This window comes from Paenibacillus sp. FSL F4-0100 (genome assembly GCF_037993005.1).
In the GTDB taxonomy this organism is placed as follows: domain Bacteria; phylum Bacillota; class Bacilli; order Paenibacillales; family Paenibacillaceae; genus Paenibacillus_AQ.
On the sequence record NZ_CP150303.1, the window covers coordinates 4951410 to 5009080 of the forward strand.

50 protein-coding genes (1 of these 50 only partly in view) are annotated in these 57671 nt (G+C 47.7%); 10 read left to right on the forward strand and 40 right to left on the reverse strand.

Annotated features, from left to right (window positions below; genetic code table 11):
- Window positions 1-108, forward strand: partial view of an alpha/beta fold hydrolase gene (locus MHH48_RS22230; RefSeq protein ID WP_076322062.1) — the 3' portion only. Its footprint begins 741 nt before the window's first position; the window shows 108 of its 849 coding nt (coding positions 742-849); its start codon lies off the left edge, out of view; the stop codon is at window positions 106-108.
- A 72-nt stretch (window positions 109-180) separates the two neighbouring features.
- Here MHH48_RS22230 and MHH48_RS22235 read toward each other — a convergent pair whose 3' ends face one another.
- From MHH48_RS22235 to MHH48_RS22270, 8 genes are all read right to left on the reverse strand, one after another.
- Window positions 181-696: a GNAT family N-acetyltransferase gene (locus MHH48_RS22235; protein ID WP_076322063.1), complete on the reverse strand. Its 516-nt coding sequence runs from the start codon at window positions 694-696 to the stop codon at window positions 181-183.
- A gap of 2 nt (window positions 697-698) precedes the next feature.
- On the reverse strand, window positions 699-1154 hold the full coding sequence (locus tag MHH48_RS22240) for a RidA family protein (RefSeq protein ID WP_076322064.1): 456 nt from the start codon (window positions 1152-1154) through the stop codon (window positions 699-701).
- Between the two features lie 131 nt (window positions 1155-1285).
- Window positions 1286-2890: an S-layer homology domain-containing protein gene (locus MHH48_RS22245; protein WP_076322065.1), complete on the reverse strand. Its 1605-nt coding sequence runs from the start codon at window positions 2888-2890 to the stop codon at window positions 1286-1288.
- 106 nt (window positions 2891-2996) lie between these two features.
- Entirely contained in the window at window positions 2997-4949 is a 1953-nt protein-coding gene (gene pulA / locus MHH48_RS22250) for a type I pullulanase (protein ID WP_076322066.1), read from the reverse strand.
- A 12-nt stretch (window positions 4950-4961) separates the two neighbouring features.
- Window positions 4962-6266, reverse strand: coding sequence for a DUF4129 domain-containing protein (locus MHH48_RS22255; protein WP_076322067.1), 1305 nt, complete (start codon window positions 6264-6266; stop codon window positions 4962-4964).
- Window positions 6263-7369, reverse strand: a complete 1107-nt coding sequence (locus MHH48_RS22260; RefSeq protein ID WP_076322068.1) for a DUF58 domain-containing protein — start codon at window positions 7367-7369, stop codon at window positions 6263-6265. Before MHH48_RS22260 ends, MHH48_RS22255 begins: the two co-directional genes overlap by 4 nt.
- A 13-nt stretch (window positions 7370-7382) precedes the next feature.
- On the reverse strand, window positions 7383-8363 hold the full coding sequence (locus MHH48_RS22265; protein WP_076322069.1) for a MoxR family ATPase: 981 nt from the start codon (window positions 8361-8363) through the stop codon (window positions 7383-7385).
- A gap of 222 nt (window positions 8364-8585) precedes the next feature.
- Window positions 8586-8972: an antibiotic biosynthesis monooxygenase gene (locus MHH48_RS22270; protein ID WP_076322070.1), complete on the reverse strand. Its 387-nt coding sequence runs from the start codon at window positions 8970-8972 to the stop codon at window positions 8586-8588.
- Between the two features lie 149 nt (window positions 8973-9121).
- Here MHH48_RS22270 and MHH48_RS22275 point away from each other — a divergent pair, with 149 nt between their 5' ends.
- Window positions 9122-9421: a hypothetical protein gene (locus MHH48_RS22275; protein ID WP_076322071.1), complete on the forward strand. Its 300-nt coding sequence runs from the start codon at window positions 9122-9124 to the stop codon at window positions 9419-9421.
- Between the two features lie 148 nt (window positions 9422-9569).
- On the opposite strand, the gene MHH48_RS22280 is transcribed toward MHH48_RS22275, so the two are convergent.
- Window positions 9570-10502, reverse strand: a complete 933-nt coding sequence (locus MHH48_RS22280; protein ID WP_076322072.1) for an NAD(P)/FAD-dependent oxidoreductase — start codon at window positions 10500-10502, stop codon at window positions 9570-9572.
- A gap of 167 nt (window positions 10503-10669) precedes the next feature.
- Window positions 10670-11899, reverse strand: a complete 1230-nt coding sequence (locus tag MHH48_RS22285) for a chromate transporter (protein ID WP_076322073.1) — start codon at window positions 11897-11899, stop codon at window positions 10670-10672.
- 510 nt (window positions 11900-12409) lie between these two features.
- Here MHH48_RS22285 and MHH48_RS22290 point away from each other — a divergent pair.
- On the forward strand, window positions 12410-13147 hold the full coding sequence (locus MHH48_RS22290; protein ID WP_076322199.1) for a YheC/YheD family protein: 738 nt from the start codon (window positions 12410-12412) through the stop codon (window positions 13145-13147).
- A 167-nt stretch (window positions 13148-13314) separates the two neighbouring features.
- On the opposite strand, the gene MHH48_RS22295 is transcribed toward MHH48_RS22290, so the two are convergent.
- From MHH48_RS22295 to MHH48_RS22355, 13 genes are all read right to left on the reverse strand, one after another.
- Window positions 13315-14544 (reverse strand): MFS transporter, encoded by a 1230-nt coding sequence (locus tag MHH48_RS22295; RefSeq protein ID WP_076322074.1) that lies wholly within the window; start codon window positions 14542-14544, stop codon window positions 13315-13317.
- 167 nt (window positions 14545-14711) lie between these two features.
- On the reverse strand, window positions 14712-16091 hold the full coding sequence (locus MHH48_RS22300; protein WP_076322075.1) for a helix-turn-helix transcriptional regulator: 1380 nt from the start codon (window positions 16089-16091) through the stop codon (window positions 14712-14714).
- 312 nt (window positions 16092-16403) lie between these two features.
- Window positions 16404-17792, reverse strand: a complete 1389-nt coding sequence (locus MHH48_RS22305; RefSeq protein ID WP_076322076.1) for a helix-turn-helix transcriptional regulator — start codon at window positions 17790-17792, stop codon at window positions 16404-16406.
- 291 nt (window positions 17793-18083) lie between these two features.
- Complete coding sequence (locus tag MHH48_RS22310) at window positions 18084-19517, reverse strand: VanZ family protein (RefSeq protein ID WP_076322077.1); 1434 nt, start codon at window positions 19515-19517, stop codon at window positions 18084-18086.
- A gap of 81 nt (window positions 19518-19598) precedes the next feature.
- Window positions 19599-22190, reverse strand: a complete 2592-nt coding sequence (locus MHH48_RS22315) for an FtsX-like permease family protein (RefSeq protein ID WP_076322078.1) — start codon at window positions 22188-22190, stop codon at window positions 19599-19601.
- Entirely contained in the window at window positions 22187-22870 is a 684-nt protein-coding gene (locus tag MHH48_RS22320; protein ID WP_076322079.1) for an ABC transporter ATP-binding protein, read from the reverse strand. The genes MHH48_RS22315 and MHH48_RS22320 overlap by 4 nt, the downstream gene beginning before the upstream one ends.
- Before the next feature lie 24 nt (window positions 22871-22894).
- Window positions 22895-23833, reverse strand: coding sequence for a VanZ family protein (locus MHH48_RS22325; protein ID WP_076322080.1), 939 nt, complete (start codon window positions 23831-23833; stop codon window positions 22895-22897).
- 101 nt (window positions 23834-23934) lie between these two features.
- Entirely contained in the window at window positions 23935-24936 is a 1002-nt protein-coding gene (locus tag MHH48_RS22330; protein ID WP_076322081.1) for a HAMP domain-containing sensor histidine kinase, read from the reverse strand.
- Window positions 24937-25620, reverse strand: coding sequence for a response regulator transcription factor (locus MHH48_RS22335; protein WP_076322200.1), 684 nt, complete (start codon window positions 25618-25620; stop codon window positions 24937-24939).
- A gap of 322 nt (window positions 25621-25942) precedes the next feature.
- Window positions 25943-26737, reverse strand: coding sequence for an ABC transporter ATP-binding protein (locus tag MHH48_RS22340; RefSeq protein ID WP_076322082.1), 795 nt, complete (start codon window positions 26735-26737; stop codon window positions 25943-25945).
- Window positions 26737-27657 carry an ABC transporter permease gene (locus MHH48_RS22345; protein WP_076322083.1) on the reverse strand — a complete coding sequence of 307 codons (921 nt, stop codon included), beginning with the start codon at window positions 27655-27657 and terminating at the stop codon, window positions 26737-26739. Before MHH48_RS22345 ends, MHH48_RS22340 begins: the two co-directional genes overlap by 1 nt.
- A gap of 61 nt (window positions 27658-27718) precedes the next feature.
- Window positions 27719-28759, reverse strand: a complete 1041-nt coding sequence (locus MHH48_RS22350; RefSeq protein WP_076322201.1) for an ABC transporter substrate-binding protein — start codon at window positions 28757-28759, stop codon at window positions 27719-27721.
- A gap of 281 nt (window positions 28760-29040) precedes the next feature.
- Window positions 29041-29679, reverse strand: a complete 639-nt coding sequence (locus MHH48_RS22355; protein WP_076322084.1) for an SGNH/GDSL hydrolase family protein — start codon at window positions 29677-29679, stop codon at window positions 29041-29043.
- A 201-nt stretch (window positions 29680-29880) separates the two neighbouring features.
- On the opposite strand from MHH48_RS22355, the gene MHH48_RS22360 reads away from it, so the two are divergent.
- On the forward strand, window positions 29881-30786 hold the full coding sequence (locus MHH48_RS22360) for a rhodanese-related sulfurtransferase (protein WP_076322085.1): 906 nt from the start codon (window positions 29881-29883) through the stop codon (window positions 30784-30786).
- A gap of 101 nt (window positions 30787-30887) precedes the next feature.
- Here MHH48_RS22360 and MHH48_RS22365 read toward each other — a convergent pair whose 3' ends face one another.
- From MHH48_RS22365 to MHH48_RS22395, 7 genes are all read right to left on the reverse strand, one after another.
- Window positions 30888-31136 carry a DUF1450 domain-containing protein gene (locus tag MHH48_RS22365; RefSeq protein ID WP_015736210.1) on the reverse strand — a complete coding sequence of 83 codons (249 nt, stop codon included), beginning with the start codon at window positions 31134-31136 and terminating at the stop codon, window positions 30888-30890.
- A 91-nt stretch (window positions 31137-31227) separates the two neighbouring features.
- Window positions 31228-32019 (reverse strand): SDR family NAD(P)-dependent oxidoreductase, encoded by a 792-nt coding sequence (locus tag MHH48_RS22370; protein ID WP_076322086.1) that lies wholly within the window; start codon window positions 32017-32019, stop codon window positions 31228-31230.
- Window positions 32020-32091: 72 nt separating this feature from the next.
- On the reverse strand, window positions 32092-33174 hold the full coding sequence (locus MHH48_RS22375) for a lactonase family protein (protein ID WP_076322087.1): 1083 nt from the start codon (window positions 33172-33174) through the stop codon (window positions 32092-32094).
- A gap of 313 nt (window positions 33175-33487) precedes the next feature.
- A complete protein-coding gene (odhB, locus tag MHH48_RS22380) occupies window positions 33488-34759 on the reverse strand; it encodes a 2-oxoglutarate dehydrogenase complex dihydrolipoyllysine-residue succinyltransferase (protein ID WP_076322088.1) in 1272 nt (423 codons plus the stop codon).
- Between the two features lie 5 nt (window positions 34760-34764).
- The gene (locus MHH48_RS22385) at window positions 34765-37641 is read right to left on the reverse strand and encodes a 2-oxoglutarate dehydrogenase E1 component (protein ID WP_076322089.1); all 2877 of its coding nucleotides are present in this window, start codon (window positions 37639-37641) and stop codon (window positions 34765-34767) included.
- Window positions 37642-37884: 243 nt separating this feature from the next.
- Window positions 37885-38787, reverse strand: a complete 903-nt coding sequence (locus tag MHH48_RS22390) for a DUF72 domain-containing protein (RefSeq protein WP_256720485.1) — start codon at window positions 38785-38787, stop codon at window positions 37885-37887.
- A 117-nt stretch (window positions 38788-38904) separates the two neighbouring features.
- Window positions 38905-39414: a metallophosphoesterase family protein gene (locus MHH48_RS22395; RefSeq protein ID WP_076322090.1), complete on the reverse strand. Its 510-nt coding sequence runs from the start codon at window positions 39412-39414 to the stop codon at window positions 38905-38907.
- Window positions 39415-39657: 243 nt separating this feature from the next.
- On the opposite strand from MHH48_RS22395, the gene MHH48_RS22400 reads away from it, so the two are divergent.
- Window positions 39658-40293, forward strand: a complete 636-nt coding sequence (locus MHH48_RS22400) for a LysE family transporter (RefSeq protein WP_076322091.1) — start codon at window positions 39658-39660, stop codon at window positions 40291-40293.
- On the opposite strand, the gene MHH48_RS22405 is transcribed toward MHH48_RS22400, so the two are convergent.
- Window positions 40290-41666: an amino acid permease gene (locus MHH48_RS22405; protein ID WP_076322092.1), complete on the reverse strand. Its 1377-nt coding sequence runs from the start codon at window positions 41664-41666 to the stop codon at window positions 40290-40292. The genes MHH48_RS22400 and MHH48_RS22405 overlap by 4 nt on opposite strands.
- A 224-nt stretch (window positions 41667-41890) precedes the next feature.
- Here MHH48_RS22405 and MHH48_RS22410 point away from each other — a divergent pair, with 224 nt between their 5' ends.
- From MHH48_RS22410 to MHH48_RS22420, 3 genes are read left to right on the forward strand one after another with little or no spacing between them, the layout of a single operon-like run.
- Entirely contained in the window at window positions 41891-42997 is a 1107-nt protein-coding gene (locus MHH48_RS22410) for an endospore germination permease (RefSeq protein ID WP_076322093.1), read from the forward strand.
- Window positions 42994-44406, forward strand: coding sequence for a spore germination protein (locus MHH48_RS22415; protein ID WP_076322094.1), 1413 nt, complete (start codon window positions 42994-42996; stop codon window positions 44404-44406). The genes MHH48_RS22410 and MHH48_RS22415 overlap by 4 nt, the downstream gene beginning before the upstream one ends.
- Entirely contained in the window at window positions 44403-45542 is a 1140-nt protein-coding gene (locus MHH48_RS22420; protein WP_076322095.1) for a Ger(x)C family spore germination protein, read from the forward strand. The genes MHH48_RS22415 and MHH48_RS22420 overlap by 4 nt, the downstream gene beginning before the upstream one ends.
- A gap of 92 nt (window positions 45543-45634) precedes the next feature.
- On the opposite strand, the gene nagE is transcribed toward MHH48_RS22420, so the two are convergent.
- The 4 genes from nagE to MHH48_RS22440 form a co-directional block, all read right to left on the reverse strand.
- The gene (nagE, locus tag MHH48_RS22425; protein WP_076322096.1) at window positions 45635-47110 is read right to left on the reverse strand and encodes an N-acetylglucosamine-specific PTS transporter subunit IIBC; all 1476 of its coding nucleotides are present in this window, start codon (window positions 47108-47110) and stop codon (window positions 45635-45637) included.
- A 475-nt stretch (window positions 47111-47585) separates the two neighbouring features.
- The gene (locus MHH48_RS22430; protein ID WP_076322097.1) at window positions 47586-48083 is read right to left on the reverse strand and encodes a PTS glucose transporter subunit IIA; all 498 of its coding nucleotides are present in this window, start codon (window positions 48081-48083) and stop codon (window positions 47586-47588) included.
- Window position 48084: 1 nt separating this feature from the next.
- The gene (locus MHH48_RS22435) at window positions 48085-48972 is read right to left on the reverse strand and encodes a PRD domain-containing protein (RefSeq protein ID WP_076322098.1); all 888 of its coding nucleotides are present in this window, start codon (window positions 48970-48972) and stop codon (window positions 48085-48087) included.
- Window positions 48973-49244: 272 nt separating this feature from the next.
- The gene (locus MHH48_RS22440; protein ID WP_076322099.1) at window positions 49245-51929 is read right to left on the reverse strand and encodes a CHASE3 domain-containing protein; all 2685 of its coding nucleotides are present in this window, start codon (window positions 51927-51929) and stop codon (window positions 49245-49247) included.
- Window positions 51930-52179: 250 nt separating this feature from the next.
- On the opposite strand from MHH48_RS22440, the gene MHH48_RS22445 reads away from it, so the two are divergent.
- Window positions 52180-52746, forward strand: a complete 567-nt coding sequence (locus tag MHH48_RS22445; RefSeq protein ID WP_256720486.1) for a cupin domain-containing protein — start codon at window positions 52180-52182, stop codon at window positions 52744-52746.
- Between the two features lie 68 nt (window positions 52747-52814).
- Here the strand turns inward: MHH48_RS22445 and MHH48_RS22450 are convergent, their stop codons facing one another.
- Window positions 52815-53192, reverse strand: coding sequence for a DivIVA domain-containing protein (locus tag MHH48_RS22450; protein ID WP_076322100.1), 378 nt, complete (start codon window positions 53190-53192; stop codon window positions 52815-52817).
- Between the two features lie 237 nt (window positions 53193-53429).
- Here MHH48_RS22450 and MHH48_RS22455 point away from each other — a divergent pair, with 237 nt between their 5' ends.
- Window positions 53430-54011 (forward strand): TraR/DksA C4-type zinc finger protein, encoded by a 582-nt coding sequence (locus MHH48_RS22455; RefSeq protein ID WP_076322101.1) that lies wholly within the window; start codon window positions 53430-53432, stop codon window positions 54009-54011.
- A 48-nt stretch (window positions 54012-54059) separates the two neighbouring features.
- Here the strand turns inward: MHH48_RS22455 and MHH48_RS22460 are convergent, their stop codons facing one another.
- The 4 genes from MHH48_RS22460 to MHH48_RS22475 all read right to left on the reverse strand — a co-directional run bounded on the left by MHH48_RS22460 (window position 54060) and on the right by MHH48_RS22475 (window position 57582).
- Entirely contained in the window at window positions 54060-54620 is a 561-nt protein-coding gene (locus MHH48_RS22460) for a helix-turn-helix domain-containing protein (protein ID WP_076322102.1), read from the reverse strand.
- An 81-nt stretch (window positions 54621-54701) separates the two neighbouring features.
- Entirely contained in the window at window positions 54702-55979 is a 1278-nt protein-coding gene (locus MHH48_RS22465) for an MFS transporter (protein ID WP_076322103.1), read from the reverse strand.
- A gap of 196 nt (window positions 55980-56175) precedes the next feature.
- Complete coding sequence (locus MHH48_RS22470; protein ID WP_076322104.1) at window positions 56176-57180, reverse strand: Gfo/Idh/MocA family oxidoreductase; 1005 nt, start codon at window positions 57178-57180, stop codon at window positions 56176-56178.
- Between the two features lie 42 nt (window positions 57181-57222).
- The gene (locus tag MHH48_RS22475; RefSeq protein WP_071220214.1) at window positions 57223-57582 is read right to left on the reverse strand and encodes a helix-turn-helix transcriptional regulator; all 360 of its coding nucleotides are present in this window, start codon (window positions 57580-57582) and stop codon (window positions 57223-57225) included.
- Window positions 57583-57671: the final 89 nt, after the last annotated feature.

Below are 57671 nucleotides of genomic sequence, written 5' to 3' on the forward strand. Positions count from 1 at the left end.
CAGGGACATCAGCCGGAAGCCCATCTGTACGAAGGTCTTGGGCATCATTTCCCGCCGCCGCAGCATGCAGCGGCGATCAACCGGATGTTCGACTGGTTGAAGAAATAAGTAGAAGTTGAGGAGCGCCCCTCACTTCTACTTATCTCTCTCCAAGCGCGTGTTGATTGGCATTGCTTCCAACTAGTTGTGCCCAGCAGCCGTTTCAATCCAGTATTTACACGTTCCGTTCGTAATGGAACTTAATTCACCGTGATTCCATTCAATGATGCAACGGGAAGCCAGGTTGGATTCATCACAGGTCAGAAGGACCCGGCTTATGTTTTTGTCATAGGCTTTCTTGACCAACTCCGCCAGCAGCCGCTTGCCATATCCTTTTCCACGCTCCGACGGCCTGATGACATACCCGATATGTCCCCCTAGCTCTAGCAGATTCTCATTCAGTCGGTGTCTCAGCTTACCGTATCCTAGAGGCTTGTCGTTATCGTATAACCAATATATCGTCTGAGGAACATACTCATTCGGAAGATCGATGCCTCTCGCCATTTCGTAATTGCGCTGCACCTTAGAGGCGAACTCTTCCATGCCTCCGCTATTTAGACCATTAACGAAGCCATTCCCGCCCTGGCCGATTTCCTGGACCATAAGCAGCAGGCTTTCATCCTCCTTCACCTGCAGCTCCCTTATCACTAATGCCATGCCTATTCCTCCACTTGAAAGATTGAATCTACAATGACAGGCAGCTGATCCCGTAAGGATACGGCTCCGAATACGGATCTGGCGTGAATCCCTTGATCCCCGAATACATCAAGCATCAAGTCCGAGAATCCATTCAATACCTTATGATGCTCCTTATAGTCGGTTGTCGCGTTAACGAAGCCTTGAACCTTGACCACGCGCTTCACTTTATCAAGTGATCCCAGGCCTTCTCTCAATACGGCCAGGACTTCAATTCCGGTCAGGCGAGCATATTCATAGCCCTGTTCTGTTGTGTAATGTTCGCCCAATTTGCCCCTTGGCTGTCCTGAGGGTCCTTTCCCTGAAACATACATCAATCCGTTAACAACGACATAGTTGGCATACTTCGCTGCTGGCGAGCCTGCTTTAGGTAGGCTGATGCCCAGCTCCTTCAGACGTTCCTCCGCACGAACGGTCATATGATCACTCCTACAGGAAAAATATTCAATATAAATTCCAACTATTGTATCACGGAATGACCTTTTTACAAGTAAAAAAAAGACCAACCTCACTTTTGGAGGCTGGTCTTGATATGCGACATATCGGATGTTTAGATCCGGAACGAATAATAAGCATACCGTTCCGCATTATGAATGGCCTGCCATACGTCCGTCGTCTCGGCGCCCGGATACCAGTAGGCATAACCGGCAATCTGATATTTGGCGGCCATAAGATGTTTCATGGATAAAGAACGGGACTCCTCGGTCCATATACGATGCTGAATGCCGCCGCTGCTATAAGCTGCTTCATACTGTGCCACGCTGGCATTCCATGTTAATGAAGCCTTGTTCAGGCGAATGCGATGTCCTTGCTCGGCCAAACTAATGTCCTCCGAGGATACCGACGAAGCGATCCGCCAATCCCTCGTGTACAGCGGATACGCGATGATGCTCTTCTTAGCCGGAACTTGGGTCCGCAGCTTGCTCAGCGCGGATTCACTCCATGGCAGCGATGATACGGAGCCCGCTTTGGGCGAACCGCCCCAGTGCTGGTCATAACTCATGAGTACCATATAGTCCACCTGAGTGCCAAGGGTTGCGTAATCGAATGCAGCCGTCCAATCCGTATTCAGATCAGGTGAAACATCGATGGATAACTTGGCTCCAAGCCGTCTCATCTCTATGGATAATTGCGTGATAAAGGCCGTCAGATTCTGACGATCCTGTGGCATGACGTTCTCAAAATCAATATTGATCCCATCCAATCGATACCGGGAGACATTCGCTGTAATACTGTCAACGACAGACTTCCGGGACTGTGCGCTGCTTAAAACTTGATGAGTTCCTTCCGCATTCCCGCGGTTCCCCACCATTGCCCACACCTGCCGGCTGTTGTTATGAGCCCAATTCAACAGCTCCTTGTCGGTATGGTCCGTCAGCTTGCCGTTAGCTTCCATGTAGTACCAGCGCGGTACCAGAACATTCAATCCGGCCCGTTTGGCATAGGAGATGTATTGATTCGTTGTACCGTTATACAACCAGCCCATATGAATATTTGCAGGCGTCTGGCTATCGATCATGGACTTCACATTTCCCGACTGCAGGACCCGATCCAGCAGCATAGCCGTTTCCTCTCGGGTGATCGCGTCCTGCGGCCTGAACTGTCCCTTACTCCCTTGCAGCCAGCCTGTATCAGTCGCTTTGCCAACGGCATTCCAAGCCCATTCCGCGATGGAAGCAGAATCCGTGTATTGGCCGGCTGTATTTCCGTTCATATATCCATTTTCTTTCATGGCACGAATCACCATCACAGCGGCCTCTTGCCTTGTTATGGAAGCATTGGGGTAGAACCGATAACCGTTCCCCTCAACCATGGACAAATTAAGTCCCGCGTGAACCCAGCCATAATACCATGCTGATTGGGAAACATCCCGAAACGCGGGCAAGTCATTCTGAACGGGCTCCAACTTGAGCATTCTGGCAACCATGGCCATGAATTCGGCCCGGGTCACCGGATTTCGCGGCAAAAAAGCTCCTGTGCCATCCCCGCTTACGATACCTCTCTTGGCCAGACGCTGGATCGCGTCTTTGGCAAAGCTTTCCGAGATATCGTGAAAATCGGTCGGGCTAGGAGCTTGAGCCGCTGATGCCTGAAAAAGGCCAAAGAGCGATGTAAATGACAACAGCAAACAAAGTGACAGGAAATATTTCTTCAAAGGGACGCCTCGATTCTATTCTATCAATCTGATACCATCAGCATATCAGATGATCATAGAATCAGGCATTATTCATTTCTTGGTAATATTCACTGCCGGCATAGATTTAACAGGTTAATACGACAGCACCGATCCCTTCTACGACAAGGGAATCCCGGGTTAGACGCCTAATATGCTCTTCGCCTAGCAGAATCTTCCATTCGCCCAGCTCAGGTAAAGCCAGAGAGGACTCTTTCCGTGCGGCATAATAGAGCACATAGATATGCTTCTGTGGATCGCCGCCCGCATGATCGCGAAGCGAGAAAGCAACGGCATGCCCAGGGCACGGTTCAAACCGAAGATGCTTACGAATCGACGCCGCATCCCTCATTCTGAATGCCGGGTGATTCTTGCGGAGCTGAACGAGCCGTTGAATGTATTTCACTCCATCCTGATGCTCCGATGCCATACCCCAGTCCAGCCGATTCACTTCATCACTAGCATTATAGCTGTTCTCCACTCCGTTCTTGGAGCGATAATACTCTTGACCAGCATGCAGAAAAGGGATGCCTTGACTGGTCAGAATCATCGCCGATGACAGCCGGTGCATATCGCGACGTATGGCATCATTCTCCCCTTCTGTCGACAGCATAATTTTGTCCCATAGGGTATGGTTATCATGACACTCTACGTAATTTACGCACTGATCCGGCTCGGAAGCAAACGCCTTAATATCTTTGGAATACGGAATGCCGCCCACGATGCCTTGCCTCACCTTGTCTTCATATCCATCTCCGCCGCTCACAAAGCCTCTATAATCAAACTGGAAGATGTCTCCTTTGACCGTATCTCGAAAACCGTCGTTAAAATGTGCGATTCGCGGCATCACAGCTGCTTGCTGCTGATTCGCTCGCTTCTTCTCATCCAGCTCGGTATTCATGACCCAACCTTCACCGATCGTGATGATACTCGGATCAATTTCGTCCAGGCGGGCCCGGATTTCATTCATCGTCTCCACATCCATTAAACCCATGAGATCAAAGCGAAAACCGTCGATCCGGTACTCCTTCACCCAATGCAGGACGGATTCCACAATGAATTTCCGCATCATCGGACGCTCGGATGCCGTGTCGTTTCCACACCCGGATCCGTTGGAGAATTTGCCGTCCTTCGTATAACGCAGATAATATCCGGGGACCAGCTTCGTGAAATTGATCAGATACCCGTCATATACATGGTTATACACCACATCCATGATGACCCGAAGGCCATGATCGTGGAATGTCTGAATCAACTGCTTCAATTCACGAATCCGAACCTCAGGCACATACGGATCCGTAGCATACGAGCCTTCGGGAGCATTGTAGTTCTTCGGGTCGTATCCCCAATTGTACTGCGGCTCATGAAGCCTGGTTTCGTCCACGCTTTCCGTTGCAAAATCATAGATCGGGAGCAGCTCCACATGCGTGGCCCCAAGCTCGACAATATGATCAAGCCCTGTGCGAATCCCTCCCGGACCTTGGGTGCCTGTCTCCGCCAGGCCTGCAAACTTGCCTTTATGCTTCACTCCGCTGCCTTGATGAATGGTGTAATCACGAACATGCAGTTCATAGATTACGGCATCCAGAGGACTATGAAATGGCGGTTTGTCTTCTGTCCAGTGCTCTGGATCGGTCGAGGCCATGTCCAAGATGTAAGCACGATCGCCATTTACGCCTACGGCAGCAGCGTAGGGGTCGACAGCTTCGTTCCATTGATCCCCGATAAGGACCTGGTAGGTGTAGAACATCCCTCGAAGATTTTCTCCTACTTTCAGCAGCCAAGTTCCCTTCACATCACGCGTCATCGCGATTCGCCGGGCTTCTACTGCCTGCCAATCCGGATAGAGCAGAACGTAGGCCTCACTAGCAGTCGGTGCCCACAGGCGAAACGCGGACTCTTGCGGTTGGTAGGTTAAACCCAGATCCGTTCCATCGTAATAAAAAAGCTTGTCAAATTCCTTATCAAAGACGGAGACTCCCCCGGTGACCGCGGGATCTCCGTAGTGAATAACAGCATTGCTTTCTTTTTGTACCGACAAGATGTCCACTCCTCATGTATGCTTCCTATTCAATTGCAGCCGTTCAACTTCTTCTTCCGTAATGGTACGTGTACCATATCGGGCTTCCTCGTAAAGCTCGATCAAGGATTGTGGAATACGATCCTTCCTTCCGTCCCATTCCTTAAGATCGCTTTCGGTTTCCCGCGGTGTTAGGGATGCTTTCCAATGATAGCCTTCCCTGATACTTCGGGAAAGTATCATCCGATACATTTGGCGAATTTTCTCATTCAGATGCTCTGATCCTTCTCCTGCTCGAAACTTTCCGCCGATACGCATACCGGACAACAGCCGTTTTAGTCGTTTGGATGCCGGGTCATGTTCAATATTCTCCACTTCATCCTCATAACCTAGTGAGGGCTGAACGTTCTGTCTGTTCATCATCCTGTTCATCCATGCAGAGAATCTTCGGTACAGCTTAGGCAGTACTTTGCCAAACCTGAACAGAACATACAAAATCCCGATCCCGATAGCGGTGAACACGCCATAGATCAGCACTTGCTCCAATACCTTCATCCATGGGCTCGGCGGCTTGGTTTCTTCATCGAGGAATGGCATTTCGGGCGGAGGCTCCGACATCGATGGCGGCTCCGGGGCCTGCTCCGCTCCGGAGCCGAACCATCCGGAGATCCATGCAGCGATCCCCCGCGCCATATCAGAGACCCATTGCTGCAGCTGCGGAAGAAAAGCGACCACCGCAACCAGAAGCAACAATACGATGATAAACCAGCGATTGTAGCGCAGAACTCGCCGTTCCAATATGGGTTGATCATTGCCTGGCAGTGTCTCATCCAACACCAACTGTCGATTGACAATCAACAGGGTCAGTCCTAAAGCCGCTGCCCCCATCCAGGTCAGAGATGATATGCCACCCTGGAATGAATCCATGAAACTTAGCATAAAACTGCTGACCCCGTACAGAATCAAACCTATTAAGAAATAAGTCCCCGGAAACATCAAATTCCAGCTTCCCTGCTCCATTCGGCTTCCGCGATAACTGGCAATAAATATCAGAGGGATGAAATAAACAAGAGTCAAATCAACGCCTATGAAAGCGATGGATACCGTAATGGAAACCAGGCTAGCCCATAAGGTTGCCTTAAACTGACGATCCAGATTGAACCATCGCGCACCTGTATAGCCAAGTAGGTACCCGCCTAATACTAGGACTGGCCATACCCAGCGATACGATTCAGGCAGCAGATAGAATGCCGGAATAAAGAGTGCCGGAAAATAGAGCACACATTCCACGAATCCCTGCAAGAAAGCCTTTATAAACCCAGTGCCTCGAGAGGTCATGCAGACACCTCCTTTGCAGGAGACGGCACATCATCGAGAGGAAATACCTGAATCGTGTGCCCATGGTCCCGAAATCGCTGAAACATCTCTTCCAGCCTGGGGCTGACATAAGTGCTCAGAATGAGGATATCTCTCGCCTCTTCATGCCGGGACAGTTCATGGACCAAATAATCATGAAAAGAAGCCTTTCGCGTCAGCTCCAGTCTCGCCAGCATTTCGAAGATCAACTGCTGCTGCGTCATGCCGCCTGCAACGGGGACGAATGCTTCATCGGTTGAATCCTCGCCAAGCGTTCCGTTCGTCCCCATTCCGATCTCCATTCCCTGTGACAATAGATGAGCTGTAATGCCAGCCGCCAGGCGGATGCCATACTCGATCGGCTCCGGCCGCGTCGCTTTGCTCCACATCTGCTCATGATCCTCTATATTCAGATAAATCAAGAGGCGGCTGTCAGCTGTGGTATCCCGCCTGTGGACCTGTAGGGTGCCCGTCCGAGCGGTCGCTTTCCATTGAATATCCTTCAGCGGATCGCCGTCGCGATATTCGCGCACGCCCGATATCAGGAAAGGATCTTCCAAGATCCATCTTCGGACCAGCATTTCGCCCATCCAAGTCTGGACCGGGAGGGCCATGTCCGACACATCCATCGGCATCGGATACACGATAATGCCACCGGACAACGTCTTACTCTCCACAATCGACTCCATTCCGACCAGATCCCCCGTCGTCATTGATACTGTGCCCAGCTTATACAGGCCTCTGCGCTTAGCGGTAATCCGATGTCTGCGAAGGATCTTGGTCCAAGGCAGAAGACTGAAGAAGCTCTTGTGATTCTGATTGAATTGCCCCTCACTGATATCCAGGTTCAATTGATTATCAAATGCCAGACCCGAGCGGAATTGGGATTCCACCCTTAACCAGGGTACAGGCAACGCTTTGCGGTTCTCAATGATTTCGATCAATTCCACGGAATCTCCCTCATAGCAAGTCGACACCTTGAAGGAGCGGCTGTAGTTCAACCTTTTCAAGGCCATCCGTTTGAAAAGCTTGCCCTGCACGACGACGACCACAGCGGCGATGAACAATATCCAGTAGGCTCCCATAGCTATTCGCCCCCTACGACGATATGCCTTCTTCAGTCGGTACGGAAACCTGCTGCAGCAACCGTTCGATCACTTCTTCCGCTGCTGCAGCACCGCCGCGGCTGTGGAGCGTCCCGCGAAGCTTCAACCGATGCGCCCATGTCGGGACAGCCAAATCCTTCACATCATCAGGGGTAACAAACTCCCTGCCCTTCAGGATTGCTTGTACCTGCACAGCCTTCAATAAGGCTTGGCAGCCCCTTGGGCTTACCCCGGAGGCAACCGCTTCATCCCGTCTCGATTGCTCGGAAAGCGCAACGATATAGGATAACATCTCGTCACTGACATGTACTTTGCTGACGATATGTCTGGCTTGTACGATCCGCTCAGACGTTGCAACTGCCATTAATGACTCCAAGGGTTGATCATCTTTAAATCGCTTCAGAATATTCACGCTTTCCTCCGAAGTAGGGTATCCCATATTCAGTTTGAACAGAAAGCGGTCCAACTGTGCCTCCGGCAGCGGAAATGTTCCTTGCTGTTCCAACGGATTCTGCGTCGCGATGACCAGAAACGGTTCTTCCAACTGATGGGTTACCCCGTCAATGCTGATCTGGCGTTCCTCCATGCACTCCAATAGACTGGACTGCGTACGGGGTGTCGCCCGGTTAATTTCATCGGCTAGAAGGATATTCGTGAACAAAGGACCCGGACGGAATTCAAACGTCGTGGATTGTTGATTATAGAAGTAAATGCCGCTCAGATCCGTCGGCAGCAAATCCGGCGTAAACTGCACCCTCTTAAACGTGCAATCAATCGACTTCGAGATGGATTTGGCCAGCAATGTCTTGCCTGTACCCGGCACGTCCTCCAACAGAACATGACCTGAAGTGACCATGGCAATAAACAGTCTGTCAATCAGTTGCTCTTTACCTACCATAACTTTGGAAACGTTTGCTCGAATGTCATCGGCAAGACGGAGAACGCCATGATAATCTATAGTAATTGTAACCACTCCTTATGTAGTTTAACTTTACAACAATGTTCGTCATGACATCCCATAATTCCTGTTATTCGGGACAAAATAAGACCGATTGCACATATATGGCTTCTCCTTCCGTTACCAGGAGGATATATTATTCTGGTCACCCATGCTTCCGATACGCCAAGAAGCTGTCCAAGGACAGCTTACGAGAATGCACCCTATTGACGTATCACCCGATATTCGAAGATATGATTATTCTTTCGTCCTTTCTTCCTGGGAAGCCGGATCCGTCCTGCTTTCAGGAATCAATAAGTTAGTCAGCTCCGCCTCAGCCTGCTCGCGACTATCGATCCGGATATCGATATAATGCCTAACCTCAGGCGGCTGGGCATAAAACGGCTCCAGAGATGCATTCCATAGCTTATAGTCCGGATGTCCGCGGAAGCCGATCAGGTGATCCTTAATGCCGCTCCAGCGGACGAGGAATATATATTCATCCCGGTTCTCTACACACTTGTTAAGTTCATGGCTTACATATCCCTTTTTCGTTAACAGAACGCCGGAAGCTTCACGAAAAGCACTTTCAAACTCGCTTGCCAGCCCTGGCTTGATATAAAGTATCGCTGATTCCAGTATCATATCGCATCCCCCTCTTCGATATCCTTCCGTTCAACGGTAAACCGTAACGCTTGTATATGGCAGCGTCATACTAGGAAAACAAGTAGGTGCAGTCAAGTATATGCTGATATAATGAGAAGCATGAATATACTTATAAGGATGAGACAAACATGGCATTCGGCATCTCGAGACAGGAACTGCAGCAATGGAAGCAGAAGGTCGCACAAGGAGACATCGCTTTTTTAACCCATTATTGGTACGACAAGCGGTTTCCGGAGTTCCATACCGTAACCAAAGTAGGCTGCTCGAACATCCAGCGCCTTGAGGACTGGTGTGTATCCAACGGACTTAATCCGGAATATATCCATTATCGCCTACCTTACCCGCACTTTGATCTGATCGGTCCCAAGCAAACCGAATTACTGCAAAAGTATAGGCTCGAAGAGCATATCACCCGATTCGGTCTGTAAATGCCTATCGGCGTACTTTTTAGCAAAACCCGCCTTGATCCACGGCCATGCTCGCTACATGCCGTGCCTGATCAGGCGGGTTTTTTAGAATGCTTATCGACTGAATCGTATCGTCGTTTTCTAATGATTCGGGTCTATTTCTATAACATCAAGTAACATCCCCGCTAGTCATCTTCTTTAGTGTCTTGTTGATCCAGATCGCAGCTGTCGCACCCTCACCCATCGCCACGGTGGTTAATTCGGAGTGGACGCCCAGGTCACCAGCGGCCCAGAGCAACTCGACACTCGTCATTTTGGACCTTGGATCGGTCTTGACATGACGATTGTGCTCCAGCTCTGCCCCCAGTTGCTCGGCCAATTCGGAATAGATCATATTCCCGCCAAAAGATATGAACCCCCGCTCTGCGGACACAATGCTCCCATCCTCCAACACGACGGCCGATAGGATGCCGCCCTCCTCACGAATTTCCAACATCTTTTTCTCTATATACGGAATCCCGAGCTCCGCCAATTGGGACATATGCTCGGAAGAAGCTGGCTCCCCCTCATGATTGATGTAGATGATATCCTTGGTCCGCTCCGATAGCAGCACGGCCATACTGGCACCGGGATCCCCCGATCCCATCACGACGGTCTTTCGATCCTGAATTTCATAACCATCGCAATCGGGGCATACAAAAACGGATGTGCCCAGCGTGGGCATCAGGCCTGGCAGCTTGGGAAAGCGGTCCATCACGCCTGTTGCGAGCAGCAAGGTCTTGGCCCTGTACTGAACTCCATCTTTACCGGTTAACACAAAATATTGAGCTTCATCACGCCCCGCCTTCCGGATATCATCGGCAGCAAACTTTACACCGACAGATTCCGCCTGCTGACGTCCGCGCCGCCTGAGCTCTTCACCAGGGACCCCATCCGGCCATCCGAGGATGTTGCGGTAGCTCTTACATATGGTGGACCGCCCCGTTCCCCGGTCGATCACCAGGACATCGTAGGCAGAATACCGCCCCAGCTGTATAGCCGCCTGCAGACCTGCAATTCCGCCGCCGATGATAATGCAATCTTTCACTTGGGTATCCGACATGTAGCTTTATCCACTCATTTCTATATCGAATTAAGAACTGGAACTCCTTGAATCAAAATATCCTTCAAGAAAAGAGGTACACCCTAAATATTTAACCAATCTGCCGTGATTTACTCCTGAAAAGTCAAATAGACCCCGGTACAAAGGCCGAGGTCAAAATCAATGAATCACAGGAGTAGTTGTCCGGCTAATGCACCGGTGATTACAACCAGCCACGGAGGGCTCTTCCAGAACATCAGCATTCCGAACAGACCCGCTCCGATCACAAATTCAAGCGGACTATGAATGGAGGATGTCCATATCGGATGATACAAAGCGGCCAGCAGAATCCCGACCACTGCCGCATTCATGCCTGTCAGCATGCCTTGCAGTTTAGGGTTTCTACGGATGCTGTTCCAGAACGGCATTGCCCCTACGATGAGCAGAAATCCAGGCAAAAAGATAGCGAGTGTAGCAACGACACCTCCAGGAATCCCCTGGATCAAGACCCCGAGGTAAGCGGCAAAAGTAAACAACGGACCGGGTACAGCCTGTGTCGCTCCGTAACCCGTTAGGAAATCCTCTTTAGACATCCATCCGTTCAGCACCGTCTCACTCTCCAGCAGCGGGAGAACGACGTGCCCTCCGCCGAATACAAGCGATCCAGCTCGGTAGAAGCTGTCCACAATGGCTACCCAACCATTATCGGTCAGCCCTTTAAGGATCGGCAGACCCACTAATAATACTACAAACATGCCCAAACAAAAGAGTCCGGCTCTCCGTCCGATCGGCATCTTGATCTCGGATGCAGCCTCCTCGTTTGCTTGACGCTTGAACAACCACAGTCCCGATATGCCGGCCAGCGCGATGACCGTCACTTGAGAAACGGGACTCTGCCACAGCAGAACGACTGCCATGGCTATTAACGCTATGGCCGACCGTACGGGACCCGAGGCCAGCTTTCCTGCCATCCCAAGTACCGCTTGCGCTACGATGGCCACTGCGACAATTTTCAGCCCTTGAATCCAGCCTGCCGAGCCGGGATCGAAAGTTTGCATTAAATAGGCGAAGATCATGAGCATGAGCACGGATGGCAGCGTGAAGCCTAGCCAGGCGACGATACCGCCCCATAATCCCGCTCGCATCATCCCAACACCAATACCTACTTGGCTGCTAGCCGGTCCGGGAAGAAATTGGGCGAGGGCCACCAGATCCGCATAGCTTTTTTCGTCAAGCCATTGTTTGCGCCGCACATAAGTCTGGTGGAAGTATCCAAGATGTGCGATCGGTCCGCCAAATGAAGTGAGTCCCAACTGTAGAGCGGTCCACCAGGTTTCGCCGAGGGCACGCCACCTGCCAGAGGGCTGCCTATTGCCGACTTGAGCTTGTACTTGTTCTTTCTCTGTCTCCGGATTCAAAATCCATCGCTCCCCATATGCTTGATTAATGAAATGAAACGGTTAATTCGTGCATCCCAAGGTATAAAGAACATCATCAAATTTCAGATTATAACAAATACTCATTATCAATCTACCCATTTATGTAAACGCTATGTAAAATCTATATAGGATCTTGAATGCTACGATCTGAAGATCGGCACGTAACCATGTAAAAAGCGCCCCACTTGACCACATTGTCCAAGAATCGCTCTTTTCTATTTACTTATTTCCCTTCTCCCATTCATTATGGATCTATTCCTATCGTAGCTCAAACAGTGATCGTTCGAAATTAACGAATGAGCCAAAGTTCGGTCATCAACCGAGCTTTGGCTCATTTTTGTTCGATGCTTCGTTACAATCCAAAAAAAGCATCCTTTTTGATATTTTGTTTTCTGATTTTTGTTAGTTATTGGAGACTAGTCTATACAGCAGGGATGGTTGATGAATATGCTCTTTATACCTGGGATTCAACAAGAGGGGTGGATTTCAATGACAATTGGAAAAATGAAGGATCAGTGGGGAATGCTACAGAATCATATCTTGCGTCCACATTTGCCTGAAACTCGATGGATGACAGGTTCAAGGATCTTACGGATGCTGAAAACATATTCATCCGTCTTCATAAAACCCAATCTCGGAAGTGGCGGCAACGGAATCATCCGTGTCAATGAATTGAGTAGGGGATATGAAGTTCGCTGCGGCCCAAGTCGGAAGATTGTTGGAGTTCACTCTGTCTTAAAAGCAATTGATTCATATCGGAATTCAAAGCGTCGGTATTTGGTGCAGAAAGGCCTGCGAATGGCGGAGTACCATGGGGAAATCTTTGATATCCGTGTATACCTGCAGAAGCCAGAGGACAAATGGATCATTTCGGGTATGGTCGCCCGTGTAGCTGCACCTCATAAATTTGTGACCAACTATCATCAAGGAGGGCATGCAGAACCATTGCAAGAGGTTCTCTTAAAGCTCTTTCAGAATAACCAAACCAAAGTGGACGCCTGTTCTCGTAAAATAAAACAACTATCCATTACCATTGCCGAGACGGTTAATAAATGGAAATCGACTCGTGAATTTGGGGTTGATCTTGCCATAGACAAGAATGGCTACATTTGGATCCTTGAAGCTAATCCATATCCCGGCCATAGGTTGTTTACTCAACTCTCCGATAACACAATGTACAGAACCATTATAGAAAACAAACGGCGCATGGCAAAAAAAACACCATGATTGCAGAAGCTTTTATTACAGATGGGGAATGTTGGAAGGGAATCCCCAACCTCCCAGGAGTTGAAGAGCTTCCTGAACGACAGCAGTGGTGGATTCCGCGCTTCCGCTTTCAGCAAGCCCTATTTACTCACAGGTATTCATCGTTGTCATGATGACCTCTATCGGTATTAAGCCTCAGGCTTCGCCTCGTTCGGTACGGAGAGATAACCTGGCTTCGCTGCACCAAAGCCGAAGATGAACAACACCACAACAACGGCGGACAGCATCGCCAGGGGCACCTTCCATCCTCCTGTCGCATCATGCAGGAACCCGATCAGCATCGGACCGACGGCAGCTAATAAATAACCCAGTGACTGAGCCATTCCGGATAACGCGGCAGCTTCTTGAGCCGTTTTGGTACGAAGGGTGAAGAACATCAGGGATAAACTGAAATTGGCCCCGCCTGAAATACCTACCAGCATCACCCATAGTAGATTCAATGAAGTCATGCCGGAAAATAAGCCTGCATATCCGGTCAGCATGGACAATGCAGAGATCGTCACCAGCATACGCTGATTGGGATTCCGGCCAGCCAGAACAGGAATAATGAAAGAAAATGGCAAGCTGACAAATTGGAGAATCGAGAGCATCCATCCCGCAGCACTATAATCCATGCCTTGGCTTCTCAGAATCTCGGGCAGCCATGAGACGTTCACGTAGAACGTAAACGATTGAAGTCCCATAAATAAAGTAATGTACCAAGCAAGCGGTGACCTCAGCACACTCTGTTGTTTGGTAGAAGTCGAACTGACCTCAGCTGTTTTTCCGGAACTGCGGCGCTGGATGATCCACACGATCAGAGCTAAGACGGACAATGAACCCCAAATGAGCAGGGACCCTTGCCAACCAAGCCCCGCTTGGGTAGCCAGCGGAATGCTAATCCCGGATGCGATCGCGGCGAGCAGGTTCATCGAGGCAGAGTACGTGCCCGTCATCAATCCGATATGCCGCGGGAAATCCCGCTTGACCAGACTTGGAAGCAGCACGTTCCCTACGGCTATGGCCATTCCAAGAAATGCGGTACCTATTAACAGTGTATACGGTGATGATATCGAGCGTATGCCGATTCCGAATGTCAGCACCACCATACTCAGCAAAAGGGTATTCTCCAGTCCCCATTTTTTGGCCATGGCCGGTGCCATCGGCGATAATAGAGCAAAAGCCAACAGCGGCAGCGTCGTCAGCATGCCCGCCAATGTACTCGAAATTCCTATATCCTCTCGAATGATCCCGATCAGCGGACCTACCGAAGTAATCGCCGCTCTCAAGTTAATAGCAATAAGGATGATGCCTGCAAAAATCATCCATGTGCGCCCTGCGGAATTTGTGTTTTGATCTATTGATGTTCTTGATGTCATGACATGGACTCCTTACTTTCATGCGATATGTAAAAATAAACTTATCCGAGTTTATCACAAACCCGGGCATTAGGCCATAGCCTCGGGAGGCTATCATGGCAGCTTTTAGGGCTATTGTGTCGCCTATTCAGCGTTGTACATTAGCCTGTAGACGCACAGATAGAGCCCTACACAAGCGGGCTCCAAGCATACACGGATAATTTTTGGACATCACGAATGAATTCATTATACCGTTTCTGTATTTCCTCGGATGCGTACTGACGGAACTGCTCGAAGATTCCCATACACCGCAGCATCCCATTATCACTTTTGATTCTGATCGAGTACTCGAGACTATCCAAGATATAGGATAACCCGCGATTATACTGTTTAGCATTCAAATAGTATATCCCTAGTTCGGCAAGGAGGCGAGTGTATCGGTTTAATGTGACCTGATCGCTAACCTTTCCAAGTTGATTTTGCTGCGATCTATAATGCAAATGCTCTTTAAAGCGTTCTAAAATTGCATCAACATGAAGTTGGTAACGATTGGCTGCAACCAGGATATTGCATAGAGCTAGAAATATTTCATCTTTTTTTGATTCAACATAATCTACATACTGATTCAGAGCACCTGGTTGTCCACTCATTAAACCATACATATATCGATTAGCCTCAGCCCATTCGCTGAACTGATCCAAAATCAGAGCTTCCTCTTGACTCGGATTTATTACCCAATCTGGTTTATCATACAATGATACGTAGTGGAAAGCATTATCGTAATCTCCTCGTTCTTGATATAAATATGCCTGAATTAAATAGGAATATAGAATATAAAATATAAGCGGTTTTCTTGGATTTTCACTCCCCTCAAACCAGTTTCTATTTTGCTGATAATGAATTCTGGCTTGATGTTCCATTCTTTTGGCCAGAGCTTCGATTTTGTCCATACGCTGCAAAGATATATTCAGATTAATAAGCTTAACAAACGCATCCAATTGATAGATCTCATCTAACCTATCAATATAAGGCTCAAAGTATACAGCGGCTTGTAAATTTTCTTCTTGATTCTCCCCTAATCTTATTAAAAATAATCGATACTGACAAAGTGCTAACCGTTCGGAATACTGCAATTTTTCACACTCAGCAACACATTCGTATAACAAAGCTGCCGCTTCACGCTTCTCCTTGTTGAATAAGGCCTCTGCCATATCAAAAAGCATCGGTGCGTAGTTAATGTTTTCCATCGTCATTCGTGCAGCTTTATGCAGACAGTCCAATTTATCCAATTCCGCACAACGCCCCAGAAAAGGTCCTAGCCTTCGCCAATCCGGAGTCGTATGAAAAATGCTTTCCGTTATGTAAAGCTCATAGAAATGCCCCTCTTCCAGGCCCATTCCTTCCGTAATCCGGTCTAATTGGTACATGGACATGGGACGATTACCATTCAGAATATTACTAAGTGTCCCACTGTTGATGCCCGATATCCTGGCAAATCGGTTAATCGTCATATGATGAGTCTGCAAATATCCTCCTATTTCTCTGCGAATCGTGGCTGTCGTCTCCAAGTAACAACACCCCCAGATGGAAAACCAAATATTAGTATAGTAAATAATTAATTACATGCTATTATTTTACATTCGTTGAGTCAATAGTGGATAAAAATTCAAGAAATCAAATAATTTATAACAATACGAGAACGCAAAGTAATAAAAAGAAGATAGCCCATTGTTTTCTGGAACCATCTTCTTCATATATATCTTATGATATTGTATGATTGGTACTAACTTCCTATACCATGATCATGAGTAGCTCGATATGTTAAATCATTAAGATCAGCATTATTCGAAATACCTGGTACAAACAGTAACATTACAATACTAAAAGTAGCTAGTAGACAAGCCAATTTTCTTTTCATTTAAATTTTGCACCTCGCTAACTAGAATTTTATATCGTTTCTGAGCTTCAAATGATGAAAAATCGCGAAATTGCTCAAATAATCCCATGCATCTCAGCATACCTCGACTGCTATTAATTATAATAGAATAGTCTAAACTTTCCAATATGAAATGTAATCCGTTGTGGTAATTCCCTGAATTCAAATGATATATTCCCAATTCAGACAAAAGTCGAGCATGCCTTTCTGCATTAATTTGTCGACTTATCGTCCCAATATTACTTGATTGATCCTTATATACTAAATACTTCTCAAAACGTTCCAAAATATGATCTACATTCAATTGATGACGGTTGGCAGCAATCATTATATTACATAGTGCAGGGAAAATTTCATTCTCTCTTGTGGAAATATAGTCAACGTACTCAGGTAGAATCTCAACCTGCCCAGCCATAAGCTGGTATAGATACTTGTTGGCTTTTCCCCATTCTTTGAACTGTTCGATGAATCGAAGTTCATCTTCAGTCGGTTCATTAATCCAATCAGGATTTGTATATAAAGAAACATAGTACAACCCCGTCTCGTAGTTACCTTTTTCACGACAAACGTTTGCTTTTACTAGTTGTCCATAAAGAATATAAAAAATTAACGGTTTTACATCTTGATCTTTTAAATCATATAGCTTCACATCACTCTGATACTGAATCTTTGCTTTACTACCCATTTTTTCAGCTAATTCTTCAACTTTATCCCAGCGATTAAGTGATAAATTTATATTGATCAATTGTCTTAGCGCATCCAACTGGTACATCTCATCCAACCGATCCACGTATGGCTCAAAATAAACGGCTGCCTGCAAATTTGCATCCTGATCATCCGTTAGTTCTAATACAAACAACCGATACTGACACAGGGCCAACCGCTCCGAATGCTGAAATCGTTCACTCTCCGCCACGCTTTTATACAGCAAAACAGCTGCCTCATGTTTTCCCTCTTTGAAAAAAAGCTCTGCCGTTTCAAAGAGTAAGGGTGAATAAGAGATATTATCCATCGTCATCCGGACAGCCTTGTCCAGACAATTCAGCTTCCCCAGTTCCGTGCATCGGTGAAGAAACGGACCTAGCCGACGCCAATCCGGCGTAGCATGAAATATACATTCATCGATATACAGCTCGTAAAAACAACCCTCTTCCAGACCCATACCTAACGTAATCCGGTCCAATTGCTGCATGGAAATCGGGCGGTTGCCATTCAGGATGTTGCTGAGTGTGCCGCTATTGACCCCCGATATCTCAGCAAACCGATTAATCGTCATTTCGTTCTTATGTAGAAACTCTTCCATTTGTTCGCGAATCGTGGCTGTCATTTCCAAGCTAACACCACCCTTTAGGATCAGAACCCAAATATTAGTATATTTCTCTATACAGTAATCATATTGATTAATATTCCAGCGGTCAATACTTATTTACGTCATTTTTTTACAAAAAATAACCAATACAATTTAAAAATGCCAAATTCAACACTTTTCTTTATGATTTATATATCGTCAGTTTGATCACTACGATGAGAAAAAGCGCTCCGAAATTTTCGGAAGCGCTTTGTTGGACAACAATAAGGGCCCTGACTTCAACCAAGTCAGGGCCCTTACTTACTATATCCTCTCCTAGCTCCTTCTTGCCTGAATTAATGTGAACCAATTCGAATCCCCATTAAATACACCGTATACTGTGTATACAGGCTGATAGAAGTTTTTCGTGTCATATATGAACGATAGCTCAATTCCTGTTACATCCAGTTGGTCACCCTTTTTAATAACGAGTTGATCCTGCGTTAATATTGCATTTCTTTTGATTTGTGGAAATTCACCATTTTTGATACGATCATACACCTCTGCAGGAGACAGTATATCCACTTCCTTCATAAATTGATTCTCTTGGAGCCCATTATTTATCGAATAGATACTGCCATCTTGTTTAAGACCGAGTAACAGTTCGCCAGTCCAATAACTCTCGTGTAGACCCGCTTTATCCGGGAGGGACCATTGAAATTCCCCGTCCTCCAATGCTGTAAAATCAGCGTCTTGAGGGAGTAGGCCAAGATCGGCCATTATGGTTTTGGCCTTCTGTGATAGCAGTTCTTGGTCATTGAATGAAGTTCGCTCCGGTGTATCATTGTTCTCGGTTAACGACCAGTTTCCCTCTTCGGATTGATAGAATGTATATGGTGTTCCTGATTTATCTTCCAATAGAACCTCACGATCGCCATCCCAATCCTTAACCTTCAACTCAGATAATCCTAACTTCTGCTGCAGCAGGGCTTCGACTCCATCCGGCTGAGTGATTTTCTTGTAGACGGGGGCGACTGCAGGTGCCGAGCTTAACTGAAGGGATGTTGTTACATGAACACCTTTCATATTCCATTTGGTAAACGAGTTTATGGCCAGGTTTCCGAACTCCTGCTGGATGTAGACGATATTCATGCCGACAAATAACAAACCCATCAATAAAGGGATCGCCAGGTTTCCCAGCAGGCTTTTCATTCTTACTCTTTTGTTATAAACAATGGAAGCAGACAGCCTGTATAACTGGTATCCAAAAATACCACCAAGCGTGTTGTTTATGATATCAGCAAGCTCAAACAGTCCTGCGCCTGAAAGCGTCTGATAGGTTTCAATAAAGAGCGTAGAACTTACAACGACAAGAAGAAGCCACTTGAATGCTTTAAATTTTCGGCTGATGAAAGGCAGCAATATTCCCATCGGGATAAACATGATGATATTAAATATACCGTTCTGAAGATCACGTAAGGAATATTTGTTCCATGCTTCAACATAATCGCTGAATGGATGGAGATTCATCTGCAAGTAATGAGAATTGCCGCGGCCCAACATCGTTAGCTCAAGTACAAATACAACATATCCGATGAACAAGGCGCCAAGAAAAAGCTTGTTCATTTGAATCCGTGGCTTTCCCTCTGATTGTTGTTTTCTATAATAAAGATAATAATATAACATGATTAGAACGAATTCGATCCCGATAGTTACGATGACCGGCAGCATTAAAAAACGTAGATTCGTATAGATTGCATCGATCCCCAAGACGAGGCCCCCCTTATGACTTTATTATAATGATGGTTGACACTGTCTTTCCTTGCAGCTTCAAGTCAGAGCCGGTCACTTTTATATACTCTCCTGCTTTAACGCGTCGATAATGACTTCCTTTTTTACTTTCGCGCTGGAATATAGCATGGCAGAACCGACAATGACAAATACGGCGGCAATGACAGACAGAATACTCATCCAGGGAAGGACGAATCCGTAACTAAATTTGTTCGCAAAGGCCATATAGATCAAATACATCACGACGAAGCTGATAGGAAGTCCGAACAGCAGTGATTTGGCTCCATAAAAAACACTTTCGTAGTTCATCATTTTCGCAAAGCCTTTTGGCGTCATTCCAACGGATTTCAGCATCGCAAATTCCCGCTTTCGAAGAGCGATGCTCGTTGAGATCGTATTAAAAATATTCGCAATCGAAATCACTGAAATTAATACGATAAAGCCATAAGTAAAGACGGACATCAATAGTATCATCTGTTCTTCCTGTTTTCTGGATTGGTACACATTGTACACATACAGATTAGGCTCTTTCATTTCTTCGATTTCCTGCTGCGTTTTCAGCGGGTCCGCACTTTTCAGATAGAGAAAGGTTTGAACGAACTCCCCGCTCTTATCGTCTGCCAGTTGATTTAGGACTCGTTCCGAGACGACGATATTTAACCCGCCTGTTCCGATTGAGTTCATCCCCATCGGAGATCGATCCGTCAACGCCGCAATGTACACTTCACTTACATCCGTCACTTTTTCCGTTTCCTCATCGAACGTAGTCAAATCGAGACTTTGCCCAACATTCGCATGAATAGCCTTCGTTTGGACGTATTTTCCCGTGTCCATATCTTTATAATCGATGGTATCGATCACGATGGCGGAGAGATGTTCCGGATCCGTCAGTAACTCGTAATCTGCGCCGACTGCTTTGGCATAAGCCCGCAGGTTCGAATCGTTTAATGCATTGATTTTAATATCGTAAGGATATTTTCCGTCCTTCAGGATACTCTTATCCTTCTTGACCGCCTCCTGCAATTCATCGGCGATGGACGCTTCCTCGATCCAAGCGTTCCTGTACAACTCATGAATCACGCTGTATTCCGATACATCCGAAAGGGATGCAATGGACTGAACCAACCGATCGTCTATTCTTTTTTCATTGCCGTAAGATAGTTCAATATCATAGTTGACACCTTCCTGCGACATGGCCAAGGATTGTTTCAGATTACCGGTAAAAAATGATACCGTTAGAAACAAAACGATGCTGATCACGAGCGAAAATACGGTGGCATGGTATCTCCGCTTGTTCCTTTTTAAGTTTTTCAATCCGATCTCCGCTTCGATTCCGAAGAGCTTTCGAATCCATTTCGGCGTTTCCACGCTTTTGCCCGAAAGCTTCACATCGGTAGTTTGACGAATCGCATCCATGGCTGAAATCCGGGATGCTTTGACGGCCGGGAGATACGTCGAAATGAAAATCGTCAACATGGAAACAGCGCAGGCAATCAAAAGCGATAACGGCGTGACGATCACCGTTAGCTTTTCAGTAATTCCTAAAGCCCCTTGAATTATAGCGTTAATGAACTGAAAGGTAATACCGATCCCGGCAAGACCGCATAGGATTCCAACCGGAATGCTGATCAAGCCAATAATGATACCCTCAAAAAACACCGAATTTCTCTTCTGCCTTTTCGTAGCCCCCACGCTTGCAAGCATCCCTAAATGGCGGGAACGTTCCGAGACGGAAATCGCAAAAGCATTATAGATCAGCGAAACTGAGCCGATCATAATGACCGCCATCAGGATCACCGATAAGGAGAACATCGTGCTGTACGAGGCTTCGCTTTTGGAAACGCCATAATAATGCAGCAAATCGTGATGATATTGGACCGTTTCGATCTGGTTGTTCTCTGCCAGGTTTTCTGCATGTGCGAACAAGGACTGATTGACTTTTTGCAAGACTACCGCCGCATTGACTCGATCGTTTGCCCCGATGATGTTTTCATCGACATAGCTAATGGTCGTATACCCCGGGGCCCACGCCGGTTCCCATACGGGAGGTTTGATGAAGCCTACGATCGTGTAATCCCTTGTCATCGTATTATGCAGCGTTTCGTTCTTTTTGTTATCTACGATGCGCAGCGATTCGGTTTGGCCCAGCGGTTGATCATTCCCTTCCTCGAATCGTTCGCCGACGCGCAGAGTGAGACGATCCCCGATTTCATATTTCACCTTGGCGTTTGTCGCAGCGGCTTCAGAAATCACAACTTCCTTGTCGGTTTGCGGCAGACGCCCCTTGCTCACTTCAATCGGAAATTGCGCTAAACCTTGTGCATCATAAGCCTTGATGAACCAATATGGCTTATTTGGATTTTGTCCCCCTTCTAATGGGGCATAACCAAGATCGTTTGTGATCGCAAGGGTCTTGGTTGCGTCATCGTTTTTTATCGCTGCAAGCTGTTCCTTGTTTACATCTTGATATAGGACATGCCATTCCCCTTCATCTGCGATGGTTTGCCTTTTCATTAAATCCAAGTAAGAAAAACCAAGCGTTGCAACAGCCGTCACCATGGCAACTGACATGATGACACCTATGATGGTTACAAGCGTTCTTCTCTTGTTTTGCCGCAAATTTCTGACGGTGAGTTTATTGACAATATTCAAGGGCGAATCACCTCGTCTTTGGCAATCCTTCCGTCTTCAATCGAAATGACTCTGTCAGCTTGCAAAGCGATTCGTTCGTCATGCGTGATCACGATCAATGTCTGGTGATAGGTTTTATTCAACATTTGCAATAAGTCGATGATCTCGCTGCTATTCTTGCTGTCCAGATTCCCGGTCGGCTCGTCCGCCAGCATAATGGCAGGATTACTAATGAGCGCTCTGCCGATCGACACCCTTTGCTGCTGTCCGCCTGATAATTGATTAGGCAGATGGTTTAAGCGATGTTGCAGATTCAAAGTCTTCACGAGACCATCCAACTGCTTCTTATCTACCTTTTGGTTATCAAGCAAGAGCGGGAGCGTAATATTCTCTTCCACCGTCAAGACGGGAATCAGATTGAAAAACTGGTAGATCAGGCCGATTTGTCTGCGCCTGAAGATGGCCAGCTGTGTTTCGTCCAAGTTATACATGTCCGTATCCTCTACGAGGACTTTGCCGCTCGTCGGCCGATCCACACCGCCCAGCATATGCAGCAGCGTGGATTTCCCCGATCCTGACGGGCCAATGATGGCAACAAATTCACCTTTTCGGACCGAAAAGGAAACATCGTCAAGCGCCTTTACCGCCGATTCGCCTTTACCGTATATTTTAGACAGATGATCTATCTTTAAAATTTCCATTGTCATATCTCCCTCCCTTCATGCTCAATTCCAGCTATATACCATCTCTTTATATCCAACATCCCACAGGGTTACATTTCCCTCAATGGTTATCGTAAGCTCATTGGCCTGAGGGAGATAAATGGAGCTCATATCCGGCTCATGGCGTCCGGCTTCTACAGATACAGTCAGTAACTCATGTCCATCGGCGGTAACCCTAATGCTGCCTCGGGAATCCTCCTGATCGGGAATTCCATAATTCAAAAAGAGGTACACCTCCTTCTTATTGCCTAACGTGTACCTGTACGTTTCCTTGTTTTTGCCTTCAATGCTGTACATATTATATTGGGGTTCCACGTCTTGACCGCCTATCTTAAGACGGTTCGGTTTCGTTCCCGTTGATGGATTGCCGTTACTGTCCTTCCATTCGTTTATCGCCACAAAGGGGCCCATCTCTTTGGTGAACACTTGATCAACCACCCCGAAGATGCCCCACACCCCGAGCATCAAAACAACGCTGGAAATACCCGCAGCAGCAATATTTCTCCAGATGTTTTTCGCGCGAAAGCCAAGTTTGTACGCCCCGAATCCGATGGCTGCGCCCGTTGAGTTCTGTATGACGTCGTTCATGTCGAAGCTGCCGAGGAAAGTTAGTGCCTGAATCGTCTCCAGCAGAAGGATGGATAGGATGAACAATGTCATGAAGCGAACAAAGCTAGTCCGATATAACAACGGAATCAATATGCCAAAAGGGATAAAGGCTGCGATGTTCCCGAAACCCACAAAATCCATCAATCTAGGATGTAGAAGATCTGATAGACTTGGCACCCTGAAAAAACTGTCAGGTAAAAACATAAAGGTGTACTCGGAGATTTGATCTACCTTACCTACTCTGCCGAAAGCGAAAAACAAAAAATAAAGAATAAACAGGGTGTAGAATATCGTGATAGGAAAAATAATTTTACGTTGTTGTTTCAAATGCATGGTCGTACCTCCATCGTTCATCTGTTGAATATCATTGTATCTGTCTAAAATGACTTTTCAGTGACGATGGAGGTGACAATTCAGTCACTTACGGAGTGCCGCTAAATCACGTGCTTATAAAATTTAATCCGAAACTGCGTACCCTTCTCGCTGTCGCTCGTCACATCGATCATGCCGTTCTGGCTGGCAATGATGCTCTGAGCCATCGCAAGACCAATGCCGATGCTCCCCTCGCTCGCATTTTTCCCTTTATAAAAACGTTTGAAAATATAAGGTAAATCTTCTTTTGGAATTCCTTTTCCGTTATCAGCTATGATAATTTCCGTAAATAGCGCATTTTCGGAAAAAGAAATGGCTATGAGTCCGCCTTCATGCGTGTGCTCAACACCATTTTTCAAAATATTGATAATCGCTTCGGCCGTCCATTTGAAATCACCGACAAAAGAGACGCTGTCATCGCCCTTGATGGAAACCGTTTGGTCCTTGATTTCCATCGGAATCAACACCGGTTCTAATGCCTTTTGTATAAGCTTATGAACGAATACTTGATCTCTTTTGAACTGGATTGTCTTTTCCTCGATTCTCGATAGCTTTAACAAAGAAGAAACAAGCCAATCGATTCGTTCAAGCTGAATACGGATATTGCGGGTGAACTCCGTTCTTTTCGCTGGAGGCAGGTCGGGTTTGCTTAGCAAATCTGCCATCACCGTCATGGAGGTAAGCGGCGTTTTAAGCTGATGCGAGATATCGGAAATGGCATCCGTCAGCCCCGTTTTGTCTCGCTGAAGAAGCGATCGCTGCTCCGATAGCATGAGTGTCACTTTATAAATATCATTTTTTAAAATGCTAAGCTCGCCTTCTTGATTATCACGAGCGTCAAGTGAATAATTGCCTCTGCTTATTTCACGCAAATAGACGGACAGCTGTTCAAGTTCGCGGTATCTCCATTTCGTGAATAACAGACTGCTTCCAATAAGTAATATAGACATGATGAAAACGAGCGCCGCAGCTACAGACGAAATGAAAGCAGCGGCAACGCCCCCCACTAAACTGATGGAACCCATGATCAACAATAATATCTGAATCTCTCGATTTCGCAGCATCTAATCACCGACCTTATATCCTAAACCGCGTACCGTTTTGATCATCGTGGGATGCTGCGGATCATCCTCCAGCTTTTCCCTTAGTCTTTTGATGTATACCGTTAACGTATTGTCGTTCACGAAGTCGCCTGCCACGTCCCAAATCTGCTCCAAAAGCTGATTTCTTGACAGAACTTGTCCAATATGGTTACCAAAAATCAACAATAAGCGATACTCCAGAGCGGTCAATGAAATTTCGGCGCCGTTTTTATACACTTTTCCTTCCAGCGTATTCAAACGAACCTGGTCAATGTTAATGATCCCTTGGGTCTGAGACGACTTATGGTATCTCCGCAAGACGGACTTGATCCGCGAGAGAAGCTCGCGAATACGAAATGGTTTTGTAATATAATCATCCGCTCCCATGTCAAGCCCCATCACGACATTGACCTCATCGTCGATCGCCGTTAAGAAAATGACCGGAATATCTCGTTGCTCTTTCACCATTTTGCATAATTCATAACCGCTTCCATCCGGGAGCGATAAATCAAATAAGCATAAAGCGAATTGATCTATATCTTCAGCGAGCACTTTTTTTGCAGAAACGACATCATAGCAAAGAACGGTAGAAAAGCCATCTTGCTGCAGCGAATATTCCAGCCCGGACGCAATCGTTTTATCATCTTCCACTAACAATATTTTCATTTGCAGATCATCTTTACGAACGACCATGGAAGAATAAGCCTCCTACATTCAAATGTCCGCTAGTTTAAGATTAGCGGTCGTCAGGTATTTTTAAAGCACACTCTTGATCTTTTTCCGGATTAAAGATGTGGCTCACCCAACATTAACACGTTATCAGGAATCCATGCAAAAAGCGATGGAATTGAAAACAGTCCTATCATTAAGCGACCTCAGTAGTTAACTGGCCAGGAAGAAATTAGCGTATAGAAAAACGCTAAGCCTGTCAAGATTGAAGGCTTAGCGTTATATTCATTATCATGTTTCCCGTCTCAACGCAAGATGCTTACCCAAGAACCAAACGATCGTCCGACAACTTATGGCCGCTAATCTGCTCAAATTCCCCGAGCAGCTGCGCCACCGTCAGGGATTTCTTGCGCTCTTGGTCTACATCCAGAATGATGCGTCCCTTATCCATCATAATGAGGCGATTGCCAAGACGGATGGCTTGCTCCATGTTATGCGTGACCATGAGCGTGGTAAGCTTCATGTCGCGCACGATGTCATCGGTTATTCGGGTGATCAGCTCCGCACGCGCCGGATCGAGCGCTGCCGTATGCTCATCCAGCAGCAGGATTTGCGGCTGCGTAAAGGTCGCCATCAGCAAGCTTAGTGCTTGACGCTCCCCTCCCGACAGCATCCCGACTTTGGCTCGGAGCCGATCCTCGAGTCCAATGCCAAGCCGCTCTAAGTGCTTGCGGAAGCCCGCCCGCTTGGAGGCTGTAACGCCTATGCTGAGCCTGCGGGACTGGCCCCTACGATATGCCATCGCGAGATTCTCTTCAATGGTCATATGCGGCGCAGTGCCCGCCATCGGATCCTGGAATACCCGGCCGATCCAGCGACTGCGACGAAATTCCGGCAGATGGCCGATCGAAGTGCCGTCAATGCGCACTTCGCCTGCATCCGGTCTCATTACCCCGGAAATGATATTCATCAGCGTGGATTTGCCTGCACCATTACTTCCGATAACCGTTACGAAATCCCCCGGATTCAAGTGAAGATTGACATCCATCAAGGCAATCTTCTCATCCACCGTTCCCGGATTAAACAGCTTGGACACATGGTTCATTTCCAGCATCAGAGCGCACCTCCTTTGGTCTTCCCTTGCGCAGCTAACAATTCGGTTGAGCGCCTCCGTGCCTGCGAACGCTGCTTCATCGCCCGATTGATGGTAGGAACCACCAGAGCGATAATAACGATGATTGCGGTGATCAATTTTAAATCCGAAGCTTCGAGCCATTCAATCTCATACGCAGCGGCAACAACAATCCGATAGATAATCGAACCGCAGACTACAGCCAGCGTTGTCCTGAATACCGAACCGGTCCCAAGCACGGCTTCGCCAATAATTACGGATGCTAAACCAATAACAATCATCCCGATACCGGAGCTAATGTCGGCAAAACTGGATTGCTGGGCAACAACTGCGCCAGATAAGGCGACTAGACCGTTTGAAATGCTGAGCCCCAGAATGGTTGTGGTGTCCGTATTCGCACCAAAGCTGCGGATCATCCGCTTGTTGTCCCCTGTCGCACGCAGTGCAAGACCAAGATCCGTACGGAAGAATGCATCGAGCAGCAGCTTCCCGATGATCACAATCACTAACATAATATAAATCGGATCGATCGATCCGAAGATATTCGCTTCCTGGCTCAACGAAATATTAGGCTTGCCCATAATCCTCATATTGATCGAATACAGGGCAATCATCATAATAATGCCTGAAAGCAAACCGTTAATCTTGCCCTTGGTATGCAGCAGGCCTGTACAGATACCGGCTATCATGCCTCCGGCAAATGCGGCCAGCGTGGCAAGCCATGGATTCACACCGTTGGTAATCAGAATCGCTGCAATCGCTGCGCCTGTCGTAAAACTTCCATCCACTGTTAAGTCCGGAAAATCCAAAATTCGGAACGTAATATATACGCCGAGTGCCATCAGCGCATACAGCAGCCCCAATTCAATCGGACCATCCAGCCTCATCACGAAATCCAGCATGTCATTGACCTCCTTAAGGATTAAGAAGTAAGGCGCGGGCTGTTATCTCCGCGCCTTACAGTTACTCGATGATGTTGTTGTCCGGGTCTTTGACTTCCTGTTTCATGGCGTCGGTCACTTCAATACCATAGTCAGCCGCAACCTTCGTGTTCAGGATCAGATCCAGCTTATCCGGCTTCGTCACTTCCATGTCCGCCGGATTCTTGCCGTTCTTCAGAATCTCTACAGCCATTTGTCCAACTTGATAGCCGTGGTCGTAGTACTTAAATCCGACGGTTGCAAAAGCCCCCTTCTCCACCGTATCGCGGTCGCTGGAGAAGAACGGAATTTTATTCTTTTGTGCCGTTTGGATGATGGCGTCCACACCGCTGACCACAACATTATCCAATGTAATATAGTATGCATCGACCTTGCCGACTAACGACTCTGCCGCCTGCTTCACTTCAGAAGTGTTTGTGACAGCCGCCTTCACCAGCTCGATGCCATGCTCGGCAAGCGCCTCTTCAGCCGTCTTTGCCATAACCACTGCATTAGCTTCCCCTTCATTAATAACAAGACCGATCTTCTTCACGTCAGGGAAGTTGGTGCTGATGAAATCCATCAGCTGTTTAGCTGCCTCCGGGTTGGTATCCGATGCCCCGGTGACGTTGCCACCCGGCTTCTGCAAGTCGCTCACCAGCTTCGCGTCAACCGGATCCGTCACCGCTGCGAACAGTACCGGCTTTTCCTTCACGTTCTCAGCCACTGCCTGCGCGGACGGGGTTGCGATAGCGACCACCAGATCCGACTTCGTATCCTTCAGCTTCTGGCCGATCGACAGGTTGTTCGCTTGATCGCCTTGCGCATTGTTGTAATCGATTTTAAGCGTGTTGTCTTCCTCGGAAATTCCGGCTTCCTTCAAAGCCGCCAGAATGCCTTCCCGCGTTGCATCCAAGGATGGATGCTCTACGATCTGCGAAATAGCGATGCTATAGGATTTCTTCTCCGCTTCTCCGCCGCTTCCCGTTTGAGTCGTACCGCCGCCTTCCGGCTTGTCCCCGCATCCTACCGCTGTAACCAGCAGTGCGGAGAGTGTAAGTGATAACCACATTTTTCTCTTCATCATGATTCCCCTCTCATTTGTTAACCGCTTCAATAATTTTCTGCATAAAGCGACAACGCTTCCCCGCTTTCATAGACGAAAGCATTAAAGTCAAAAAATAAGTCGTTCCTATTGAACAACGGTCTATTATGAACATTTTATATGTACCCAATTGTTTTCGTCAATCAAGATTTTATAAAGCATGTAATGGTTTACATAAAGAACATCCCCGGACGTTACAAGCTTCCGGGGATGTCAACTAAACGAAATATTATTTATATAGTAGAAAAAATCCGGAGCGTCTACAAAATGGACCGGCCCTGCATCGTCGCTAGCCACGCTTCTGCCATGAGCGCATGACCTGCGGGGGAAGGATGAACACCGTCAGATGCCCAATAACTCATCTCTATCTTGGAGCTCGCTGCAGCAAAAATGCCGTCGAGCGGAACGTACAGCGTCTCAAATTCTCGCGATAATTCGCGAACGGCCTGAATTTTGGGATCCAGATCCTCCCGCCATTCCTTCTTCGCTTCCGTAACAGGCAGCAAGAACGGTTCCATGAGAATAAAATTCGCGCCGGTTAACTCGCGGGTTTGGATAAGCAGCTCACGATACCCTTCATAGTAGGCTTCCACGGACGTTGCTTCCCCGCGGTTATACTTCCTGCCGGTCTCATTAATACCGACCAGAATGGATACCCATGTCGGATCCAGGTCAATGCAATCTTCCTCCCAGCGCCCCCGCAGATCGACGACCCGGTTACCGCTGATTCCGCGGTTTACAAAACGCAGCCTTTTCAAAGGCAGCTCCATACCAAGCCGGGCAGCAGCCATCAGCGCATATCCATGCCCCAAACTGTCCGACTCCTCGTAATTTCGCCCGCAATCGGTAATACTGTCGCCTTGAAACAATACGAGTGCATTTTGCTCGATATGTACCATGCTGTTCAACGCCTCCAATAATTGAAAGTGTTCTCAAGCTCACCCCTTCATCATAACCGCTTTCATGCAATCGTGAAACCCCTTAAATTCACATATCATGGCAAACTTTCTATACATTTAAGTTGACTATGTGGAATGAATTCACTACAATTCTATAGGTACACGTATGGCTGAATATATAAAAGAACAGGTGATTAAATCATGTCAGAGCAACAGAACTATCAGATCCTTCTCTATTATAAATTTGTTCAAATCCCGGACCCTGAAGCGTTTAAAGACGAGCATCTGCAATACTGCAAAGATCTTGGACTCAAAGGACGTATCCTGGTTGCCTCCGAAGGCATCAATGGTACGGTATCCGGTACGATTGAACAGACTGAGCAATATATGCAGGATATGCACGCCAACCCGCTATTTGCGGACATGGTGTTTAAGATTGACCCTTCCGAAGGGCATGCATTCAAGAAGATGTTTGTCCGTCACCGCGAAGAACTCGTTACCTTCCGGGTGGAGGATGAGCTCGACCCTAACGAGATCAGCGGAACCCGATTGTCGCCTCAAGAATTCTATGAATACTTGCAGCGTGATGATGTGATCGTCATCGACGGACGGAATGACTACGAATACGATATTGGCCACTTCCGCAATGCGATACGTCCAGAGGTTCAATCCTTCCGTGAGTTTCCGGATTGGATTCGCGAGAACCTGAGCGAGCACAAGGATAAAACCATCCTGACATACTGCACAGGGGGCATCCGCTGCGAGAAGCTGACCGGCTTCATGCTGAAGGAAGGCTTCAAGGACGTTGCCCAGCTTGAGGGCGGCATTGTCACCTACGGTAAAGACCCTGAAGTACAAGGCCGTCTGTTCGACGGGAAATGTTATGTATTTGATGAGCGTATTGCTGTACCGATCAATCAAACGGACGAAGATATCATCGTTGGTAAATGCCACCATTGCGGAAAGCCGGAAGACCGGTATATCAACTGCGATAATGACGCTTGCCACCTGCAGCATGTATGCTGCGAAGAGTGCGAGGAGCTTCATCATGGCTGCTGCTCTGCAGAGTGTGAAGAGATTGTTGCTGCAAGCCACAATGCTTCCTGAGCGAAACCCAGCCATAAATAGTTATACCAAACGAAAGGGCAAGGTGCGATTCACTCGCACCTTGCCCTTTTACTATACGATCTCGTCTGCATTCAGACGTATTAAATATCATGGAAAACAGCCAATTCAGCTTCGATAGCAGCTTTGATCTTCTCGACGCATTCTTCCGTCGTTGCCGCGAATACACGTTTACCATTCACCAGTGCATATGGCCGCAGCTTGCACAGACCGCAAAGATTCATGCAATCCGCCCGCAGGACAGCGATTTCGGGATACAATTCCTCAAGATGCTCAAGCTCCAAAGCACTCATCAAGTTGCTGTCGCATATTTCCACAACGACAATCCCCATCCCCATCTTCATCACCACTATTCAATTTGACAATACGTTCATTCATTATGAGGAAAATGCCCGGTTTTGTCAAATCGGTCTTTGTGGAAGATCAATGAATGAGGGATTCCGCTCCGTCGATGTAGATTTCCGTACCGGTAATATGGGAAGCGTCATCGGATGCAAGAAATGCTACAAGCTGAGCAACCTGTGCAGGTTGCCCCGGTCCATCCGCCAATGGCTGGTCACCTTCCGGATATTCAATCGGGATCGTCACCTCGTCGAGCTCTGGCTTCGCGATCGTGCTCTCATCGATGTTAGTTGCTATCGCGCCGGGGCAGATGGCGTTCACCCGGATTTTATAACGTGCGAGCTCCAGAGCCGCCATCTTCATGAAAGCAACCTGTCCGGCCTTCGTGGTGCTGTATGCTGAAAACCCAAAACCGGTAAACACCCGGTTACCGTTAATGGAGCTGGTAATGATGATGCTGCCACCATGCTCTTTCAAATAAGGAATCGCGTATTTTACCGTGGCGAACGTTCCTCTTAAATTGGTATTGATCGTAGCATCCCATTCATCAAGCTCCATCATCTCGATTGGAGCCTTGGTCCCATTGATGCCGGCGTTGGCAAACACGATATCCATCTTTCCCCACTTCTCGGCAGCTTGGCTGAAGCAATCCTTTAGCGATTCGGCCTTGGAAATATCACAGTTGCCGGTCAGCGCTTCGCCCCCGCCTAGTTCAATCGTTTGCTTCACCTTCTCTACGCGTTCACGATCAATATCGATCAACAGCAGTTTAGCACCTTGCTCCGCCAAAAGAAGGGCTGCGGCCTGGCCGATTCCGGAACCAGCACCGGTAACGATGGCTACTTTACCATCCAAACGTTGTTTTGTTGACATTGCCACAACCTCCTCGTTTAAGTTTTCCTGATTATAGATAACCCAACGAGTCGGTATCTGAATCTTGGCTGTCTAAAGCTGGAACACCGCCGGTTTTACACATACAGGTTTGGATTGCGAGACCGTATATCCTGTAAAGGCAAGCTTACCGTCTTCCGGATTCACATTAAATAGTACGAGGTTATTCCCGTCTCTATTGGCGACAACCAGGAACTTGCCTCCAGGCATCAGCGTAAAATGACGCGGGTGACCACCTTCTGTCGAAATATATTGAACCGGGCTTAAGCGACCGGTATCTTCATGCACGGAGAATACAACAATGCTGTCATGTCCGCGGTTAGACCCGTATACCGTTTTGCCATCCGCAGACACGGCAATCTCGGCGCAGTAACTCTCCCCGTCAAAATCCGCAGGCAGTGTCGATATCGTTTCCAATATTTCTAAACGCCCCTCGTTCGGGATGTAACGAAGCACCGTGACGCTGGAATTCAACTCGTTGATGACATAAGCGTAAGCACCGCTTGGGTGGAACGCTAAATGACGGGGGCCTACGCCTGCTTCCAGCTGGGTTTCGCCATGAAAGCTCAATTCTTGGGTATTCTCATTTACCGTGTAAGCGAGAATTTTATCCAGTCCCAAGTCCTGTACGAACACGAATCTACCATCTGGACTGTAAAACGCCGAATGCGCTCTGGATTGCTGATCTTCCCGTACAGAAACGAGATCCGCGTGTTTCTTCTCATCCAGAAGTTCACCGGCTTGTCCATCCGTACCGATTGCATGAAGGCCTACCAAACCTCCATGATAACTCGAAACAATCAGATGCTTGCTCGCTTCATCTCGCTGGATATGGCAAGTCGAGCTGCTCACACTGCGAATACGGTTCCGTTCGGTCAGCTTGCCGGCAATAGGGTCAATCTCAAAGCTGATGACCTCGCCAGTCTTTCCGCCTTCCTCTGTAATTTCGCCAATGGCATATAAACGTCTGGCTTCCGGGTCTACGTTCAGAAAGGTCGGATTCTTAATGCCGGATACCTCATCAAGCAGCTCCAGTTCGCCGCTATCCCCGTTAAATTCATATACGCATACTCCGCTTTGATTGTTTTCCGCATACGCACCTGTAAACAGCAGCGTACGTTGTGATGGATTCGCCATAATGCCTCTCTCCTCTCATTTATCTATAATTTTCATGTTTTATGTAATGTACTTTCAGTTACCATGTTAACTTCAACCCCAATGAAAATCAAATGACTTGACGTCTGATGCCTGGGAGAATGACTCTCAGGAACAAAGGGACAAGGTGAAGAAACATCAGGATGTGGAGCCTCAGGCTGAGAATTGGAACCCTCGGGATCTCCCCGATCCAAACGATAACCATAAATCAAAATCATAATCGCTTATATAAGAAGGCCGCATGGCAATGTCCATGCGGCCTTCTTATTATGAATATGTCGCAAAGCTGGGATGACTAACCTTCCAATAGCAGCGACTCTGGATCTTCAAGGAGCTCTTTAACCGTAACCAGGAAGCGAACCGCTTCGGAACCATCAACGATCCGATGATCATAAGACAGTGCGATGTACATCATAGGACGATTCTCCATACGCTCTGCATCAATGGCTACCGGACGAAGCTGGATTTTGTGCATGCCGAGGATACCCACCTGCGGCGTATTCAGGATCGGCGTAGACAACAGCGAGCCGAAGACGCCGCCATTCGTGATCGTAAATGTACCGCCTTGCAGCTCAGACAAGGACAGGGCATTATTACGAGCTTTTGCAGCAAGATTGCCGATTTCCTTCTCAATCTCGGCAAAGCCAAGACGATCAGCATCGCGAACGACCGGAACGACAAGTCCTTCTTTCGCGGATACCGCAATACCGATATCATAGAATTTCTTTACGACGATGTCGTCGCCATCGATCTCGGCATTCAGATGCGGGAATCTCTTCAACGCACCCACAACCGCTTTGGTGAAGAAGGACATGAAGCCGAGGCCTACGTCATGCTTCTCTTGGAAAGCTTGTTTACGACGCTTACGTACATCCAGGATCGCTGTCATATCTACTTCATTGAAGGTAGTCAGCATGGCAGCCGTATGCTGCGCTTCGACCAAACGATTCGCAATCGTTTGACGACGACGAGACATACGAGTGCGTTCTACTGGCTTTCCATACTCAGCAGCCGGAGCCTGTGCTGCCGGAGCAGCTGTGGCAGCAGCAGACTTGCTTGGTGCTGCAGGCTTGGCTTCATTATGATTCTTCACATCATCATGGTAAATCCGACCGATCGGGTCGCGGCCCTGTACCTGGTCCAGATCAATCCCGCGTTCACGAGCCAGTTTGCGTGCGGATGGCGATGCAGTCAGACCCGCTCCTTCCTCGTTCTGAGCCGGTACAGGAGCTTGCGGCTTCGGTGCTTCTGCCGCGGGTGCCGGAGCAGTCTCCGTTTGCGCGGATGCAGGAGCTTCAGCAGCCTTCGGTGCCGGTGCGCTTGCAACGCCTTCCTGTGGAGAAATTTGACCGAGCACTTCACCGATCGTTACATTCTCCCCTTCTTGACGAAGGATTTTTTCCACAACGCCTTCAGACTCTGCGCTAATTTCAAGATTAACCTTATCCGTTTCTAACTCGAGCAGCACATCACCGATGTTAACGCTATCCCCTTCTTTAACATGCCATTTGAATATCGTTCCTTCGGTGATGGATTCGCCCATAGCTGGTACAGTAATTTCGCTCACAGCCGCTACCTCCCCAATGAGATCTGTTGATTTATAGTTTTACGATTAAGGGCAAAAGAAATGATGGTCTGTTGCTCATAAGCATGAACATCCTGATAGCCGCTAGCAGGGCTCGAACGCTCAGGACGCCCGCTGTAACGGACCTCTGTGCCTTTAGGTGCAATTTCACGAATTCTTGGTTCCATGAAGCTCCAGCTGCCCATGTTCTGAGGTTCTTCCTGAACCCACAGAATTTCTTTCAGGTTCGGATACTTCTGCATCACACGGGAAATTTCTTCTTTCGGGAATGGATACAGCTGTTCCACACGAAGAATATGAAGCCAGGACTGATCCTGATCCTTCTGCTTATCTAGTGCGTCCTCCAAATCGATTGCAACTTTCCCCGAGCAAAGAACAAGGCGTTCCACCTTCTTCGGTAATTGGCCAAGACCCGGCTGCTCCATCACTTTCTGGAAACCGCCCTCACTGAACGCATTCACAGGCGATGCCACGCGTGGATTACGAATCAAGCTCTTCGGAGCCATGATCACCAGCGGTCTGGCATCTTCCGTTTCGGTCAAGGAAGCCTGTTTGCGCAGCAGATGGAAATACTGGGCAGCTGAAGTCAGATTCGCAACCGTCCAGTTATCTTCACCACTCAGCTGGAGGAAGCGTTCCAGTCTTGCACTGGAGTGCTCAGGACCATTCCCTTCATACCCGTGAGGTAGCAGCATGACCAAGCTGGACTTCTGTCTCCACTTCGAGCGGCCGGCTGTGATGAACTGGTCAATGATAACCTGGGCACAGTTAACGAAATCGCCATACTGTGCTTCCCAGATAACCAAAGTCTCCGGAGAGTACACATTGTAGCCATATTCAAATCCAACAACGGCTGCTTCAGTCAACGGGCTGTTATGGATCGCGAATGAAGCCTTAGCTTGCGGCAACCGGTGCAGCGGGCAGAAGGTCTCTCCATTAACCGCATCGTGAAGCACGAGGTTACGATGGGCAAATGTTGCACGCTCGGCATCCTGTCCCGTAATCCGGATTGGCTTGCCGTCCGCAAGAATCGTAGCGAAAGCCAGCGTTTCGGCATGGCCCCAGTCCACCTTCTCGCCTTCGTCGAGCGAATTGCTGCGCCGCTCAAGAATACGTTGAAGCTTCGGATATACCGTAAAGCCTTCCGGCCACTGCAGGAGCTCGCGATTAATCCCGCGCAGCACTTGTGCAGATACATTCGTAGCTACTTCCGTCTTGGATTTACCGTCGGTCGCGTTCAGACCAAGCAGGATCTGATCAACAGGATCCTTCGACTTCACGCTCTCGTAAGAATTCTTCAAGACCTCCAGAACGTTATTCTTCAAACCGTCCACTTGTTCTTGGGTCAGAATGTTTCCATCCACCAGTTTCTTCATATAAATCGTGCTGACAGTTGGATGGTTCTTCACCTTCTGATAAATAAGCGGCTGGGTGGTTTCCGGATCATCGGTTTCGTTATGGCCATACTTCCGGTAGCCGACAAGGTCAATCAGAATGCTCTTCTTGAACTTGTTGCGATAATCGCTCGCAAGACGAGCAACCGCGATACACGCCTCCGGATCATCGGCATTCACGTGGATAATCGGAATCTCATATCCTTTCGCCAAATCACTCGCATAATGAGTCGATCTGGAATCCTTGCCTTCTGTCGTAAATCCGATACGGTTGTTCACGATAATGTGAATCGATCCACCCGTACGGAACGCTGGCAGTTTATTAAAGTTCAAGGTTTCCGGCACGATCCCTTCGCCAGGGAACGCGGAATCACCATGAATCTGAATACTCAGCGCTTTGTTTACATCCTGCTTCGGATATCCCGCTTCACTGCGATCCTCCTGAGCAGCACGAGCAAAGCCCTCTACCACCGGATTGACATATTCCAGGTGACTCGGGTTGTTCGCAAGGGTAATCCGAACCTGCCGTGCTTCATCCTTCTTCATATAACGGTCCGCACCCAAATGATACTTCACGTCACCTGTCCAGCCGTAGTTAATGCCCATGGAGCCTTCGGATGGAACGAGATGTTTATTCGGAGAGTGCATGAACTCCGAGAAAATCTTACTGTAATCCTTGCCCAGTACATGAGCCAGTACGTTCAAGCGACCGCGGTGCGCCATCCCTACGAGGATGGAGTTGACATCCACCTCGGCCATTTGGCGAACGATCTCGTCAAGCAGCGGTACGAGTGCTTCGTTGCCCTCAACCGAGAAGCGCTTCGCACCTACGAATGTGCGGTGCAAGAACTCCTCGAATTGCTCGGCCTCAAGCAGCTTCTTCAAAAGCCCCCTGCGCTCTTCTACGCTCATGGCGGACAAATAACGTCCCGCTTCGGCCTGCTCGTTGAGCCATTTGCGTTCTTCTTCATCGTGAACATGGCTAAATTCATAGGCAATGGAGCCTGTATATAATTGTAACAGCCGCTGGATTGCCTCTAAGCCATTCTTGATATCGCTAGGAGCCTCCTCCCAGACGATCTCTGCAGGCAGGGCTGCCAAATCCGCTTGGCTGAGTTGGTAGCTTTCTGGTTGAAGCAGACGTGTGTCAGCTTCGTTTCCAATTCCAATTGGATCAATGTCGGCGGCCAGATGACCATAGGTTCTAATGTTCCATACCAGTTTGCCGGCAGCTACCCCTTTTTTCAGTAATTGCGGGTCATAGCTAACACCTTGTCCCTGCGAATCCGCTTTCTTTTCATTGTTTTCCAAAGATGGAGGCGGTCCCCAGCTGGCGAACAGCTCACGGTATCCTGGCTCCACAGATTGCGGGTCTTGCAAAAACTTCTCATACTGATCTTGAATGTACCCCAAGTTCGGACCATGATATTTCTGCCAAGGTCCCTCTGTCATTCTGTCAAGGGTCTTCATCGCTGACTCCCTCCGTCAGATTATTTTGATTGCTCAAGGACGGAATTTCTAATTTTACATTCTGCATACTACATTTTACATTAAATAAACGTTTTCTTACGATTACATTATAATACACTTGGCCTCAATACCGAAAATACCCTTTATATATAATAATGATCTCAGAAACAGATGAATTTGCGTCAATTTTTTGACGATTTGTCCGTGAAGCCACCAATTCTCTGTATAGGTTTCCAATTAAAGTCATTTATCTGAAAAAACATCCACTTCCAGCCAGTCCATCTGCCGCAGCGGTTCAGGTCCGGTATCCATCCCCAGCAGCTGAAGAAGCTGTTTGGCATTGTCGGAAGCATCTCCTCCCGAATTGTTATTGAATATAATCCAGCATTGCTTCGACTTCTCAAGCAATTGCTCTATCCATACCTTCCACTGCTCCAATTCCTCTAAACTGTAACGGTATAAATACCGCACCTCGCGCCAGTTGGGCTGACCGCTGGAGTGCCACCCTTCGGCGTTACGGCCATGCATCCGGATCATCACAGCCTCTGTACCCGAAGTCTCAAGCACGACCGGGACGGATCCAATGCCCGCTTGCGGCTCGTCGGCGATGCTGTGAATCCAGCCCTCATTTCGCATAAACTCAAGAGTCTTCTCCCGAAACTCTGGCGCATACCAGCTCTGATGCCGAAATTCCAGAGCTACGGGTACATCCTTCATCCACTCCCGCGTACGCTTCAGAATGTCCACATGTTTGCGTTCGCACCCGAACCAGGGCGGGTATTGAAACAGAACGGTCCTTAATTTGTCCGCAGCCCGCAATTCCTCAACGGACGTGAGCAAATGATCAAACATCGCTTTGACGCTTGGGTATCTGTCCTTGCCCTGGCCGCGCGCATGGCCTGTCATGCCTTGATAAGCCTTTACAATAAAACCGAAATGTTCCGGAACAGCAGCTGCCCACTTATTCATTTGTTCCGGTGACGGTATGGCATAGAATGAATTGTCCATCTCCACGATGGGAAAATGTCGGCTGTACATTTCCAGCCTGTCGGCGGCCCTCGCCCCTTCATCATACAACTTGTTATGATCTCCCCATCCGGACAGACCTACCTGAATCACATGCTCATGCTTTTCTTCCGTTAACATAACAATCCTCTCATCCACATGATTTACCATATCGGGGACTTCTATTAATTAACCCCATACGGGAAATTTCAAAAGCAGGCAACCCCTTACTGTTTTTACCAACTGCTATCATCACATTCACTTCTGATCGTAAAAAATATGATGCGCCTCCAGCATTCCGTTCACGATGTGTATCCTTCCATAGGAATACCGGGGCTGCCGTCTTTTGTCCGTGGCGGAACCGGGATTGAACAACAGCACCCCTTGCACATGTTCTTTAAACGGTATATGGGAGTGGCCAAACAAGATGCAATCCACCTCCGTGTCCGCAAAAGCTTTTCTTGCCCGGGAGGGGGTTGTTCCTCCCTGTCCGTGCCCATGCACAATACCGATGCGTTTGCCTTCGATTTCGACCAGCTTCTTGTAGCCTAACCGTTCTATGATCCGCTCGTCTTCAACATTTCCGGCTACTCCTTCCACCGGAGCATATTGACTAAGCTGTTCATAGAGCTCCCAATTAGACCAGTCACCAGCATGAAGAATAAGATCCGAATGCCTCACATCTTCAAGCAGTGCGGCTGGCAGCTCTTTCGCTTTTCTTGGCATATGGGTGTCTGACAATACCGTAATCCGAAATGGAAAACTCATCTTGATCGACCCCTTCTTCGTCATATTAAATGCTGAGATACCTGCTGTCTGACACTAACCTATATCCTACCAAATAAACGAATTCAAATAAAACCACGCAGGTGAGCTGCGCGGTTTGTTGGTCTGTTTCAGACAGAAAAAATTTCCAATCATAAGTTTTAGTTTGTTTGAGTGCTGAATAGAATGTACGAGCATGAAGGTACAAGCTTTCTTATCCATGTTCATGACGAGAGGTGGAAGTCAATGAGTATTTTTATTAGCTACATGATTCTGGGACTTTCTCTATCAGCCCCCGTAGGCCCGGTCAATGCAGCACAGCTCGATAAGGGGATTAAGAAAGGGTTTTGGCATGCATGGTTGTTCGGAATCGGTGCGGTCCTGGCAGATATCCTTTATATGATCCTGGTCTACCTGGGCGTTGTTCACTTACTGAATACGCCGTTCATGCAGACCTTTCTGTGGCTGTTCGGTGCCTTTGTTCTTATCTATTCGGGGCTTGAAAGCATCCTGAATGCCAATAAAGTGACGATCAGTCAAGAAAACAATGAAGATTCGTTATGGAAAAGCATGCTCTCCGGGTTTCTCTTGTCCGTATCCAATCCGATGACAATCCTGTTCTGGCTCGGAATCTACGGCTCTATTCTCGTTAAAACCGCAACGGACGACGGCTCCGCCAATCTGTTTCTCTACAGCGTGGCCGTCATCGCCGGGGTTGTACTATGGGATTTATTCATGGCTGCGCTCGGCAGTGTATTCCGCCGATATTTGAGCAATAGAGCGCTCTCCCTGATCTCCATAATTTCCGGCATCTCGTTAATCGTCTTTGGCGTTTATTTTGGAATTCGGGCTCTTGCGCTGCTATATCCGCTCATATTCTAACGGGCCGGCTTCGGACGAAACTTGGGTTTGTCCGCCTCCCTGGCGTGGCCTTGACCGGATTTCTTCCACACGGAGCGCATGCATAGGACAACCAGACCGATTACCACGATAAACCCAATACTGATCCAGAGCCCCGGGCGGCTCATAGGGTGGAGTGCGGTTCCACTGACGGCAGCCGCAATCAACAGCATCCCGATGTATCTTTTGATCTTGCCCCACACCGTAAGCTCTATGAGTCGGCCTGCCGATATGAGGATGAAGAACCAGTTATACAGCAGCATAAGTCCTGCACCCGTGGTCAAATACTCATAAATCTTGCCTGGCATGAGCAGAGACAACACAATAGATACAATCAATCCGATAGCTGTAAGGGAAAGTGCATATATGGGCGTATCCCGCTTAAACTTTTTCCTAGAAAACAGCTTGGGAGCGTCCTTATCTTCGGATAACGTAACCAGCATCGTGGTCACTGCATACAGCGAGGCAACCATGGTCGAGAAACCGGCTATAATCAATACAGCATTAAATATATGCGGGATAAAAGGAAGGTCGTAGGAGCTTAGTGCCACAACAAAGGGGCTTTTCGTCGTGGAGAATTGATTCCAGGCCACCATGATCACGGCCATGCCAATAGAAAGAACGTATACGATGGATAGCAGCAGAATCATCACTCTACCCGCTTTGGGCGCTTCCTTCGGATTCTTCAAGCGAATCGCCATGACCCCCATGACTTCAATTCCGCCGAAGGCATAGAACGCAAAAATCAGGGACGACCACATGCCCATGCCACCTGCCGGGAAAAATGCGTTTATGCTGCCCGAAACGTGCAACTTCGACCCTCCTTTTAACCACCCCATCAAGGCGGCAGCAGCAATGATGAGAAACATGACAATTGCGGCGACCTTAATGATAGCCAATACATTCTCCAGCCGGTCGAAGCCTTTGTTGCCGATCCAGATGACAAACAGTCCCAATACGGCATAACCTGACGCAAATATCCACATTGGAACGCCAGGGAACCAGAAGCGAGAGAAAATCGCCAGCGCCGTCATCTGGCTCCCCATGATCAACACTTCGGAGCACCAGTACATCCACCCCGTAGAGAAGCCTGCCCATCGGCCATAGGCTTTTTTGGCATAGGTTCGGAACGAGCCCTTCTGCGGGTCCTCGGCCGTCATCCGTGACAGCACATCAAACACAAAGAAGGTGGCTGTCGCCGCCAATATAATAGAAAGAAGAAAAGCCGGTCCTCCAAGCCGAATACCTAAAGCGGATCCGAGAAAATATCCTGTGCCGATCGTTGATGCAACCCCCAGCAGCGATAGCTGCCACCATCTCAAGTTCCCTGACTCCGCCTTCGCCCCTTTGTTCACGGTTCTGTCCTCCAGATTATTGTTATGGGTTCGTTCAAAACTTTCCTTATTATGAAGGGAACCTCCGTGATTTATGTACCGCGTATCTCAACCTAAAAATGCCTTTTGGCAAAAGAGAAGCCATGGAATTATGCCCATGTCCAGTCTATGGCTGGGTTCTCTCGCATATTTTGGGTGTTCCCCGAGAACTCTAAACGGAAGAAAGCTGTATTGGGGGATCACACATGTCAGGAACTCGCGGTATTCCAACGAATCAGGCGTTTATGATTATGATGCTTACGGCCGGCTTGACCAATCATGTCATGATCATACCTGTGCTTCTGGAGAAATCCGGACGGGATGCCTGGATCACCATTATCGTGTCGGCCGTATTATTCCTGCCCTGGGTTCTGCTTATTTACGGGATCATCCAAAAAATCGGCAATCGTTCCATCACGCAGGCACTTGACGAAAGCAGCGGCAAAGGGGCTCGAATATTGGTGATGAGTTTGTCCGCTTTATATTTTTTTACTTTTGCCTTTTATACCTTAAAAGAGGTCATCGATTGGACAAAATCGACCTATATGATCCAAACCCCTATCATTGCCACCGCATTGGTACTCTTAGTGTTATGTCTTGTCAGCGCAAATCACGGCATAAAGACCATTGGCGTTTCTGCCGGAATATTGCTTCCTTTTGTCGTTTTGCTGGGGATATTCGTATCCTTGGCCAATCTGAAAGTAAAGAACTACAATTATTTGCTGCCCGTCCTTGAAGATGGCTTCCAGCCGGTTCTAAGCGGAATCCCCGTCATGTTCGGAGGACTGTCCCAATTTATATTGATTTTATTCTTACGCCCCCACCTTCAGAAAAAGCCCGGTTTTCTTACAATCCTGCTCATCCATCTGGTTCTGATCTTCCTGACGTTCGGACCCACCGTTGGCGGCATTGCCGAATTTGGACCTGAAGAAATGGGTCTTCAGCGATACCCGGCTTATGAACAGTGGCGTCTCGTAAAGCTGGGCAAATTCGTAGAGCATGTCGACTTTTTGTCGATTTTCCAATGGCTCAGCGGAGCTTATATCTCCATATCCATCTCGATTTTTTTGCTCAGTGAAACCCTTCTTCCCAAGTCCAAGCAAAGCGTAGGCATATTAGCCGTGTCAACGCTGCTTATTATTCTGTGCGCTTCACCGATCAGCAATCCCAAAATGTATTATGCAATGGCAGACTATTTTTTGCCCATATCCGCCGTTTATATTACCATCTTAAGCCTCCTGTTGTTCTTCTTGATCCATAAACCATCCCAACAACAGAACTCACAATCGTCGAAAGGAGAATCCCCGCAATGAATATGACGGAACAGCAGCTCCGAGATCGTTATGCCGATTCCGATGACATCTATATTACGTCTTATCCTGGTGCAGAAGGTGATATGCTGCCATGGGCCATTATGGTTTACAACCCGATGATGTGCGATTCTCAATTGATGTCCAAAATCTTTTTGCCTGTTATTAGCAAGGAATGGAATATATCCATTTCTCAGAAGCATCCGTTTGATCCCGACCATCTGGAATATTATCTTACCCTTGACACATCCGAGGCTAATGTGGAATCGGTTGATGATATTGTATATTCAGGTTATGTTGCGTTGTATTTTCCTAAGGACAATAAGCTGTATTCTTATAGCGCATCCAAAAGCATTGGGCGTACCCCGGAGGAAAGTTCCGCAGAGACCTCGATCAAAGGTCCTCGTGACGGGTTCGTCGAGGAATTGGATATCAATGTATCGCTCATTCGCAAACGGCTGAAATCACCCGGACTCGTCTATTCCTCCTTTAAGCTGGGTGACAAGAGCAAAACTACTGTCGGCATCATGTACTTAAAAGACAAGGTGATCCCAGAGACCGTCACTGCCATCGTGGATAAGCTAAATGATTTCTCCGGCGACTCACCCGTAGGCATGGGCGAGCTCGCTGAGCATCTAACGCCGTATCGATTTACGGTGCTTCCCATGTTCGATTATACGGGAAGGACCGATCTTGCTTATGACTCTTTAACTCGCGGTCGATTGGTCATTATTATGCAGGGAAGTCCCGTAGTATTGATTGCACCTGCCAATTTTATGCAGCTCCTGTTTGCCGCAGAGGATCCGCAGATGCCGTTTTATTTCGTTATCCCATGGAGAATTCTCAGACTGGTTGGCTTCCTGATTTCCGTTTTCCTTCCGGGATTTTATATTACCTTGCTGTCCTTTCATCAGGATCAAATCCCTTTCCCGCTGCTGGCCACGGTCGCGAACACGCGGCTTGGGCTTCCTATTCCGACCGGGTTTGAAATGCTGATCATCCTGTTTCTACTTACCCTACTGCGGGAAGCCGGTATGCAGATGCCTTCTCCAATCGCGTCAACCATTACGGTCGTTTCCGGTATCATCATCGGTGACGCCGCGATTCGGGGTGGTTTTTTCTCCCCAACGATGACGGTGATCGGCGCACTGGCTTTTGTTGCGGGGTCAACCCACTCCAATCAGGATTTTGTTGTTACCCAGACGATTTTCCGGTTTTTAGTCCTTGCTCTTTCCTCGGTATTCGGGTTATTCGGTTTTTTCATATCGGTATTCTTGATCGTTCAGTATGCAGCCCATCATAATCCATTTGGACAGCCCTATCTTGCCCCCTTCTCGCCTTTTTCCTTATCCAAAATCACTGGCAATCTCATGCGATTTCCGGGTAAACGAAAAAAGGGTGGAGCCCTATGAAGCGTGTATGGATACTCGCATGTATAGGATCTTTGCTGATCTCAGGCTGCTGGGACAACAAAGAAGTGCAGGATATCAACTACATCACGGCTTTGGGCGTCGATTATAAGAACGACAAGTATATCATCTATGTGCAGATGCTGGACTTCGCAACGATTGCCAAACAAGAAAGCAGCAAGCCAACTGAGAAAGCGCCGATTTGGGTCGGCCGAGGAACCGGCACCACTTTGGCTGAAGCCCTAATCGATTTGTATACATCGAATCAGCAGCGGGTCTCTTGGGGCCATGTCACGGCTTTGGTGCTTACGGAAGCGGTGTTAAAACCTAAGCAGTTGTCCCAAGTGTTCGATCTGACCAACCGTTCGCAGGAAATCCGTTATACGAAATGGATCTATGGCACCAAGGACAATATGGAGGACCTCTTTACGGTATCGCCGTTCTTTCAGCTCTCACCTCTGCACTCGCTGCTTCATGAACCCAGAGAAAGCTATGTCCAATTCTCGTTTATACGTCCGATTCAATTCGTGAACTTTATTCGTCTCTACCGGGAGAAAGCCGCTACCGTCGTATTGCCCTCGCTCCATATTTCAAATCAGAACTGGTCGGAAAATCTGAAGCAGCACCCGATTTTAGAAGTGAACGGCGGTTTTCTGATCAAGAACAAGGAATTGATGGGTTGGCTCAAACGATCCGATCTGTTGGGTACACGCTGGCTAGCTTCGCCTCAAACCCATGCTGCCGTCATTGTTCAGGCGGACGGCGAAGCCGTCGGGAGCATACGGCTGGAGAAGCCCCAATCATCCATTGAAGTCATCCGTAAACCCAAGGATGCGTCATATCGAATCAAGCTTAACGTCATCGGGACGGTGCAGAATATGTATAAGAAGGTGGGAATTAAGGAGATGAAGCGCTTAACGGAAGATACCCTGCGAAAAGAAATGCATAATACCTTCCATAAAGCTGCATTGATCCACGCGGATCCCTACCAGCTATGTCTCCAATTGTACCGAACCGATCCGAAGCTCTGGAAGAAATTAGTGGAACAGAAAAAGGAAATCTACGATGAAACGTCGCTTGAACTTGAGGTTGACGTCAACCTGCGATATTGGGGACAGCGCAGAAGTTTGAACCGATAAACGTGCGTCATAAACAAGCTGTATTTTGCCCGAAATTGTGAAAACAGCAAAAGAAGCAGACCTTTATCGGCCTGCTTCTTTTTGTTGTTCCTTTATTTTTTCATAATGTCCTTGATCTCGTCTTTAATGGATTCCGCCTGCGGTCCGAATACAACCTGAACCGCACCTTGACCCAGACGCATGACACCAGATGCTCCTAACTTTTTGAGCTCTGAATCCTTAACAGCCTTCTCGTCCTTAACAACCAGACGAAGGCGAGTGATACAAGCATCGACGCTGATAATGTTATCTTCTCCGCCGATGTTTGCGAGAACCTTCGCTGCTTTGGACTCATTGGATGCTGCGCTGGATGGGGACGGGGCAGCTGTATCAGCATCTTCAGAAATCGTATCCACGTCGTCATCCTCCTCGCGTCCAGGCGTTTTCAAGTTCAGCTTGACAATGAGGATTCTGAACAGCAGATAGTAAACAACACCGAAAGCCAAGCCTACCGGCAGGAGCAGCCAAGCATTGGTAGACAGCTTCAGATTCACCAGGTAGTCGATCAGGCCTGCCGAGAACGAGAAGCCCAAATGCACATCGAGGAAGTACATGATCAATCCGGAAAGGCCTGTTAAAATCGCATGCACCACATACAATACCGGAGCAATGAACATGAACGCGAATTCAAGCGGTTCCGTGATCCCCGTCAGGAACGATGCCACTGCCGAACCGATAAAGATGGAGCCGACGAGCTTGCGTTTGGACGGCTTGGCGGTATGCATAAAGGCCAGCGCCGCAGCCGGCATCGCAAACATCATGATCGGGAAGAAACCGGACATGAACATACCAGCCGTCGGGTCTCCCGCAAAGAAACGCCACAGGTCGCCGTGAACAACTTCGCCTGCGGTATTGGTGTAATCGCCGATCTGAAACCATGCGATGGAGTTTAATACGTGGTGAAGACCCAGAGGGATCAGCAAGCGGTTGGCCGTACCGAAAATGAACGATCCGATGCCTCCAAGGCCGACAACCCAGTTGCCGAAGACGGAAATGCCATCCTGGATTGGGCTCCAAATCATTCCGATCAGAACCGCAAGCACCATCGTGGAGGCTGCTGTGATAATCGGAACGAAGCGTTTACCCGCAAAGAAGCCCAGCCAATCCGGCATTTTAATCTTGTGGAATTTATTATACAGGTATGCGGACCACATACCGACAAAGAGACCGCCAAGAACTCCCATATTCAGCTTCACGTCATCCGGTATAAACGGCATTTGCAGCGGTACTTGTTCCAGCACTCTTGTAAGCACCATGTACCCAATAAGAGCAGATAGAGCTGCAACGGCGTCTCCGGCGAACCCGATTGCAACGCCGATCGCAAAGATAAACGGCAGATTATCCAGAATCGCAAGGGCACCAGAGGTCATGAACGGAGTTACATATTGATTTAGAAAAGCGCCTAGGGCACCCAAAGGTATATCCTTTTGATAGTCGATCATTCCAAGCCCCTGCAAGATACCTGCCGCAGGCAAGGTGGCCACCGGCAGCATAAGGGACTTGCCCAGCTTTTGCAATTTAGCTAGCATGTCAATCATCCTTTCAACTTCAATAATTTAGCTTCGCAATGAAATCGTTTACATAATGCGTCGAATGAACAACCATTTTTTCCCTTCCATTCGGGAACAAAAAGATCTCAGAAAATCCTCCTCCTTGCGAGTTCTTGTATTCATCATTTTAAGGTGGTATGGATCCGGCTATCATGGGTACCAGGGGGCCATAAGCAAGCCTCTATCTATCAAGGTTCTCAGAGAGCGACCGTGTCTTAGAGGTAAGTTTTCTTGTGATATAGAATTCCGTCAGCCCCGCTGAACCTTGATCCTATACCAACAAAAAAAGCCAAGAAGAACGGTGACTATAAAAAATATAGTCCGTTTCTTCTTGGCTCATGCCCATGTTTATGGTAACACGCCTTAAAACGTATTCATTTATGCTGTTATCTTAATTCACGACTTCCTGTTTTGTCAATAACCAATAATTCAATCAATCGCCTATGGAATTGAATTATTTCAATTCTATGGTCAAGACAGGATCCTGGCCGGACACGACATTACCCGTCTGACCATCAACCTTGGAAGCTACCTCATCGGCATTGGTCACAATAACCGGGGTAATCGTCGGATAACCTGCGGCTTGGATTGCAGCCATGTCGAATTCGATGAGCGTCTGACCCGACTTCACCTGATCACCCGCTTGAACATGGCTTGTGAAACCTTCGCCTTTCAAACCGACTGTATTAATCCCGATGTGGAATAAATATTGCAGACCAGTCGCCGGATCCTCCAGCATCACGGCATGTTTGGACTTGATGACATGCGCAACCGTCCCGTCAAATGGCGCAATTAATTTGCCCTCGGAAGGCTCAATGGCAATGCCTTGGCCCATATGACCAGCAGCAAATGCCTCATCCGGCACTTGCGATAAAGGCACAGCTGTACCTGACAAAGGTGCTGTGAGTTGAATAGCAGTAGCTGTTTTTTTCTTTTTCCAACGATCAAACATGTTAAGATTCCTCCCTGGGTTGATTCTTTTGTTGTAGTCGCCCTGTAAAAAGCCGATATAGATGCATCGCTAGAAAGCAAACCTCCGCTTCAGGTACTTTCTTGCCGAGTTCTTTCTCCATCATGCCTGCAAGGCGCGTAGCCAGACCATATTCATTCGTGAACTTGGAGCGGATCTGGTCCGCAAATGGATTATCCACATGGATTTCTTGATTCAACATACGGTCTACCGAGAACCTCAAATGCATCAGAAGACGGACGTAATCCATGCTTCCCCGGTCAAAAGCGACCTGCCGTTCCTCTTCAATATACCTTACCAGGTTTCCCACCACATTCGATGCCTTGACCAGATGGCCAACGGGCACATGGCTGACGGCCGAATACACATGGTAGGTCAAGAAGCCGATCTCATCCTCCGGAACCTCGATATCGAAGGCCTGGCCGATCAATACCGCTGCCTTGGCTGCGATATCATATTCTTTTGGGAAGCTGATCCGGGTTTCTTCAAGGAAAGGATTAATAATATCCATGCCTTTACGGATTCTGTATATCGTAAACTGGATATGGCTTGGAAGCGCCAGATACACCTTGTCATTTAATGTGCCCGGAAATTCCTGTCCAATGAGATTGAGAATCTGATCTGTAATCTCCATCACCAGTGGATCAAATTCTTCCAGCAGATGGTGAGCTTGACTCCACTGCTCCCGATCCTCCAGCCTGAAGAGTTTCTCAATCCGCTTGTCGGCTGAAGCGATCGTTCCGCCTGCTTTGGCGCCGAAGCCAATCCCTTTACCCAGGATGACGTATTCCGATTCTTTCTTACCACCGGTAACCATCACGACATTGTTACCAATAACACGTACGACTGTAAACAACTCGATCCCGCTCATAAACTTCCCCCTTTCCTTTAAGTTTAATCAGAGAAACGGCGAAGGATTCATATCCGAAGAAATGCTCATATCGATCCCCAAAACATTAAAAAAGCCAAGAAAAGACCCCATGTGAAAGCTGTCTCTTCTTGGCTCATGCCCTCTTAAGGTAACACGCCGTCTTATGTTCCTGCTATGAATCCATCATAAAACAATTGGCTCGCATTCGTCAACATACGACATTATGACAATATTCGAAGCTGCCGCCACAGGTAAATATACGATCGCTTCCCTTAATTCCCAATCCATTTCTGAAGCGTATGGATCACTTCTTGGATATGAATGGGTTTGTGCAGATATCCATTCGCGCCGTCTGCAAGAAACTGATCCGTATCCCTCATTGTGTTGGAGCTCATCACGATAATGGGAAGTTCCGCCCATTCCGGGTTCTCGCGAATCCGCTTCATCGTTTCGACTCCGTCCATTTCCGGCATGACCATATCCAGCAGCACCGCATCGATGGTTTGATGTTTGTATAACATCTCCAAGCATTCGAATCCGTTCTGGGCTGTATGCACGGTCATCTGGAGTTTCTCCAGCACATTGGTCAAACCGTACACATTCCGAATATCATCATCTACAATCAATACGGTTTTGTGCTCCAATCGGCTAGATACTTCCATGTCGAACGCCTCCATTCGGAGATCACTCCAACTGGCGTTGCTCGAAGTAGCAGCCGCTTCAGGCAGCATAAACAGACTTTCGCTGGTGCCATATTCCGTAACAAGCGGTAAATATAAAACAAACGTGCTCCCGATTCCTTCCTCGCTCTCCACGGTAATATACCCACCAAGCAATTTTGCCAAATGCAGCGATATGGATAAGCCGAGACCTGTCCCCCCAAACTTTCTGGCCGTAGCCTCTTCGCCTTGCTGGAACGCTTCGAAGATCGGTTGAAGATGCTCTGCTGCAATCCCGATGCCGGTATCTTCAACGAAAAAAGCAATGACGTCGCCACTGATCACAAAATCCGAGGTCACAATCGAATTCATCTTCTTCACCCGTAGTTTAACACTGCCGCTCTCGGTAAACTTAATTGCGTTCGAGAGCAAATTACGCAAAATTTGATGGAGCCGCATCCCATCGCTGTACATCAGATCAGGCAAGTCGTCGGCCATCTCAATATCAAATTCCAGATTTTTGGATTCTGCGCTTTTGGAGAAATAACCTTCCATCAGTTCTGGCAGCTCCGTCAAATTTACCAAGTCCATTTCGATTTGCATCTTTCCGGCCTCGACCTTGGACAGATCCAGAATATCATTGATTAAATTAAGCAATTCACTGCCTGAATTATGGATGACAGAAGCGTAATGCTGTTCTTCCTCCGTCAGGTTCCCCTGCTTGTTCTCAGCCAAAATCTGGGAAAGAATTAACATGCTGTTCAGTGGTGTCCGCAGCTCATGGGACATATTGGCCAGAAATTGAGACTTGTACTTCGAGCTCTTCTCCAGCTCTTTCGCGTATTTTTCCAATTCGCTGGCTGCGATTAATGCGGCCTCCTTCTGGGCCCCCAATCGCTCGTTCAGCATATGCATTTCCACGGAATGGGTTTGCAGCTCCTCGGTCTGCGCCTGTAGTTCTTCGGTCTGACTCTGAAGCTCCTCATTCAGCGTTTGGGATTCATGATACAATTGCTGGATTTCCATTTTACTCTGGATCGAGTTCAATGTTACCCCAAGCTGAAAATTCAGTTGTTCGATCAGCTGAATTTCCAGGTCATCGAAAGGCTTGAACTTGGCCAATTCAATGACACCAAGAACTTGTCCTTCAAACATAACGGGCGCTAGCAGCAGCGTGGTTGGCTCAGCATCACCCAGCCCCGATTCAATCCGCACATAGTTAGGTGGTATATCGTCCAGAATAATCATTCGCTGCTCCAGCATACATTGTCCCACCAAACCTTCGCCTGGCAGGAAACGATCTCTGACCTTGTTCCAAGGCTCACCATCCGGATCGGCAAAAGCAGCTGCCTTTACCAGTTCCGATCCACCCCGGTTAATAAAGACGGCACCGTACGGCAGTTTCATGATCAAAGCCAGCTTATGAATGAAAAACTGTACGGCCGTTTCCACACGATCTGACGATTGAAGAAGCGTCGACATAACCGAAATGTGATCCTTAGCCCAGTTCTGTCTGCCGACCTGTGCAAGGAGTTCGTTGGTTGTGTCCGCCAACTGGCGGACCTCATCATTGGATCTCACATGAATCCGTTGGGAGAGGTTACCACCTCTGACAATATCGGAGATGATATGAGTTACCTGCGTGATCGGCTTTACAATGCTCTTCGATATCACCCAAGCTCCACATATGGTAATCAGCGCTGCCCCAGCCCAAAGGAGATACATCGTATACAATAAATGGGTGTTGCTTTCTTTCATCTCTTCAATCCTGCTGGTTGTCAGCTCGCGTTCCTTGCTTCTAAACGAGAGGAACAGCTCATGAATGGAGTTCATGGCTTGCTGGCCGGGATCATTAATAAAGAAATGAAGGGCCTCCTCATCCTGCCCTAGCTGCTTCAATTGAACGGCAGGCTGACCGGCGTTGGTAATCCACTCCTTGATATTCTCCTTAATATTCTCCAGATGATTGGCTTGCTCCGAATTATCGCTAACAAGCTTGTACAGCTTGTTATAGTTAATCTGCCAAGACGACAGCGCTTGGTTGAAAGGTTCCAGGTAGGTATCATCCCCCGTTATCACAAAACCCCTCTGACCCGTTTCCATTTCAAGTAAATTCTTCTCGATTTCGTGCGTGAGATTATGTACTTCGATATCATGCTTCTCTATAAAATCCGCCTCTTCCTGCAGAGAAGAGATGCGGTCTGATACAATCCAGAGAAAAGCTCCAAGACATAATAATATCATTAAATATCCAACTACAATCTTGCTGCGGATGTTGAATTTCAGGTTGTTAGACAAATGGCTAACCTCCCTTGTCATCTATCAGTCTAAGTCTGCTCCTATTCTCATAGTAATTGTTATGAAAATGGTTTACAAGCAAAACCAGTTTTGATGACATCAATGATTCTTTAGTCGTAGGCAGTCAGATTTATAAACGTATGAGCATATATTATAGAGAAACACGCTTGTACGACAAAATAGGATCTCAATCTCAAAAAGGAGGAGTAACTCGTATGATAACCTTTAAAGCGCTTGCGGGGATCCTGCATTGACGAGGCATGTTTATCATTCCAGGCAACAGGCTGAGCGTATAACCGGCCTCGGAGTTGCGAATGTGTCGTCACTGGAGCTGCCCCTTCTGCAAGGTATGATGATGTCAGAAATTCACCTTGAACGAGGTAAGGGCCTCTCTCCCCATAGCCACCCGGACACGGACGAATTGTGCTATGTCATTCAGGGAGAAATCAGCTATTCCCTGATTGATCCGGATACTCATCAGAAACTCGTATATCAGATCGTACCCGGTCAGGTGGTACACGCCCCTATTGATTGGTGTCACTGGATAACAGCGCTAACCCCTGGAACGATCTTGCTATTGGTCTATAACACTGAGCGTCCACACCAAATGGACATTGCGCCGGTCTGGGCTTATACGCTCATGGCAGCAGAAGCGTTGCCATGTGATGATACGAACAAGAAACCTCTCTCGGAGGCGCTCATTACACCCGTCCCGCTAAATAAAAAGATGGAGAGTGACGCCTCGGATAAGCCTCTGCCTGCGCCACCCTTACTCATAACCGGGCACCCAAACAACAAAACCACACGCAGCCGGTGATCGGCCAAGTGTGGTTATTGTTATTGGGACGCTTCTTATGTAATGATTTCGCTCGCAACGATATTGCATCAATCAATATAAAATCTTTGTTCAGGGCGAATCTGCTTCTTAAGGGTATGCAAGTCGGCTTCCAGCCTCGCCACCGTCTCTTCAATCTCTTCCGGGTTCAGTGCCGGGCGTTCTGCCTCTGGCTTAACGCCAGCCCTGAGATCGCGGATGGTGATTTGCTGCTCCTGCCATTTATCCATAAGATCGGAGATGGTGGCATAAAACCGCTCATAATCTTGAATCACTTCGTCCAGAAAGGAATCCACTTCCTCCTGATCATAACCCCGTAGTTTATTCGAAAAATTCTTTTCATGGATAGACAAAGCGTCCAGTTGAATGCCTAGTTGCTTAAATAGCTTTTTCTGTTTATCCAATCGGCGTTTCATGTGTTCATCCATAATGATTTACCTCCAAATATTGGCGCAGCCCTACTTTTTTAGCCTTCTCTCTCTATCTTTGTTTATATCACATTAAGCACTGGGATTAAAACACTCCAGGGCTTTTTTGGAGAATGTTCCAAAAACGATGGGCTGCCATTCCCACAATTCATGTGATTGTTACCAATCCATTTCGGGTATTGATTTTACATAAGAAGCTTTATTGTGTACTTAGCGAAAGAGAGGAGCGACTTATCTATGACAACGATGACAAAACAACAATACAGTGAACTTAAACGACGGTTGCTCAGTGATAAAGAACGATTGGAAGAGCAATTGGAGTCCCGCGATGAAACCAATAGGGATCATTCCCTTCGGGACTCTACGGGAGAGCTGAGCTCAGCCGATAATCATCCCGCAGACATAGGGACCGAGGTTTTCGAACGCGGACGGGACCTGGCCATTCAGGAAACGCTCGATCATGAATTGGAGCAGATTATGTCTGCCTTGCAGCGAATGGACCAGGGCGAATACGGGACCTGTGCCGAGTGCGGCCTAGAAATTCCATACGAGCGGCTTGAAGCTTTGCCTTATACGGCCTATTGTCTCGAACATTCGCCGCGGAAAGATATCAACGACAACCGGCCGGTTGAAGAGGATGTCATGACCCCACCCCCTTCCGGAGCTGGCGTCAACCGCCAAGCGGCCGACGGTAAATTTGATGACGCCGGCGCGTGGGACGCCGTGGAAGATTACGGAACGTCCACCTCTCCCGGCATGTCCATTAAACCTGGACAAGACGATTATAAGAAGAAGGTATTAACCGATCCAGTTAAATAGAAGGGAAAGCTGGTACCTGTACGTTAGGTACCAGCTTGTTTTCCGTGATCAAGTTTCTTTATGAGTCCGAACATTCGAAGCAAAAAACTCATATTCGTCGTAACCTTCACCGCGTTTCTTTTTATAGGGGGTCAACATTTTATCCAGTTCAACAAAAAATTCACGCGCTTCTTCCTCGCTCATATACAAGGTTGTATTGGTCAACATAGACGTCGTTTCGCCCTCTTGACTCATATTTTTGAAGAAACGGTCTCTATTCTGGTCAAACAACTCCGATAATAGTTTGTTCGTCTCGGTTCGAATTAATTCCTTGATCACCGGCTCCTCGGAATTTGCTCCGCGTTTGATCTTTACCGTACCGACAAAAGGTTCATAATACTTAGCAATGATGCCGTTGATCTCTTTCGTGGAAACGATCTTGACCATTCCGATTCGCTCCAGCTTCTTCATATGATAATGAACTTTAGCAGGCACATCCCCGATATTGTCCGCGACTTCCTTTACTGTTGCCGGACGGTCCATCTTATTCAATACATTCAAAATCTGGAGCCGATATGGATCTGAATATATTTTGATCTCTTCCAGTGTAGTCAGTTCCTTCGTTTCCACACCGTACACCTCAGCTTCATGTTATTTTTCACTTCTTTTCATTATAGGCCGAGAGTATCGAAATTACAAAATGCGAAGGATTTAAATGGCACGGAAACTCTTCTTCCGAATGAGGAATATGACGGGCAGTATCATGACGATTCCCATGATCGAATACAGAATGGGAGGAGAGTAATGCTCCGCTACAACTCCGGTAATCAAGCTTCCCACAGGAATGGCAGCCGTGCACGCCACCGCCATAAGGGCACCTATTCTGCCGAGCATATGCCGAGGCGTTACTTCCATCAGATACGTCGAGATAGGGGCATTCAGCATGGAGACGGCGAAACCGGCAATGAACATACAGACTGCTGCAGACTCCACGCGCCATGCCGGCAGTTGTCCTGGAATCCCTAACGCAAAATAACCGATTCCGAGCATGATAGACCCTGACATGATCAACGTGCTCTTTTTGAAGCTCTTCCCATAACGTCCAATCCATAGCCCGCTGCAAATCATACCGATCAGGAGGCCCGTTCCTAAAACGCTCAGACCTCCGGGTCCTGCACCCAAGGTCTCTTTGACGTAGACCGGCTGCAGTACGTTCAGGGGGGCCAAACAGAAATTATTGATCATGGCAAGCACGGTTGTTATAAGGAGCAGCGTATGCTGCTTCACAAAAAGAAGAGCCTCTTTAATATCGCCGAACACCGTTTTATTCATCTCTGTCTCTGGCCGTGCGGAGGTTTCCTTGGCTTCAGCCTGTTCGGCTGCCTCCGGATTCGGCATAAAAGCGATAATAGCTGCTGCAATTAGAAACGTTATAGCATCAATCAAGATCGTCCCCGAAATTCCGATCAGAGCAATAAGGGCACCGGCGATGGATAAACCGATTAACTCAGCGCTCCGACTTACGGAAGTTGAGAAAGAATTGCCTGCCAGCAGTTTATCCTTGGGAAGCAGCCGGGGGACGATGGAGGTCTCCGCGGGTCTGGAGAAGCATTCCAGAGTTGAATTTAGAAACGTGAACAGGAACAAATGCCAGACTTCAAGAGAACCTACAGCGTACAGAAAGGCCGTTAGCGAAACCACAATACCGCGACTGAGATAGGTTAGTGCAAGGACGAGTTTCTTCGGCCAGCGATCGACATAGGTGCCGGTAAACAAACTGAAAAGCAACCCGGGCAGAAAATTAAAGGCGAACAATGTACCCATTAATAGTTCGGAACCTGTGAGCATATAGACCATCCAGCTGTAAGCGATGGAATCCAGGGAATCTCCGAATCGGGTAATAGCCTGGGCAGATAAATAAATCAAGTACGGGCGAATTTTCAAGAGCTGACCAAAGCCTTGCTTTTCCAGAACAGCGGCATTTTGCATGGTTTCTTTCTCCTCTTCGTTAAATGGATAATTACATTAAACTTTTTCAGTCCATTAAAATAATATTTACGTTAAAATTATTTTATCGTTAAGTTTATTTTAATGATTTTGAAGAGGAATGCAATAGGTAAAAAAAAATAAATCGCCATCACGGCGATTTATTGAGTCTAACGATTATTTTGACAGTGTTGCTTCTTTATTTAATAACCACTCGCGATGAGGATCTGGCTGCTTGAAGACACGCTTCAATGGCTCTGATATTGCTGATGGCATCTTCCGGACCATAAGGGAGCGGCGTTCCGTCCATCACGGCCGCTGCCATCGCATCCGCTTGCAATGCAAAGTGGTTGTAAATCCCTACCTTCTCCTCACGGGATCCCTTGGCCGTATGAACGCAGATCTGGGCCATGTCCTCCATGCGCTCCCATCCAAAGGCAGAAGGAAGCTCAATCCTGCCCTCCGTTCCTGCGATCTCTAAAGAGCATCTGGAATATGTCCACATCCCACAATCAAATGTAAGTCCCAATCCATCGTCAAATTCCACCATCCCGTGGACCATCATGTCCACACCGTCATGCTCCTCAGAGAAAAAAGCATGGGCCGTTACAGCCTTGGGTTCCTGACCATAAATCATGCGCGCCGCTGAGATGGGATAGCATCCCACGTCATAGATTGAACCTCCGCCCATATCCTTGCTGTAACGAACATTGCTTTTATCCTCCGCATTGTTGAAGGTAAACGATCCGTGAATTCCGCGCAGTTGGCCGATTTCGCCGCTTTCGATGATTTCGCGAACACGTGCGTGTTTCGGATGATATCGGTACATAAAGGCTTCCGCGAACAGCACGTTGTGTGCTTTAGCAGCCTCAGCCATCTCACGGACATCCGCTTCGGTCAGGGCTGCCGGTTTCTCGCATAAGATGTGCTTGCCGGCCTGTGCCGCTTTGATGGTCCAAGGCTTATGAAGGTGATTCGGTAAAGGAATATATACCGCATCAATGTCGGGGTCTTCCAGGAGCTCGTCATAAGATCCGTAGTATTTCCCGATATGATATCGATCCGCGAGCTCACTTGCTTTGTCTGCATTGCGGCTAGCGACCGCCCCGACTTCACAGCGTTCCGATTTCAATATGCCTGGTATCATTGAATTTCTTGCAATCCGAGCAGTGCTCATAATTCCAAAGCGCAATTTCTTGCTCACGAGGTCATTCCTCCTTTGGCTGCATTCCGTTCAGATGTTTTTTTAAAAATTATCGTTGACCGCTTTATGAAGAATCCCCAAACACCGATCCAAATCTGTTTTAACCTGTTTTTTGTAGAGTTTTGCTTTCTCGGCACCGTCATCAGTAAAATGATAAAGAACGATTTCTTGAAAATCGACCCGCGGATCATTCCCTTTCAGCTGCTTGGTACGGTATAATACACCTTCTTGCACCAACTCATGCAGAGCCCGGTAAATTTCGCTTTGCGGCGGTGAATATCCATGGCTCTTGAATTCTTGCCGCAGTTCTTCCAGCATCTGATATCCATATCCGCGCTGCTGCTCCACCATGGTAATGAGATATACTTTGATAAAAGCACGCTGGGCGATCATAAATGCCATCTGGACGCCTCCTCCTTCACGAGCTACTTGTCCCATAATATACCTAATTATAACCCACAGTTTCCCAGTTTGCACAATAGGAAGCACCC

What these genes read in the sequence shown, in the direction of transcription:
- MHH48_RS22235 (WP_076322063.1), bottom strand. Translation starts at nt 696, where the DNA reads ATGGCATTAGTGATAAGGGAGCTGCAGGTGAAGGAGGATGAAAGCCTG.
- MHH48_RS22240 (WP_076322064.1), bottom strand. Translation starts at nt 1,154, where the DNA reads ATGACCGTTCGTGCGGAGGAACGTCTGAAGGAGCTGGGCATCAGCCTA.
- MHH48_RS22255 (WP_076322067.1), bottom strand. Translation starts at nt 6,266, where the DNA reads ATGACCTCTCGAGGCACTGGGTTTATAAAGGCTTTCTTGCAGGGATTC.
- MHH48_RS22260 (WP_076322068.1), bottom strand. Translation starts at nt 7,369, where the DNA reads ATGGGAGCCTACTGGATATTGTTCATCGCCGCTGTGGTCGTCGTCGTG.
- MHH48_RS22270 (WP_076322070.1), bottom strand. Translation starts at nt 8,972, where the DNA reads ATGATACTGGAATCAGCGATACTTTATATCAAGCCAGGGCTGGCAAGC.
- MHH48_RS22275 (WP_076322071.1), top strand. Translation starts at nt 9,122, where the DNA reads ATGGCATTCGGCATCTCGAGACAGGAACTGCAGCAATGGAAGCAGAAG.
- MHH48_RS22280 (WP_076322072.1), bottom strand. Translation starts at nt 10,502, where the DNA reads ATGTCGGATACCCAAGTGAAAGATTGCATTATCATCGGCGGCGGAATT.
- MHH48_RS22290 (WP_076322199.1), top strand. Translation starts at nt 12,410, where the DNA reads ATGACAATTGGAAAAATGAAGGATCAGTGGGGAATGCTACAGAATCAT.
- MHH48_RS22295 (WP_076322074.1), bottom strand. Translation starts at nt 14,544, where the DNA reads ATGACATCAAGAACATCAATAGATCAAAACACAAATTCCGCAGGGCGC.
- MHH48_RS22320 (WP_076322079.1), bottom strand. Translation starts at nt 22,870, where the DNA reads ATGGAAATTTTAAAGATAGATCATCTGTCTAAAATATACGGTAAAGGC.
- MHH48_RS22325 (WP_076322080.1), bottom strand. Translation starts at nt 23,833, where the DNA reads ATGCATTTGAAACAACAACGTAAAATTATTTTTCCTATCACGATATTC.
- MHH48_RS22330 (WP_076322081.1), bottom strand. Translation starts at nt 24,936, where the DNA reads ATGCTGCGAAATCGAGAGATTCAGATATTATTGTTGATCATGGGTTCC.
- MHH48_RS22335 (WP_076322200.1), bottom strand. Translation starts at nt 25,620, where the DNA reads ATGAAAATATTGTTAGTGGAAGATGATAAAACGATTGCGTCCGGGCTG.
- MHH48_RS22340 (WP_076322082.1), bottom strand. Translation starts at nt 26,737, where the DNA reads ATGCTGGAAATGAACCATGTGTCCAAGCTGTTTAATCCGGGAACGGTG.
- MHH48_RS22345 (WP_076322083.1), bottom strand. Translation starts at nt 27,657, where the DNA reads ATGCTGGATTTCGTGATGAGGCTGGATGGTCCGATTGAATTGGGGCTG.
- MHH48_RS22350 (WP_076322201.1), bottom strand. Translation starts at nt 28,759, where the DNA reads ATGAAGAGAAAAATGTGGTTATCACTTACACTCTCCGCACTGCTGGTT.
- MHH48_RS22355 (WP_076322084.1), bottom strand. Translation starts at nt 29,679, where the DNA reads ATGGTACATATCGAGCAAAATGCACTCGTATTGTTTCAAGGCGACAGT.
- MHH48_RS22360 (WP_076322085.1), top strand. Translation starts at nt 29,881, where the DNA reads ATGTCAGAGCAACAGAACTATCAGATCCTTCTCTATTATAAATTTGTT.
- MHH48_RS22365 (WP_015736210.1), bottom strand. Translation starts at nt 31,136, where the DNA reads ATGGGGATTGTCGTTGTGGAAATATGCGACAGCAACTTGATGAGTGCT.
- MHH48_RS22370 (WP_076322086.1), bottom strand. Translation starts at nt 32,019, where the DNA reads ATGTCAACAAAACAACGTTTGGATGGTAAAGTAGCCATCGTTACCGGT.
- MHH48_RS22375 (WP_076322087.1), bottom strand. Translation starts at nt 33,174, where the DNA reads ATGGCGAATCCATCACAACGTACGCTGCTGTTTACAGGTGCGTATGCG.
- MHH48_RS22385 (WP_076322089.1), bottom strand. Translation starts at nt 37,641, where the DNA reads ATGAAGACCCTTGACAGAATGACAGAGGGACCTTGGCAGAAATATCAT.
- MHH48_RS22390 (WP_256720485.1), bottom strand. Translation starts at nt 38,787, where the DNA reads ATGTTAACGGAAGAAAAGCATGAGCATGTGATTCAGGTAGGTCTGTCC.
- MHH48_RS22395 (WP_076322090.1), bottom strand. Translation starts at nt 39,414, where the DNA reads ATGAGTTTTCCATTTCGGATTACGGTATTGTCAGACACCCATATGCCA.
- MHH48_RS22400 (WP_076322091.1), top strand. Translation starts at nt 39,658, where the DNA reads ATGAGTATTTTTATTAGCTACATGATTCTGGGACTTTCTCTATCAGCC.
- MHH48_RS22410 (WP_076322093.1), top strand. Translation starts at nt 41,891, where the DNA reads ATGTCAGGAACTCGCGGTATTCCAACGAATCAGGCGTTTATGATTATG.
- MHH48_RS22415 (WP_076322094.1), top strand. Translation starts at nt 42,994, where the DNA reads ATGAATATGACGGAACAGCAGCTCCGAGATCGTTATGCCGATTCCGAT.
- MHH48_RS22420 (WP_076322095.1), top strand. Translation starts at nt 44,403, where the DNA reads ATGAAGCGTGTATGGATACTCGCATGTATAGGATCTTTGCTGATCTCA.
- nagE (WP_076322096.1), bottom strand. Translation starts at nt 47,110, where the DNA reads ATGCTAGCTAAATTGCAAAAGCTGGGCAAGTCCCTTATGCTGCCGGTG.
- MHH48_RS22430 (WP_076322097.1), bottom strand. Translation starts at nt 48,083, where the DNA reads ATGTTTGATCGTTGGAAAAAGAAAAAAACAGCTACTGCTATTCAACTC.
- MHH48_RS22435 (WP_076322098.1), bottom strand. Translation starts at nt 48,972, where the DNA reads ATGAGCGGGATCGAGTTGTTTACAGTCGTACGTGTTATTGGTAACAAT.
- MHH48_RS22450 (WP_076322100.1), bottom strand. Translation starts at nt 53,192, where the DNA reads ATGGATGAACACATGAAACGCCGATTGGATAAACAGAAAAAGCTATTT.
- MHH48_RS22455 (WP_076322101.1), top strand. Translation starts at nt 53,430, where the DNA reads ATGACAACGATGACAAAACAACAATACAGTGAACTTAAACGACGGTTG.
- MHH48_RS22465 (WP_076322103.1), bottom strand. Translation starts at nt 55,979, where the DNA reads ATGCAAAATGCCGCTGTTCTGGAAAAGCAAGGCTTTGGTCAGCTCTTG.
- MHH48_RS22475 (WP_071220214.1), bottom strand. Translation starts at nt 57,582, where the DNA reads ATGGCATTTATGATCGCCCAGCGTGCTTTTATCAAAGTATATCTCATT.